At 62.7% G+C, this 55,577-nt stretch carries 55 protein-coding genes, 1 tRNA gene and 1 pseudogene (1 of these 57 running past the window's edge); 27 read left to right on the top strand and 30 right to left on the bottom strand.

The features are described 5' to 3' along the window. Nucleotides 1-650 carry the 3' portion of a tyrosine-type recombinase/integrase gene (locus tag JQ575_RS35535; protein ID WP_212037865.1) on the top strand. It extends 502 nt beyond the left edge of the window, so only the last 650 of its 1,152 coding nucleotides appear in the window; the start codon falls outside the window, past its left edge; it ends in the stop codon at nucleotides 648-650. 58 nt (nucleotides 651-708) lie between these two features. Here the strand turns inward: JQ575_RS35535 and JQ575_RS35530 are convergent. Continuing rightward, nucleotides 709-784 (bottom strand) — tRNA-Trp (locus JQ575_RS35530). 176 nt (nucleotides 785-960) lie between these two features. On the opposite strand from JQ575_RS35530, the gene JQ575_RS35525 reads away from it, so the two are divergent. Next, nucleotides 961-2,184 (top strand): serine hydrolase, encoded by a 1,224-nt coding sequence (locus tag JQ575_RS35525; protein ID WP_212037864.1) that lies wholly within the window; start codon nucleotides 961-963, stop codon nucleotides 2,182-2,184. 122 nt (nucleotides 2,185-2,306) lie between these two features. Here the strand turns inward: JQ575_RS35525 and JQ575_RS35520 are convergent, their stop codons facing one another. Continuing rightward, complete coding sequence (locus JQ575_RS35520; RefSeq protein WP_192733886.1) at nucleotides 2,307-3,074, bottom strand: SDR family NAD(P)-dependent oxidoreductase; 768 nt, start codon at nucleotides 3,072-3,074, stop codon at nucleotides 2,307-2,309. Nucleotides 3,075-3,161: 87 nt separating this feature from the next. Further along, nucleotides 3,162-3,872: a histidine phosphatase family protein gene (locus JQ575_RS35515; RefSeq protein WP_212037863.1), complete on the bottom strand. Its 711-nt coding sequence runs from the start codon at nucleotides 3,870-3,872 to the stop codon at nucleotides 3,162-3,164. Between the two features lie 161 nt (nucleotides 3,873-4,033). On the opposite strand from JQ575_RS35515, the gene JQ575_RS35510 reads away from it, so the two are divergent. Beyond that, complete coding sequence (locus JQ575_RS35510) at nucleotides 4,034-4,819, top strand: SDR family NAD(P)-dependent oxidoreductase (RefSeq protein ID WP_212037862.1); 786 nt, start codon at nucleotides 4,034-4,036, stop codon at nucleotides 4,817-4,819. A 790-nt stretch (nucleotides 4,820-5,609) separates the two neighbouring features. Here the strand turns inward: JQ575_RS35510 and JQ575_RS35505 are convergent. The 4 genes from JQ575_RS35505 to JQ575_RS35490 form a co-directional block, all read right to left on the bottom strand. Next, the gene (locus tag JQ575_RS35505; RefSeq protein ID WP_212037861.1) at nucleotides 5,610-6,071 is read right to left on the bottom strand and encodes a DUF3237 domain-containing protein; all 462 of its coding nucleotides are present in this window, start codon (nucleotides 6,069-6,071) and stop codon (nucleotides 5,610-5,612) included. A gap of 65 nt (nucleotides 6,072-6,136) precedes the next feature. After that, nucleotides 6,137-7,453 carry a TRAP transporter large permease gene (locus tag JQ575_RS35500; RefSeq protein ID WP_212037860.1) on the bottom strand — a complete coding sequence of 439 codons (1,317 nt, stop codon included), beginning with the start codon at nucleotides 7,451-7,453 and terminating at the stop codon, nucleotides 6,137-6,139. 6 nt (nucleotides 7,454-7,459) lie between these two features. Continuing rightward, nucleotides 7,460-7,969 carry a TRAP transporter small permease gene (locus tag JQ575_RS35495; RefSeq protein WP_192737094.1) on the bottom strand — a complete coding sequence of 170 codons (510 nt, stop codon included), beginning with the start codon at nucleotides 7,967-7,969 and terminating at the stop codon, nucleotides 7,460-7,462. 242 nt (nucleotides 7,970-8,211) lie between these two features. Next, nucleotides 8,212-9,228 carry a TRAP transporter substrate-binding protein gene (locus tag JQ575_RS35490; protein WP_192737093.1) on the bottom strand — a complete coding sequence of 339 codons (1,017 nt, stop codon included), beginning with the start codon at nucleotides 9,226-9,228 and terminating at the stop codon, nucleotides 8,212-8,214. A 271-nt stretch (nucleotides 9,229-9,499) separates the two neighbouring features. On the opposite strand from JQ575_RS35490, the gene pobA reads away from it, so the two are divergent. Together pobA and JQ575_RS35480 are read left to right on the top strand one after the other, a co-directional pair. Next, nucleotides 9,500-10,669, top strand: coding sequence for a 4-hydroxybenzoate 3-monooxygenase (gene pobA / locus JQ575_RS35485; RefSeq protein ID WP_212037859.1), 1,170 nt, complete (start codon nucleotides 9,500-9,502; stop codon nucleotides 10,667-10,669). A gap of 213 nt (nucleotides 10,670-10,882) precedes the next feature. Beyond that, on the top strand, nucleotides 10,883-11,323 hold the full coding sequence (locus tag JQ575_RS35480; protein ID WP_212037858.1) for a PaaI family thioesterase: 441 nt from the start codon (nucleotides 10,883-10,885) through the stop codon (nucleotides 11,321-11,323). Nucleotides 11,324-11,338: 15 nt separating this feature from the next. Here the strand turns inward: JQ575_RS35480 and JQ575_RS35475 are convergent, their stop codons facing one another. Continuing rightward, complete coding sequence (locus JQ575_RS35475; RefSeq protein WP_212037857.1) at nucleotides 11,339-12,232, bottom strand: LysR family transcriptional regulator; 894 nt, start codon at nucleotides 12,230-12,232, stop codon at nucleotides 11,339-11,341. A 124-nt stretch (nucleotides 12,233-12,356) separates the two neighbouring features. Between JQ575_RS35475 and JQ575_RS35470 the strand changes: the two genes are divergently transcribed. Beyond that, nucleotides 12,357-12,986: a pyridoxamine 5'-phosphate oxidase family protein gene (locus tag JQ575_RS35470; RefSeq protein WP_212037856.1), complete on the top strand. Its 630-nt coding sequence runs from the start codon at nucleotides 12,357-12,359 to the stop codon at nucleotides 12,984-12,986. 134 nt (nucleotides 12,987-13,120) lie between these two features. Continuing rightward, the gene (locus tag JQ575_RS35465; protein ID WP_212037855.1) at nucleotides 13,121-13,900 is read left to right on the top strand and encodes a dienelactone hydrolase family protein; all 780 of its coding nucleotides are present in this window, start codon (nucleotides 13,121-13,123) and stop codon (nucleotides 13,898-13,900) included. A gap of 93 nt (nucleotides 13,901-13,993) precedes the next feature. Here JQ575_RS35465 and JQ575_RS35460 read toward each other — a convergent pair whose 3' ends face one another. From JQ575_RS35460 to JQ575_RS35450, 3 genes are all read right to left on the bottom strand, one after another. Continuing rightward, nucleotides 13,994-14,293: a hypothetical protein gene (locus tag JQ575_RS35460; protein WP_212037854.1), complete on the bottom strand. Its 300-nt coding sequence runs from the start codon at nucleotides 14,291-14,293 to the stop codon at nucleotides 13,994-13,996. 151 nt (nucleotides 14,294-14,444) lie between these two features. Then, nucleotides 14,445-15,176, bottom strand: coding sequence for a glutathione S-transferase family protein (locus tag JQ575_RS35455; protein ID WP_212037853.1), 732 nt, complete (start codon nucleotides 15,174-15,176; stop codon nucleotides 14,445-14,447). 66 nt (nucleotides 15,177-15,242) lie between these two features. After that, complete coding sequence (locus JQ575_RS35450) at nucleotides 15,243-15,491, bottom strand: hypothetical protein (protein ID WP_212037852.1); 249 nt, start codon at nucleotides 15,489-15,491, stop codon at nucleotides 15,243-15,245. 129 nt (nucleotides 15,492-15,620) lie between these two features. Here JQ575_RS35450 and JQ575_RS35445 point away from each other — a divergent pair, with 129 nt between their 5' ends. Together JQ575_RS35445 and JQ575_RS35440 are read left to right on the top strand one after the other, a co-directional pair. Beyond that, entirely contained in the window at nucleotides 15,621-16,319 is a 699-nt protein-coding gene (locus JQ575_RS35445; RefSeq protein WP_212037851.1) for a YafY family protein, read from the top strand. 47 nt (nucleotides 16,320-16,366) lie between these two features. Beyond that, nucleotides 16,367-16,687: a YkgJ family cysteine cluster protein gene (locus JQ575_RS35440; RefSeq protein WP_212037850.1), complete on the top strand. Its 321-nt coding sequence runs from the start codon at nucleotides 16,367-16,369 to the stop codon at nucleotides 16,685-16,687. 137 nt (nucleotides 16,688-16,824) lie between these two features. On the opposite strand, the gene JQ575_RS35435 is transcribed toward JQ575_RS35440, so the two are convergent. Next, complete coding sequence (locus tag JQ575_RS35435) at nucleotides 16,825-17,226, bottom strand: hypothetical protein (protein ID WP_212037849.1); 402 nt, start codon at nucleotides 17,224-17,226, stop codon at nucleotides 16,825-16,827. Nucleotides 17,227-17,554: 328 nt separating this feature from the next. Next, nucleotides 17,555-17,908, bottom strand: coding sequence for a DUF3307 domain-containing protein (locus tag JQ575_RS35430; protein WP_212037848.1), 354 nt, complete (start codon nucleotides 17,906-17,908; stop codon nucleotides 17,555-17,557). A gap of 410 nt (nucleotides 17,909-18,318) precedes the next feature. On the opposite strand from JQ575_RS35430, the gene JQ575_RS35425 reads away from it, so the two are divergent. Then, nucleotides 18,319-19,722, top strand: coding sequence for a TAXI family TRAP transporter solute-binding subunit (locus tag JQ575_RS35425; RefSeq protein WP_212037847.1), 1,404 nt, complete (start codon nucleotides 18,319-18,321; stop codon nucleotides 19,720-19,722). A gap of 12 nt (nucleotides 19,723-19,734) precedes the next feature. Here the strand turns inward: JQ575_RS35425 and JQ575_RS35420 are convergent, their stop codons facing one another. Both JQ575_RS35420 and JQ575_RS35415 read right to left on the bottom strand, forming a co-directional pair. Next, nucleotides 19,735-20,619 (bottom strand): DUF6537 domain-containing protein, encoded by an 885-nt coding sequence (locus JQ575_RS35420; protein ID WP_212037846.1) that lies wholly within the window; start codon nucleotides 20,617-20,619, stop codon nucleotides 19,735-19,737. An 18-nt stretch (nucleotides 20,620-20,637) separates the two neighbouring features. Continuing rightward, the gene (locus JQ575_RS35415; RefSeq protein WP_212037845.1) at nucleotides 20,638-21,306 is read right to left on the bottom strand and encodes a Crp/Fnr family transcriptional regulator; all 669 of its coding nucleotides are present in this window, start codon (nucleotides 21,304-21,306) and stop codon (nucleotides 20,638-20,640) included. Nucleotides 21,307-21,513: 207 nt separating this feature from the next. Here JQ575_RS35415 and JQ575_RS35410 point away from each other — a divergent pair, with 207 nt between their 5' ends. The 3 genes from JQ575_RS35410 (at nucleotide 21,514) to JQ575_RS35400 (ending at nucleotide 23,027) form a co-directional block, all read left to right on the top strand. Then, the gene (locus JQ575_RS35410; protein ID WP_409364855.1) at nucleotides 21,514-21,684 is read left to right on the top strand and encodes a hypothetical protein; all 171 of its coding nucleotides are present in this window, start codon (nucleotides 21,514-21,516) and stop codon (nucleotides 21,682-21,684) included. Between the two features lie 21 nt (nucleotides 21,685-21,705). Then, nucleotides 21,706-22,491 carry an enoyl-CoA hydratase/isomerase family protein gene (locus tag JQ575_RS35405; RefSeq protein ID WP_212037844.1) on the top strand — a complete coding sequence of 262 codons (786 nt, stop codon included), beginning with the start codon at nucleotides 21,706-21,708 and terminating at the stop codon, nucleotides 22,489-22,491. A 296-nt stretch (nucleotides 22,492-22,787) separates the two neighbouring features. Further along, a complete protein-coding gene (locus JQ575_RS35400; protein WP_212037843.1) occupies nucleotides 22,788-23,027 on the top strand; it encodes a hypothetical protein in 240 nt (79 codons plus the stop codon). Nucleotides 23,028-23,110: 83 nt separating this feature from the next. On the opposite strand, the gene JQ575_RS35395 is transcribed toward JQ575_RS35400, so the two are convergent. From JQ575_RS35395 to JQ575_RS35360, 8 genes are all read right to left on the bottom strand, one after another. Next, complete coding sequence (locus JQ575_RS35395; protein WP_212037842.1) at nucleotides 23,111-23,824, bottom strand: nitroreductase; 714 nt, start codon at nucleotides 23,822-23,824, stop codon at nucleotides 23,111-23,113. Nucleotides 23,825-23,826: 2 nt separating this feature from the next. Then, entirely contained in the window at nucleotides 23,827-25,071 is a 1,245-nt protein-coding gene (locus JQ575_RS35390; RefSeq protein ID WP_212037841.1) for an acyl-CoA dehydrogenase, read from the bottom strand. A gap of 18 nt (nucleotides 25,072-25,089) precedes the next feature. Next, nucleotides 25,090-26,337 carry an acyl-CoA dehydrogenase gene (locus JQ575_RS35385; RefSeq protein ID WP_212037840.1) on the bottom strand — a complete coding sequence of 416 codons (1,248 nt, stop codon included), beginning with the start codon at nucleotides 26,335-26,337 and terminating at the stop codon, nucleotides 25,090-25,092. A gap of 112 nt (nucleotides 26,338-26,449) precedes the next feature. Then, nucleotides 26,450-27,577, bottom strand: a complete 1,128-nt coding sequence (locus JQ575_RS35380) for an acyl-CoA dehydrogenase family protein (protein WP_212037839.1) — start codon at nucleotides 27,575-27,577, stop codon at nucleotides 26,450-26,452. A 111-nt stretch (nucleotides 27,578-27,688) separates the two neighbouring features. Then, nucleotides 27,689-29,560: an AMP-binding protein gene (locus JQ575_RS35375; RefSeq protein ID WP_212037838.1), complete on the bottom strand. Its 1,872-nt coding sequence runs from the start codon at nucleotides 29,558-29,560 to the stop codon at nucleotides 27,689-27,691. A gap of 40 nt (nucleotides 29,561-29,600) precedes the next feature. After that, nucleotides 29,601-30,407, bottom strand: coding sequence for an enoyl-CoA hydratase/isomerase family protein (locus JQ575_RS35370; RefSeq protein WP_212037837.1), 807 nt, complete (start codon nucleotides 30,405-30,407; stop codon nucleotides 29,601-29,603). Nucleotides 30,408-30,581: 174 nt separating this feature from the next. Continuing rightward, a complete protein-coding gene (locus tag JQ575_RS35365) occupies nucleotides 30,582-31,340 on the bottom strand; it encodes an SDR family NAD(P)-dependent oxidoreductase (RefSeq protein WP_192737070.1) in 759 nt (252 codons plus the stop codon). 89 nt (nucleotides 31,341-31,429) lie between these two features. Beyond that, entirely contained in the window at nucleotides 31,430-32,098 is a 669-nt protein-coding gene (locus tag JQ575_RS35360; protein ID WP_212037836.1) for a TetR family transcriptional regulator, read from the bottom strand. 148 nt (nucleotides 32,099-32,246) lie between these two features. On the opposite strand from JQ575_RS35360, the gene JQ575_RS35355 reads away from it, so the two are divergent. The 4 genes from JQ575_RS35355 (at nucleotide 32,247) to mbfA (ending at nucleotide 37,591) form a co-directional block, all read left to right on the top strand. Continuing rightward, the gene (locus JQ575_RS35355) at nucleotides 32,247-33,419 is read left to right on the top strand and encodes an acetyl-CoA C-acetyltransferase (protein ID WP_192737068.1); all 1,173 of its coding nucleotides are present in this window, start codon (nucleotides 32,247-32,249) and stop codon (nucleotides 33,417-33,419) included. 181 nt (nucleotides 33,420-33,600) lie between these two features. Further along, complete coding sequence (locus JQ575_RS35350; RefSeq protein ID WP_212037835.1) at nucleotides 33,601-35,145, top strand: acyl-CoA synthetase; 1,545 nt, start codon at nucleotides 33,601-33,603, stop codon at nucleotides 35,143-35,145. A gap of 259 nt (nucleotides 35,146-35,404) precedes the next feature. Beyond that, entirely contained in the window at nucleotides 35,405-36,559 is a 1,155-nt protein-coding gene (locus tag JQ575_RS35345; protein ID WP_212037834.1) for an alpha/beta fold hydrolase, read from the top strand. Nucleotides 36,560-36,619: 60 nt separating this feature from the next. Next, entirely contained in the window at nucleotides 36,620-37,591 is a 972-nt protein-coding gene (gene mbfA, locus JQ575_RS35340) for an iron exporter MbfA (protein WP_212037833.1), read from the top strand. 21 nt (nucleotides 37,592-37,612) lie between these two features. On the opposite strand, the gene JQ575_RS35335 is transcribed toward mbfA, so the two are convergent. Further along, complete coding sequence (locus JQ575_RS35335) at nucleotides 37,613-38,614, bottom strand: ABC transporter substrate-binding protein (protein WP_212037832.1); 1,002 nt, start codon at nucleotides 38,612-38,614, stop codon at nucleotides 37,613-37,615. Nucleotides 38,615-38,788: 174 nt separating this feature from the next. Here JQ575_RS35335 and JQ575_RS35330 point away from each other — a divergent pair, with 174 nt between their 5' ends. Beyond that, nucleotides 38,789-40,261: an amidase gene (locus JQ575_RS35330; protein WP_212037831.1), complete on the top strand. Its 1,473-nt coding sequence runs from the start codon at nucleotides 38,789-38,791 to the stop codon at nucleotides 40,259-40,261. A gap of 79 nt (nucleotides 40,262-40,340) precedes the next feature. Next, entirely contained in the window at nucleotides 40,341-40,694 is a 354-nt protein-coding gene (locus JQ575_RS35325; RefSeq protein WP_212037830.1) for a nuclear transport factor 2 family protein, read from the top strand. A 146-nt stretch (nucleotides 40,695-40,840) separates the two neighbouring features. Here the strand turns inward: JQ575_RS35325 and JQ575_RS35320 are convergent, their stop codons facing one another. After that, entirely contained in the window at nucleotides 40,841-41,929 is a 1,089-nt protein-coding gene (locus JQ575_RS35320; RefSeq protein WP_192737061.1) for a Zn-dependent alcohol dehydrogenase, read from the bottom strand. Nucleotides 41,930-41,977: 48 nt separating this feature from the next. Next, nucleotides 41,978-43,762, bottom strand: coding sequence for an acyl-CoA dehydrogenase family protein (locus JQ575_RS35315; RefSeq protein WP_212037829.1), 1,785 nt, complete (start codon nucleotides 43,760-43,762; stop codon nucleotides 41,978-41,980). A gap of 187 nt (nucleotides 43,763-43,949) precedes the next feature. On the opposite strand from JQ575_RS35315, the gene JQ575_RS35310 reads away from it, so the two are divergent. Then, nucleotides 43,950-44,654 carry an SDR family NAD(P)-dependent oxidoreductase gene (locus JQ575_RS35310; RefSeq protein ID WP_212037828.1) on the top strand — a complete coding sequence of 235 codons (705 nt, stop codon included), beginning with the start codon at nucleotides 43,950-43,952 and terminating at the stop codon, nucleotides 44,652-44,654. Nucleotides 44,655-44,773: 119 nt separating this feature from the next. Beyond that, nucleotides 44,774-45,601, top strand: coding sequence for an enoyl-CoA hydratase (locus tag JQ575_RS35305; RefSeq protein ID WP_212037827.1), 828 nt, complete (start codon nucleotides 44,774-44,776; stop codon nucleotides 45,599-45,601). Between the two features lie 4 nt (nucleotides 45,602-45,605). On the opposite strand, the gene JQ575_RS35300 is transcribed toward JQ575_RS35305, so the two are convergent. Next, on the bottom strand, nucleotides 45,606-46,010 hold the full coding sequence (locus tag JQ575_RS35300; protein ID WP_212037826.1) for a nuclear transport factor 2 family protein: 405 nt from the start codon (nucleotides 46,008-46,010) through the stop codon (nucleotides 45,606-45,608). Between the two features lie 78 nt (nucleotides 46,011-46,088). Beyond that, nucleotides 46,089-47,019: pseudogene (locus tag JQ575_RS35295) on the bottom strand (LysR family transcriptional regulator). A gap of 120 nt (nucleotides 47,020-47,139) precedes the next feature. On the opposite strand from JQ575_RS35295, the gene JQ575_RS35290 reads away from it, so the two are divergent. Next, the gene (locus JQ575_RS35290) at nucleotides 47,140-47,979 is read left to right on the top strand and encodes an oxidoreductase (protein ID WP_212037825.1); all 840 of its coding nucleotides are present in this window, start codon (nucleotides 47,140-47,142) and stop codon (nucleotides 47,977-47,979) included. A 64-nt stretch (nucleotides 47,980-48,043) separates the two neighbouring features. Here the strand turns inward: JQ575_RS35290 and JQ575_RS35285 are convergent, their stop codons facing one another. Both JQ575_RS35285 and JQ575_RS35280 read right to left on the bottom strand, forming a co-directional pair. Next, a complete protein-coding gene (locus tag JQ575_RS35285) occupies nucleotides 48,044-48,661 on the bottom strand; it encodes a GNAT family N-acetyltransferase (RefSeq protein ID WP_212037824.1) in 618 nt (205 codons plus the stop codon). A gap of 70 nt (nucleotides 48,662-48,731) precedes the next feature. After that, on the bottom strand, nucleotides 48,732-48,935 hold the full coding sequence (locus JQ575_RS35280) for a DUF1127 domain-containing protein (protein ID WP_192737053.1): 204 nt from the start codon (nucleotides 48,933-48,935) through the stop codon (nucleotides 48,732-48,734). 117 nt (nucleotides 48,936-49,052) lie between these two features. Between JQ575_RS35280 and JQ575_RS35275 the strand changes: the two genes are divergently transcribed. The 5 genes from JQ575_RS35275 to tcuB all read left to right on the top strand — a co-directional run bounded on the left by JQ575_RS35275 (nucleotide 49,053) and on the right by tcuB (nucleotide 55,265). Next, on the top strand, nucleotides 49,053-49,952 hold the full coding sequence (locus JQ575_RS35275; protein ID WP_212037823.1) for a transcriptional regulator GcvA: 900 nt from the start codon (nucleotides 49,053-49,055) through the stop codon (nucleotides 49,950-49,952). 150 nt (nucleotides 49,953-50,102) lie between these two features. Then, entirely contained in the window at nucleotides 50,103-51,413 is a 1,311-nt protein-coding gene (locus tag JQ575_RS35270; RefSeq protein ID WP_212037822.1) for an MFS transporter, read from the top strand. A gap of 114 nt (nucleotides 51,414-51,527) precedes the next feature. Further along, nucleotides 51,528-52,928: an FAD-dependent tricarballylate dehydrogenase TcuA gene (tcuA, locus tag JQ575_RS35265; RefSeq protein WP_212037821.1), complete on the top strand. Its 1,401-nt coding sequence runs from the start codon at nucleotides 51,528-51,530 to the stop codon at nucleotides 52,926-52,928. Nucleotides 52,929-53,096: 168 nt separating this feature from the next. Then, nucleotides 53,097-54,128, top strand: a complete 1,032-nt coding sequence (locus JQ575_RS35260) for an esterase (RefSeq protein ID WP_212037820.1) — start codon at nucleotides 53,097-53,099, stop codon at nucleotides 54,126-54,128. 30 nt (nucleotides 54,129-54,158) lie between these two features. Beyond that, nucleotides 54,159-55,265 (top strand): tricarballylate utilization 4Fe-4S protein TcuB, encoded by a 1,107-nt coding sequence (gene tcuB / locus JQ575_RS35255; protein WP_212037819.1) that lies wholly within the window; start codon nucleotides 54,159-54,161, stop codon nucleotides 55,263-55,265. Nucleotides 55,266-55,577 lie beyond the last annotated feature (312 nt).

Raw genomic sequence — 55,577 nt, 5'->3', positions numbered from 1 at the left:
CCAAGGTTGAGCGGACGGCCATGACCACCTACGACTTAAAGCAAACGGGTGAGCTGATCGAGGCTCTCCGGGGGACCTGTTTGTTTATACCCACTCTCCTCGCCGTCCTCCTCGGAATGCGTCGGGGAGAGATCGCAGCCCTCCGCTGGCGATCCGTAAGCCTGGAAACGGCGCAACTGGCCGTGGTGGAGAGTGTGGAACAGATGAACAGCGCCGTCCGGCTAAAGCCGCCCAAGAACGGCCGGGCGCGGACCGTGGCGCTGGGTCGAACGATCGTTGAGGAACTGCGCGCTTACCGCCTCACTCAAGCCCAAGGGCTTCTAAAGCTCGGCGTGAGGCTATCTGACGACAATTTCGTGTGTGCCCATGCCGACGGCGAGATGATGGAGCCGGTCTGGATCACCCGGGAATGGGCGAGGGTTATCCGCGGAACCGGCCTCCCGCGCTACCGCTTTCATGACCTTCGGCACGCCCATGCGACCCATCTGCTCGCGTCCGGCACCCATCCCAAGGTCGCATCGGAACGCTTGGGACATAGCAAGATCGGGATTACCCTAGATCTTTACAGCCACGTGATGCCTGGAATGCAAGAAGACGCTGCGGCACGGGCAGATGCTGCCCTAAGGGCTGCCAAAAGTACCAACAATTGAAATGGTAGCACAAGGGTAGCAGAGCGCCTAACAAAGAGCTGCTAAGTAATTGATTTATTGGCAGGGGCGGCAGGGCTCGAACCTGCGACAACCGGTTTTGGAGACCGGTACTCTACCAACTGAGCTACACCCCTACGCAAACCATGCGTCGCCGCCGGTTTCGGCCCGTTTCAAGCATAGGCGGTGCCCCGATTGCAAGGGCGAAGCCGCGAGCGGCCCTCTGGAAATCGGTGACCGCCCTGTTCAAGTCAAGGGTTCTGCGCCAAACTTGCTCCCACAACAACAAGAGCCAAGAGCAATGGGAGAGACCATGAACGCGCAGACCGCCCCCAAACACGCCGCCGCCCCGCAGACCCCGTCCCTCCCCCACGCCAAGCCGGAACAGATCGGGTTGTCCACCGCCCGCCTGCAACGCATGTCGGACGCCTTCAAGCGCGAGGTCGACAAGGGAACCCTGCCGGGCGCGACCGTGCTGGTGGCCCGCCGCGGCCAGATCGGCTGGTTCGACGCGATCGGCCGGCAGGCGCCCATCCTGTCCGCGCCGATGGCGCAGGACAGCATCTTCCGCATCTTCTCGATGACCAAGCCGATCGTCTCCATCGGCGTCATGATGCTGATCGAGGATGGCCACTTCCTGCTCAGCGACCCCGTCGCGAAATTCATCCCGGAATTCGGCGGCCAGAAGGTCGGCGTCGAGCACAACGGCCAGCTCGAGCTGGTGCCCCTGAAGCGACAGATGACGGTGCAGGACCTGCTGCGCCACACTTCGGGAATCACTTACGACCACACCGGCAACGGGCTGGTGCAACAGCTCTATCAGCAATCGCGGCTGCGCAGCCGCAAGATCACCAATGCCGAACATGCCGTCATGGTCGCGAGCATGCCGCTGATCTGCCAGCCCGGCGCGGAATGGAATTACAGCCGCTCCACCGACATCCTCGGCCGCATCATCGAAGTCATCTCCGGCAAGTCGCTCGGCGCCTTCCTGACCGAGCGCATCCTGGCGCCGCTGCAGATGGCCGAGACCGCGTTCCACACCGCAGAGGAAAATGCCGGCCGGCTGGCCGAGGCGTTCCCGACCGATCCCTGGAACGGCGACAAGGTCCAGCTCTTCAACATGCTTGAGAAGCCGGTGATGGAATCCGGCGGCGGCGGGCTGGTGTCGACCACGATGGACTACGCCCGCTTCAGCCAGATGCTGCTCAATGGCGGCACGCTCGACGGCGTCAGGATCGTCAGCCGCAAGACGCTGGAACTGATGGCGTCCGATCACCTCGCCCCGTCAGTCAAGGTCAACTCGCCCCTGATGCCGGCCGGCCACGGCTTTGGCCTCGGCTTTGCGGTCCGCACCCATGACGGCATGGCGCCGTTCCCGGGCTCGCGCGGCAACTTCTTCTGGAGCGGGATGGCCGGGACGTTCTTCTGGATCGACCCGAAGGAGGACCTGTTCGCGGTGTTCATGATGCAGGGCCCGGGCCAGCGGGAGTACATCCGCACGATGTTGCGGAACCTGGTGTACGCGGCGGTGGAGTAATCCCGTCGTCCCTGCGAACGCAGGGACCCATACTCCGCGGCCCATCCGTAACGCCGTGTCGTCCGCAACAATTGGCGACACGGCGTATGGGTCCCTGCGTTCGCAGGGACGACGAGATAGCGTCAGCTAATCGTCGCCCCACCGTCGATCACAATCGTCTGGCCGGTCATGAAATCACCGGCCGCCGATCCCATGAACACGGCCGCGCCGGCGATCTCGTCGGGGGTGCCGATGCGGAGCAGCGGCGAGCGTGCGGTCGAGGCTTTCAGGGTATCGGGATTGTCCCACAGCGCTTTCGCAAAATCGGTCTTGATCAGGCCGGGCGCGATGCAGTTCACGCGGATGTTGTGCTTGCCGTATTCGCAAGCGAGGTTGCGCGCGAGCTGCATGTCGGCGGCCTTCGAGATCGCATAGGCGCCGAGCACGGTCGAACCCTTCAGACCACCGATCGAAGACACGATGATGATCGAGCCGTCCTTGCGTTCGATCATCTGCGGCACGACCATGTTGATCAGCCAGTTGTTGGCGACGATGTTGTTGTCCAGGATCTTGCGGAACTGGTCGTCGGAGATGCCGCCGAGCGGACCATAGTAAGGATTGGACGCGGCGTTGCAGACCAGCACGTCGATCTTGCCGAAGGCGCGGTTGGATTCATCGACGAGGTTCTGGAGATTTTCCTTGCTGGAAATGTTCGCCGCGATCGAGACCGCCGTGCCCTTGCCGAATTTCTCGTTGATCGATTTGGTGACGGAATCGCAGACGTCCTGCTTGCGCGAGGAGATCACGACCTTGGCGCCGTGCTCGGCCATCCGCTCGGCGATGGCAAGGCCGATGCCGCGCGTGGAGCCGGTGATGACGGCGACTTTGCCCTTCATGTCGAACAAGCTCATGTCTCTCTCCCAGTTGTTGGTCCGGCATTACACCGGTTGTCGTTTTTCAGATTCAAACTAAGCAGCCTTTGCGGTTTTCGACAACGCTCAAGCAAGCTTCGTCGCGGGCGGAACGACCTCCGGCCCCGCCGGCTGATGCATCGCATTGTGCGAGGGGTCGGCAATCCATGGCTGCTGGTTGACCATCGGAAGCCGCCAGATCGATTGGCTTCCGGTTGCGATGTGATCGAGCCGCGTCACCGATACATTGTCGACATCAAAGGCGAGGCCCTTGTCGGGTTGACCGCCCAGCGCAAGACCAATGGCGGCCTTGATGGTTCCGCCATGCGCAGCGACGATGACGTCCTTGCCCGCCTGCTCCTTCGTGATGCGCTCGATCGCGCCGCGGACGCGGTAATAGAGGTCCATAAAACTCTCGCCGCCGGGCGCGGGTTCGTCGATCGCCGCGAACCAATGGCTGCCGGCGGGACGGCTGGCCAGAAACGCCGCGCGATTCATGCCCTGCCATTCGCCGAGATGCTGTTCGGCAAATGCCTTCTCGTGCGGCATGTCGGCGGGCTTGGGAAAGCCGGCAGCCCAGATCGCGGCTGCGGTCTGATGCGTGCGCTTCAGATTGCTTGCATACCAGACCGCGTTGCGCGGCAGGATTTTTCCGACCGCGTCGAACACCACGCGGTCGCTGGTGTCGCAGCCCAGATCCTTCTGCCCGTAGATGCAGCCGCCGTCCTCGCGGACCGGCGCGTGCCGCACCCACCACCAGCGCGTCGTGACCTCATTCGGTTTGCCTGGATTGGACATCGCCAAAGTCCCTCAATAGTGTTTGCAATCGTCTTTGATGTCGCTGTACGTCAGAGCACGCACCGCCTCAAGTCACTTCGACGTTCTTGAGCGTTTGAAAACTTGTTTGAAATTCCGCAAGGCGGCAGACGCCGACCTTGTATATTCCAGGGAGAAACTTCATGGGCCGCCTCGAAGGCAAATCCGTCATCATCACCGGCGCAGGCAGCGGCATCGGACGCGCGGCCTCCTTGCTGTTCACCAAAGAAGGCGCAAAACTGATTGCGGTCGACCGCAGCGAAGCGGTGAAGGAAACCGCAAAGCTCGTCAGCGACGCCGGCGGCATTGTCGAAGCCGTGATGGCGGATGCGGGATCGGAAGCCGACGTGAAGGCCTTCATCGACACGGCGGTCTCGAAATACGGCAAGCTCGATGCGATCTGGGCCAATGCCGGCGTCAGCGGCGGGCTGGTTCCGATTCCCGAACAGACGGTGGAGCACTGGCAGGAAGTGCTGCGCATCAACCTGATCGGACCGTTCCTCGCGATCAAGCATTCGATGCCACACATGATCAGGCAGAAGTCGGGCTCGATCGTCTGCACCGCTTCCGTCGCAGGTCTCAAGGCCGGCGCCAGCGGACATCCCTATGGCGCGAGCAAGGCCGGTGTGATCAGTTTGGTGCAAACGACCGCCTATTCGCTGTCCGGCACCGGCGTACGCATCAATGCAGTCTGTCCGGGCCTGATCGAAACCGGTATGACCAAGCCGGTGTTCGATCGCGCCAAGGAGCGCGGCACCCAAGACAAGATCGGCCAGCTCAATCCGCTGAAGCGCGCCGGCCAGCCGCATGAACTCGCAGCGATGGGACTGTTCCTTGCCAGCGACGACGCGTCCTACGTCAACGGCCAGGCGATCCCGGTCGACGGCGGCCTGACGGCCTCGATGCCGTATACGGGCAAGCCGGTTTGATTGCTGCGTCCCCAACTCCATCAACGCGTCGTCCCGGCGAAGGCCGGGGCCCATACCGCGTGATCTCTCGATGAAGACGCGGTAACAGAGACCGTTCGCAAAACTTCTTCCTGTGGCTATGGGTCCCGGGTCAAGCCCGGGACGACGGCGGTGTTTGTTGTTGGCACCGTCATTCAAACGCAGTTTCGCATTCTCGCGACGCATTGCGCCCGAGGTTTGCCAGCAACTTCCCGCCCTCTCATGAGAGGGCGCAGGGAAGACCGGGTGCGCGCTGCACCCGCGGTCCCGTGTGCGGTTTGCACTAAGTAGGCTGCACACGAGCATACAGGGCAGCGGAGAACACCCGGCCTTCCCTGCGCAATGGCTTTACGGCTTATGCCGTGATCTCCCCGGAGACGAGTTCTTGGTTGACTCCGTCGCTGCCGTTCCCGCTTGCGCTTCTCCGACAGCTTGACGCCTGCAACGGGCGCCAGGACCACACGGTTTTGCCGTACGCTTTAATCCACGCCGTCGTCAGGCGTGAACCAGCGTCCACCGCATCCCGCCGCGCGTTCGTGACGTGCGCACGCCCCTCTTGTCGGGCGGGACGCGACGATTCAAACCGCTGATTTGCCCGACGAGGGAAGCGGAATTTTGCCCGTCGGGTTGTTTTGTCGCAGGCAACCGTCATTGCCTGCGACAAACGCAAAGCGTTTGCGCAAGGGAGCGAAGCGACGAAGCAATCCATTCCTCGGCTGGGCGCGCGATGGATTGCTTCGCTGCGCTCGCAATGACGGGGAAAAACCGTTCCCTACAACACCTGATGGACGTCGATGACGACGCGGTCGGCGTGGCGGGCGGCGGAACCGATGAAGAGGTTTTCCATCAGCCAGCGGTATTTCTCGTGGCCGGTCTCGAATTTCGGCACGGTGCGGAAGTAGATCAGCCTGGGGTCGACCGGCTCGCCGCGCTTGAGTTTTTGCAGCAGATCGACCGGGCCGAAGCGAAGGCCCTTGTTCTCGACATAGACGGTCGCGCCATCGTCGGTCTCGAAGGCGTATTTCGCCTCCAGCTCGATCAGCTCGTTGGGGCGGATGATCTGGAAATCCGCGCCGAACGCGCAGATCTTGCCGTTGATATCATCGCCGCGCACCTCGCCGCCCAGGATCGGGATGATCCGGCGCACGCCGTGGCCGGTTTCGCCGGCCGAGGTCACCTCGCCGATGTGGACAGTGAGCGTGAAGACATACTTTGTCTCGAGCTGCGGAGTCATGGAAGTCCTTTTAGTGGAGCATGATCTTAATCGGAAAACCGGTACCCACTTTTCCGGATCATGCTCTACCCCATCATGCGTTGCGGCAGCCAGAGCGCCAGGATCGGAAATGCAATCAGGATCACGAGGCGGATCAGGTCGGTCACGACGAACGGGATCACGCCGCGGAAGATTGTCGTGAACGACACGTCCTTGACGACGCTCTTGATGACAAAGACGTTCATGCCGACCGGCGGATGGATCAGGCCGAGTTCCACGGTCATCACGATGATGACGCCGAACCAGATCGGATCAAAACCAAGATGCATGATGACCGGGAAGATGATCGGCACCGTCAGGATGATCATGGCCATCGCGTCCATCAGGCAGCCCAGCACCAGATACATCACCATGATCAGCGCGAGGATGCCGTAGGGGCCGAGCCCGAGGCCGGTGAGCAGTTCGGTGACCTTTTGCGGGGTCTGCGTCACCGTGAGGAAATAGCCGAAGATCAAGGCGCCGATCAGCACGGTGAAGACGGCAGCTGCGGTGCGGGTCGCCTGCAGCAGCGAGTTCAGGATTTTTTCCTTGTTCAGCCGCCCGGTGAGCACGCCGATCAGGAATGCGCCGGTGGCGCCGACACCGCCGGCTTCCGTCGGTGTAAAGCGCGGCAGGAACGGCAGGCCGTAAAGTCCGCCGATCACGAAGACGAACAGCAGCACCGGCGCCCAGATGTCTTTCAAGCCGGCAAAGCGTTCGCGCCAGGTGGTTTGCGGTCCCTTCGGCAGGAAGTCGGGCCGGAACCAGCCGATCAGCGAGATCGTGATCATGTACATGGCCATGGCGAGCAGGCCGGGAATGATGCCGGCCATGAACAGCTTGCCGATGTCCTGCTCGGTGATGATGCCGTAGACCGCCAGCACCGTCGACGGCGGCAGCATCGCGCCCAGCGTGCCGCCGGCCGCGATCACGCCGGTGGCGAAGGATTGCGGATAGCCGAAGCGGCGCATTTCCGGATAGGCGACGGCGGAGAATGTCGCGGCCGTCGCCACCGACGAGCCGCAGATCGCGGCAAAGCTGCCGCAGGCCGCGACCGTGGCGATGCCGAGGCCGCCGCGCAGATGGCCGACGAAGCCGTTGGCGGCGCGAAACAGTTCGCGGCTCATTCCGGAATTGCTGACGAAGGCGCCCATCAGCAGGAACATCGGAATGACACCGAACGTATAGTCGGTCACCGTGCGCATCGAGGTCTGGCCGACCATCTTGAGCGCCGGGGAAAAGCCGACGAGATAACCAAAGCCGGTGACGCCGACGAGGCCCATCGCCATGCCCACCGGCACGCGCAGCAGCATCAGCGCGAACAGCGCGACAAATCCGAGAATGGCGACCGCGTCGGTGCTCATGATGCCCTACTCCACCGTGGTTTCTTTGGCATCATGGATGTCTTCCGGATGGAAGATCAGGCGGTAGGTGCGGATCGCGATCAGCAGCACCGCGGAGGCGTCGCCGGCCCACGCGATCGCGAAGAACGGCCAGGTCGGCATCCGCATGTCGAAGGTCAGGACATTGTCGTTGTAGGTGCCCTGCACCTTGTCGAACAGCGTCCAGGTCTGCACTGCCACCACGAACAGCAGCACCAGGGTGGCGAAAACGTCGATCATCCGCTGGTATTTCGGACCGACATTGGCCCAGACCAGATCGACGGTGATATGGCCGCCGCGATAGCTGGTCGCCGCGATGCCCCAGAAGATCAGGATGCCGAGCATCATGCGGCCGATGTCGAAGGAATCCGGGATCGAATAGTTGAAAATGTTACGCAGCAGCACGGCCAGGAAAATGTTGGCAGCAACGATGCCGACAAATGCCGCCGCGATCCATTCGATCGTATCGATGAAACGATCCATCGAAGCGCGATTCATGTGGGGAGGTCCTGTGACGTCGAATTGAACCGGTGTGGCTTGGGGCTAGCTTCACCTCTCCCGCTTGCGGGGGAGGCAATAGGCCGCCTCGGCGGCCGTTCTTGGATGGGGACGCCGAAGCGGAATTTCAGCTGTGGCGCAGGCGTTGTGTCGCGGAAGGTCTCTCCACACGAACATATGACTCGCGGCGACACCCCCACCCCGCCCTCCCCCGCAAGCGGGAGAGGGAGACCACGAGTCCTCTACTGCGCCAAAGCGTTATGCTTGGTCAGTTCGGCGCGGAGCTCGGTCATCGCGGCATCGGGGTCGCCGCCGGCTTTCTTGACGTTGTCAGCCCAGGTCTTGATCAGCGGCTCGGACGCCTTCTTCCACAGCGCGGTCTGCTCCGGCGACAGTTTGTAGACTTCGTGGTCGGGCAGCGCCTTGATCTTTGCAACACCGGAATTCTCGTAGATGCCCCAGGGCTCGCCGACGCGGCCGGCGGCCTCGGTGTTGCAGTTGTTGTCGATCGCCTTCTTCTGGCGGTCGGACATCTGGTTGTACTTGTCCTTGTTCATCACGAAGGCAAAGGTCGTGACATAGATCGGCGCCTCGATGTGATACTTCGTCACCTTGTCGATGCCGAACAGCAGCACCGACCCCCACGGGAAGGTGACGGCGTCGGCGACGCCGCGCTCGATGATGTCGCGGACCTCGGGCGCCGAGGACTGCACGTTGGTGCCGCCGAGCAGGGTGACGTAATTCGCCATGGTGGCGTGGGCGGGGCGGATCTTCATGCCCTTGATGTCGTCGGGCACCACGATCTTCTTGGTGCGCGAATGAAACGTGGAGGGCGAGTGGATGAAGCCGAGGCAGAACTTGACGTCCTTCATCTCCTTCTCGGCATATTTGCGGTACCAGGCGTCGAGCGCCATCGAGCCGCCCTTGGCGTCCGACATCAGGAATGGCAATTCGCCGGCGCCGATGATCGGGAAGCGGCCGGGCTGATAACCCGGATTGATGTAGGTGACGTCGGCGATGCCGTCGCGCGCCATGTCATAATGGTCGAATGCCTTGCCGAGCTGCTGGGCCGGAAACACCTTGTACTTGATGGTGCCGCCGGATTCCTTTTCGACCGCGGAGCCCCAGTCTTCCAGCGCCTTCTGCAGCGGGTGCGACGCCGGCACCCAATGCGACAATTTCAACTCGAAGTTTTTTTCCTGCGCCATCGCAGGCGTCACACTGGCGGCGAGCAGCAGCGCCAAAAACGCTTTTCTCATCGACATTCTCTCCCTTTGCGCATGAAGGCGGGCTTGGCGCCCGGTCTTGTTAATTAACATGTTATATAGTTGGCGCGGCTTTTCAAGCCGAACGTGTTGGCGCGACACCTCCGTTCACCCGTTGCGAAGACGGCCTTGCGGTGCAGCGCAACAAACGACAATGTTTCGCACCAACGCTCTTTGCGAAAATTGTTATATGATATAATTATCATTGCAACACCTGGCGCAAGCGTCGGCGTGCCAATCTGTATCAGACCATGGGAGCAAGCAATTGCGGACTAAAGTCGCAATCATAGGTGCCGGGCCGGCTGGATTGTTGCTTGGGCAACTACTTCACCGCTACGGCATCGACAACGTCATTCTCGAGCGCCAGACCCCGGAATATGTGCTCGGCCGCATCCGCGCCGGCCTCTTGGAAGAGGGTACTGTGGCGCTGCTTGACGAGGTCGGCGCCGGCGCGCGCGCCCATCGCGAGGGCCTCGTGCACCATGGCGTGGAACTGGCGTTCGGCGGCGCGCGGCACCGCATCGACATGCATGCGGCGACCGGCAAGACGGTCATGATCTACGGCCAGACCGAGGTGACGCTCGACCTGATGAACGCACGCAAGGCGGCCGGCCTCACCACGGTCTATCAGGCCAGCGAGGTCAAGCCGCATGATTTCGATACCGACCGTCCGCGCGTCACCTACACCAAGGACGGGGTTGCCCACGAAATCGACTGCGACTTCATCGCCGGCTGCGACGGGTTTCACGGCGTCAGCCGCGCCAGCGTCAAACCCTCGGCGATCCAGACCTTTGAGCGGATCTATCCGTTCGGCTGGCTCGGGATTCTTTCGGAAACCCCGCCGGTCAGCCATGAACTGATCTACTCCAACCATGCGCGCGGGTTTGCGCTGTGCACCATGCGCTCGACCCAGCGCAGCCGCTATTACGTGCAATGCCCGCTCGACGACCACATCGACCAATGGCCGGACGAGCGGTTCTGGGACGAATTGAAACGCCGGCTGGACCAGAAGGCGGTCGATGAACTCGTCACCGGGCCGTCGATCGAAAAGAGCATCGCGCCGCTGCGCAGCTTTGTCGCCGAGCCGATGCGGTTCGGAACAATGTTCCTGGCCGGCGACGCCTCCCACATCGTCCCGCCGACCGGCGCCAAGGGACTGAACCTCGCAGCCAGCGACGTGCATTACCTCTCGAGCGCGCTGCGCGAATATTACGACGAGAAATCCAGTGCCGGGATCGACAATTATTCGGGACGCGCGCTGACGCGGGTCTGGAAGGCGGTGCGGTTCTCGTGGTGGATGACGTCGATGCTGCACAAATTCCCCGATCAGGGCGAGTTTGGCGCGCGGATTCAGCTGGCCGAGCTGGAATATCTGGTCAGCTCGAACGCGGCGTCGGCGTCGCTGTCGGAGAATTATGTGGGGTTGCCGTTGTAGAGCAACGCCGTCATTGCGAGGAGCGCAGCGACGAAGCAATCCATCCTTCCTCAAGCGCGGAGAAATGGATTGCTTCGCTTCGCTCGCAATGACGGGAGGGATCGTCCTGCATTTCAAACACCCATGCGAATCCCGTTTAAAACTTTGTAGGCGGTGACTTCGCAGGCGCATTGCGTTCAATGACGAGAAACATCGTCAGCACGTGAGCCGCACATGACAGTCAGCGAAATCCCCCATGGTTTTGAGCTTCACACCCGCAAGAGCCCGCTCACCGAACCGTGGGAACCGCTCTATGCCAAGCGGACCGACAAGGCCGTGGTCATCGGGCTGCGACTTGCAAAACCGCACACCAACGGCCGTGGGCTGATCCATGGCGGGCTGATCGCGGCCCTCTCCGACAACGCGATGGGCTATAGCTGCGCGCAGGCGACGAACTGGACGACGTCATTCGTGACGATCGGGCTCGCGGTTGACTTCATCGGCACCGCGGAGGTCGGGCAATGGCTTGCGATCGAGACCGAGGTGATCAAGACCGGCCGCACGATCTGCTTTGCGCAGAGCCTGATCAAGGCCGACGACGTCGTGATCGCGCGGGCCAACGCGACGTTCCGCGTGGTGCCGAAGAAGGCGCCCGTCGTAACAGAACAAGTGTGACGCGGACGGTTGCAGTCAGCCAAAACGCCAATCCACAGTCTCCGTCACCAGATCGATGAAGGTGCGCACTTTCGCCGACAGCAGCCGCGAGGTCGGATAGACGATGTGGATCGGCAGCGCCGGCTGCTCGAATTCCGCCAGCACGATGCGGAGCCTTCCCGCTTTGAGTGAATCGGCGGCCTGATAGGCCAGCACCCGGGTCAGGCCGCCGCCCGCTTCCGCATATTGGATCGCGGCGTCGGCGCTGTTGGAGGTAAACCGCGGCGTGCTCGAGACGCGTATCTCACGGCCCTCGGCGGCAAAGCGCCAATCCGGTGCAGCGGTCATGGCGCCGAAATGAATGGTATCGTGGTTCGCTATCGCCTCCGGCGTCTTGGGCTCGCCGCGCCGCTTGAGATAATCCTTCGAGCCCACCACGATCCGCCGCATCTCGCCGACATGGCGCGCGACCAGCGTCGAGTCCGGCAAATGGCCGATCCGCACCGCGAGGTCGACGCCCTCTTCCACCAGGTTGATCATTCGGTCCGACAGCCGCAAATCCGCCGAGACGTCGGGATAGCGTTTCAGATAGGCCGTCATCACAGGGCTGACGTGAAGCCGGCCAAAGCCGTTCGGCGCGGATACCGTCAGCCGGCCGCCCGGCCTGGTGCGCTCGCCCTCGGCAGCGCTTTCGGCCTCCTCGACATCGCTGAGGATCTGGCGGGCGCGCTCCAGGTAACGGGCGCCGGTGTCCGTGAGCGTCAGGGACCGCGTGGTCCGCTGCAGCAGCCGGGCGCCAAGTCGGTCCTCCAGCGCCGCGATCAGCCGCGTCACGCCTGATGGCGACAGCCCGAGCTTGCGCGCGGCGGGGGCAAAGCCCTGCAAATCGGCGACGGTGACAAAGGCCTGCATAGCGTCGATACGGTCCATGCCCATTATTTCATATATTGCAATAGTGTCGTGTCAATCGGGATGATTGTTTTAAATTTGCAAGGGACCATCTTGGAGCGGAAGAACAGGCGCCGTTAGCGCCTTTGGCGAGAGGGTTGCTCCGATGTCAGACGTTCACACCTATTCCAGCGATGTTGCCTTCACCCCGGCCGTGAAGGCGGTGCAGGCGCGCAAGGGATCGCGCGACGCCTATGCCCGGGTCGAGGAGAACGGCGGCTGGCGCACCGAGATCGACGAGAATCTCGCGGGCTTCCTGGGCGAAACCAACAGTTTCTATCTCGCCACCGCCTCGGCCGCCGGCCACCCCTACATCCAGCATCGCGGCGGCCCGAAGGGCTTTGTCAAAATCATCGACAAGAACACGATCGCGTTCGCCGATTACAGCGGCAACCGGCAATACATCACGCAAGGCAACCTCTCGGAGAACCCGCAAGCGCATATCTTCGTGATGGACTATGCGCATCGCAGGCGCGTCAAGATCTGGGGCGAGGCGCGCGTGGTCGATGACGACCCGGCGCTGACGCAGGCGCTGATGCCGAAGGGATACAAGGCGCGGCCCGAACAGGTCATCCTGTTCCGGATCTCGGCATGGGACACCAATTGCCCGCAGCACATCCCGCAAAAATTCGACGCGGGCGACGTGGCGAACGCCTTGGCCTCGCGCGACGCCCGCATCGGCGAGCTAGAGGCGGAACTGGCCGCATTGAAGGGCCAGCCCCGCGTCGGCGATTAGCTGCCGTGGCGTCCAGATTGGAAACGCCTTAAAAATACGGGGCGCGAACTTTCAAAGGGGAGACGCCATTGCCTGGAACAGTCGCTTCCCGAGCCGCGGCATTGCTGATGCTTTGGTGCGTCCCGGGTGCGCTGATGGCCGATGCATGGGCCGCACCGCTGCAGCGCGTAGAGTTTGAAAGCGCCTCTCAGCGGCTCGTTTCGGGCACGCTCATTGCCGGCGAGCGCATCCAGGGCGATCTCGCCAAGCCGGATGGCGTCGGTCCTTTTCCCGCGGTCGTCGGACTGCACGGCTGTGCCGGGATGCACGGCACGACAAAGCAAAAATTGACCGATGAACTTGTCGCCCGGGGCTATGTCGTCCTGCTCGTCGACAGCTATGCAACGCGTCTTGGTACCGATCACGCCTGCACATCAAGCGCGTTTGCCACCTTCATCAGGCGCAGGCCGGATGCTTACGGGGCGCTCGTCTTCCTGGCTGGGCAAAGCTTCGTCGATCCGCGCCGTGTGGCTGCGGTCGGCTTCTCGGCAGGCGGCCGGGTTGCCCTCTCTGTGGCGGAGCCCAATTCGTTCGAACTGTTCGGGCCTCCAAGCAATCTGCGGTTCCGGGCGGCGGCGGCGTTCAATCCTCCGTGCAAGCAGGCGATGGCACGTCCGGAGATACCCACGCTCATCCTCATCGGGGCCCTCGACGATTGGACGCCGGCGGCAGATTGCTCCGGTAAAGTCGCCAGCTGGGGCAACGAGGGGCCGCCAGTCGAGCTGATTGTCTATCCCGGCGCGCACCACGGATTCTATTACCCGCACCTGAAGCCCGGCACGACCCTGTTTGGTCACTGGCTGGAATACAATGGCGAGGCAGCTGATAATGCAAGTCAGCGCCTGCACCAGTTTCTCGATCGCCATCTCAATTGAGGGCATGCCGATCGCTGGTGAGGCCACGGCAAGTTGGATCAAAATGAAAACTCGCCCGTGTCGTCCACGGGCGAGTTCGCAAACGTCATCCGATCAATAATAGCTGCGGCAAACGTTGATCGGGCCGTAGGAGGTCACCCGCCAGCAGCCGTAGCCAGCGTGGTGGTAATGGCCGTGATAGTGGCCGTGGTGGTGATGGCCATGATGATGGTGGCCATGATGGTGATGGCCGTGATGATGGCCGTGATGGCCATGGCCGCCGTGGCCACCGTGCCCGCCGTGGCCACCATGCCCGTGCCCACCGGCAAACGCGGCGCTATTGACAGACAGCGAGGCAGTGCTCAGTGCGAGAACCGCAATCGCCGACACAATGAGTTTCCTGATCTTGGTCATAGTCATTCTCCGATTTGTGCAGCGCGAGTATCGCCTGCTGTGATCGGGAACGTAGCCAAGCCGAATGTCGTGCGATGTGACGGAGATCACTCAGGCCGCTGGAGCGTGCCGGTTCCTACCCGGCACGCCGGAGATGCGTGAACAGACCTGCTTACGCAGCCTCCTGCTGCAGCGGCGCCCAGCTGAACTCGGGATAATATTGCAGCATCATCCGGTCGACATAGGCGGTCAGGTTGCCGAACTTCTCGGTCTGCTGCCGCAGCGGCGATTCGAAGTACGGCGTCAGGATGCCGGCGATCGCACCGAAGGCGGTGGCATCGGTGCCGCAAGGCGTGTCGCCAAACAGATAGGGCTTGTCGCCGAGTTGAACCGACAGCGCAAACAGCGACCGGACCGCAAGATCGACATCCTCTTCCGGGGCGTGGCGGCCGAGACCGCTCAGCAGGTAGTTCTCCGCCACCCGGAACTGTGCGTCCTCGCGCAGCTTCTCACGCATGTGGTCCGGCGCGCCGTCGAAGAAGTGCGCTGGTCCCTTGGCGAAATTCTCGGTATCGACCCAGCGGGCGCCGACCAGTGCCCAATAGACATGGTGCTCGATCATCCGCTCGAACGCCCAGGTCTGCGCCCGTGCCTGCAGCGACAGCGGCGCGTCGAAATCGAAGCCGTATTTGCCCTCGATATGGGCGCGGATGAAGGTGGAATCGGCGACGCTCTCCGCCTCGTCGACGATGTATGGCAGCTGCCCCTTGGGCGAGGCCGGCGGCATCGCCTTCTCCTTGCGATAGGCAAGTCCAGCCATCTTCAGCTGGACCTCGGTCTTGGTCACAAAGGGGCTGATTTCCGGCAAGCCAAAGCCGGCGCCAAAGCCATAGAGCGTGATCATCCGAAAACTCCTGATTTCCTTAAGAACGTGGGGAAAGCCTAGCGACGCCCTGCTGCCACCGTGGTGTCAGCAGCAGCAATGCCGGCCGCGCCCCTCCTCTTCCCGCGGCGCACGGCGCCCACGGGCCCACGACAGCAACTGCCCTTGCGCAAAGGCACACATTGCTGTGAATGAACGCCATGCCAGCTCGACCATCGCCCAGCGCAGATCCGACGTGACGCAGTGGATGGAAACCAGCTGTTCCAGGGCGAAGGCCTGGGTATTCGCAAGACGCCTGCGGCTTCCCAGGGGACCAAATTCGCTGAAAATCGTCATGGACAAATTCCCTTCAGTTGAGGTGTTGTCCCGATATACCGACCCCCTGCTGCCAACATGCTGTCAGCATCAGCCAGGCGGACCTATGAAAAGTGGACTTGCGAAAAGAGACAAGAAAAGAGACTCGCCATGAGACGCGCCGACCGGCTGTTCCAGATCATTCAGGTGCTCCGGCGCACGCGAAAGCCGCTGACGGCGGACGCGATCGCGGCCGAACTCGAGACCTCGAAACGCACCATCTATCGCGACATCGCCACGCTGATCGAACAGCACGTGCCGATTCGCGGCGAGGCCGGCATGGGCTACATCCTGGAGAAGGGATTCGACCTGCCGCCGTTGATGCTGACGCCCGACGAGATCGAAGCCGCCGTGCTCGGCGCGCAATGGGTCGTAGGCCATGCCGATCCCGTGCTGGCGCGCGCCGCGCAGGATCTGATGGCGAAGATCGCCGACACGGTTCCGGAACGGCTGCGGCCTTTCGTTCTCGAACCTGCAAGCCGCGCGCGGTCGGTCTGGAACCGGGAACCGGACCGTATCGACATGGTGCGGACACGCGCCCAGATTCACGAAGGCAAGAAGATCACCCTGGACTATCGCGACGAACATGGCCGCGAGAGCAAGCGCACGATCTGGCCGATCGCCATCGGCTATCACGAGGCGGTGCGGATCATGGCGGCATGGTGCGAGCTGCGGAAGGATTTTCGGAGCTTTCGCACCGACCGGGTCGTCGACGCGGTGTACCACGACGAAAAATATCCGGAGCGGCGCGATCTGCTGCGGGCGAAATGGCGGCGCAGCCTGGTCTGGGAAGCCCCGAAGGATACCTGACCAATCCGCGACTGGCCGGGCGCATCATTCCGCGCTAAACGGCAGGAATGGATGAAGCCGGATCAACATCAGCCAGCGAAAGCCCCTGCCAGGCCTGCGGCGCCTGCTGCAGCTATTCGCAAAACTGGCCTCGATTTACGACCGAGGATGATGCCGACCTCGACCTGATCCCGGAAAAGTTCGTCAACGACCGGCTGTCGGGAATGCGCTGCGACGGCGACCGCTGTTCGGCGTTGTCAGGCAAGGTCGGCGAGGCGACCGCGTGCACCATCTATGCGGTGCGGCCCGAGGTATGCCGGACTTGCATGCCCGGCGATCCCGAATGCGCGATGGCTCGGAAAAGGCATGGGCTGGCGGTGTTGGGTTAACTCGTCCGTCGTCCCTGCGAAAGCAGGGACCCATACCGCGTGATCTATCGATGAGGCGCCGTGGCAGACGCCTTGTAAGATAATTGAGTTTTGTGGCTATAGGTCCCTGCTTTCGCAGGGACGACGGATGGAAAAACTTACGCCGGCACCGCTTCGGCGAGGTCTTCGTCGTCGAGATCTTCAATCGGAGCGAAGGTGGAGAGCGGCTTGGTCGAGAGCGTGATCGGCTTGCGGTTGCCGTAGGACGACGAGGGCACGGAGCGCGCGGCCGGTTCGCGGGACAGCGCGTAGAGGGTCGAGCCGACGCGCCCGCCCAGCGAGATCAACTCGCGCTCGGTGCAGCTGGCGGCAATGGCGAGGGCCAGCGAGTGCAGGTGGCTGCGGCGGTAGCAGAACAGCGCCAGCATTGCGCGCGTCTCGGAGGAGACACTCTCCACCAGAAGCGGCAGGCCGTTGGCGTTGGCGCGGTACATCTCGCCGAGCAACTCGTCCCGGACCGGGCAGAAATCGTTCTCGAAGGCTTCGCGGCTTGAAAACATTGCGGTTCTCCCTATCCGGAAGATGCAGTGCAATACTCTAACGAAAGGTTAACCACCCGTACCAGTAGTGTTCCGGTGCTCTTGCCAGTTTCGAACAAATCGGACCGGCGCAGCCGGTGATTCGCGCGGCGCAAATTGCGCCTAAACCCCTGCCGCCACGGGCTGGCTGGCGGTCACGTGCAGAGGCAGGCTATGCGTGAGGGAGGCTGGTGCCTATCCGGAATACTCCGGTCCGATTCTTGTTTTGACGCGTTTTCTTTACGCGAACCGGTATCCACCCCCGGATCAAGTCCGAGGGCATGCTTCGCTGGAAAACGCTCTGGCCGGATCAGTTCGCCGCCATGTAGATCGACAGGCCGAAGCCGGTGAGATGGTGCAGCGCCTGATCGACGCCGATCAGCGTCCAGAACCAGGGATGCTCATTCTCCAGCGTCACGCCGAAGGACGATGCGCAGATCCCCTTCATGCGGTCGATCGTGATGTGAATGGCGAAATCGATCAAGGCGACGAACCAGAACCGCGGCGCGACCACCATGATCAGCAGCAACGATGTCACGAGATGCACCGAGCAGTGCGCCAGCAACGGCATCGCCCAGCCGGTCTTCTGGTCCTTGCCGATCGCCATCCAGGACGTCTGAAAAATGAAGTCGGCAATGATGTGCTTCACCGTAAGAAGCAACATCCATCCTATCAGCGCAGCAACCGGGACCGACGACGACATGGAGGGAAACAACAAAGCTGACGCCCTTTGCTGGGACTAACGAGGTGGCAATAAAACCGGGGGTCTAGGCTGTCAGCGAATTTCTTCTCGAACCCGGACGTGAACGTTGCCGTTATTTATGGCACCTCCCGGACCGGAATGCACCTGTGAGTGGCTGGAAAAAAACATGGTGTGGCCCAACGGCGATACTGCGGCATCGGCGCGCAGCTTGCGCGGGTAAGGTTACCCGCGGGGGCGCGGTTTGCAATCCGGCGGGGGCAGGATATCATTGCCGCGCAGGAAATTGTCGTTCGTTTCTAGGTATTTACGAATTCATTTGGATGGCCTGCGACGCCGATCTGGCGGTGGGATGTCTCCGACCGGGTATAGCCATGAGTGCTGAAGCCCCAACACCAAGACCCGGTATGCCACGGCGCCTGCGTATGCCGGTGGTCAAAAGCAACCGCTCCCAGATCGTGCTGTTTTCGATCCTCACCCTCGTCCTCACCGCCGCAACGGTGTGGGCCGGCCGGACCTGGGTGCGAAATGCCGAAACGCTGGTCTTCGCCGTCGGCCAAGCCAACGGCCCCGAGGCGCGTTTTGCGGCCCGGCTTGCCACCGTTCTGAAGAACAATTCGTCGCGGCTGCGCCTCAAGATCGTGCCCAACAGCGACAGCGCCAAGGCGATCGCCCAGTTCGACCGTAAGGAAGCCAACCTTGCGATCCTGCGTACCGACGCAAAAATCCCGCCCCGGGCGCGCGCGGTCGCGATCCTCGAACATGACGTGCTGCTGCTGGTCAGCCCCGCCGGCAAGAAGATCAAGACCCTCGCCGAGCTGAAGAAAAAGAAGATCGCCGTCATCGCCGAGAACGAAAGCAGTGTCACGCTGATCCGCACCATTCTCGACCTGTCGGAGGCGCCGGCGGCGGGACGGGTCCAGATGGCGCCGCCGGGTACGACGCTCGACAAGCTGCTCACGACATCGGGCTTTGGCGCGGTGATCGCGGTCGTCCATGCCTCGCGGACCGTAAAGGACAAGAACTTCGAGCAAATTGCGCGGCGCGGCACCTTCGCCCTCAACGCCATCGATGCGGCAAAGGCCCTGACGCGAAAATATCCGGTCCTTTCGGAAGAAACGATCGAATCCGGTACGCTTTCGGCCTCACCCACCATCCCTGAAGAGGATGTGGAGACGGTCGGCCTGCAGTGGTTGCTGGTTGCGCAATCTGGTCTATCGACGCCGACCGTGAGCGATCTCGCGCGCATTATCTATGAAAACAAGTCGGAACTGGCGCTCGACGGCGGCTTCGCCTCGAAGATCGAGCCGGCCGCGACCGACAAGGATGCCTTCATCGTCGCACATCCAGGGGCAACCGAATACATCAACGATGAATCCAAATCATTTATCGAGCGCTACAGCGACCTGATGTACGTCGCCCTCGCCGCACTCGGCATCATCGGATCGCTGTTCGCCGCGCTGTACGCCAAGGTGACGCGGATCGCGCCGGAGAAGGCCAGTGAACTGGCAACCGCCGTTCTCGATGTCGGCGAGCGGATAGCAGATGCAAAATCGCTCGACGCGCTCGACGAACTGCAGGACGAACTCGAAACCATCCTTCGGCGTGTGGTGATAGGGATGCGCGACGGCATCATCTCCGGCGACGGGATGGACACGTTCAAGCTCGGCTATGAATTCGTGCGCGACGAGATCGGCATGCGCCGCGATCACCTGAAGCGGCACCCGCCGCCCCAAGACGACAAGGTGGTAGCCGTGAAGACCGCGCAAAGCGCGTAATCACGCTACCGCTCACCCCTCAGCGGCGCTTGAGCCGCTGGCCGATACCCGCGCCCTGATTTCCTCGATCTTGCGCTTGAGGGCGGCCTGCCGCGGATCGGGCAGCGCCGCCGCGCGCGCTTCCGCTACCGCTCCGGCAAGATCCGATAGCGCCAGCACGCCGTCGAAGGTCGGCTTGGCCAGGCCGTCGATGATCGCGTTCCAGTCCGCCATGCCCTGACGGTAGACGTCGCCATAGCCCTCGATCATGGTCGCGGTCTGCACGATTTCAGAAGCCGCGGCCGGCTGTTTGTCCAGGCTGCGGCTGATCATGTGCAGCCAGCGTTCGACCCACAGCCGTTCCTTGGCGTAACGCACCGAATAGCGCCGCCATCGCTTCAGCCCGGCTTCGGTCTTGAGGCGGCGAACGCCGAGACGGCTTGCCGCGCTGAAACGAATGGAAATCCGCTTGTGCGCCCACCCCGCCCAGTTAAGCCCATCGATCAGATATTCCGCGATAATGGCGGGAAGCGCGCTGACCAGTTCGTCGACCCGGAATTTTCTGATATCGACGACCGGATTGTAGTTCCCGCCGAACCCCTCGTTGAACTCGGCAAGCTTGAGCTGCGCGATCCGGATCGGATCCTCGTAGCTCATGCGCACCGCCATCAGCCGCGCGATCTCGACCAGCATCGCATCATCGACCCCGTTGCGGCCGACGAACCGCCGCAGCCGGTCGACATAAAGCTGCGCATAACTCGTGCTCTGATAGTCGATCAGCAGATGGATGGCATCGCTCGCAACATCGGTCACCGCTTCTGGCAAGCCGTCGGGCAGGAATGGCGGGGTGTCGTCCTCCTCACCGATGAAATCGGCGAACAGATAACGGAGCGACGACAGGAAACCGCGGTCTGACACTCCCGTAGCTCCCGGCCTCTATGCGGGTTTCGGCGCGGCGGCAGATGCCGCCGTTTGCTGGGCCAGCTGGTGCTGCAGCGTCTCGAGGTTCTGAAACAACCGGGCGCTGGCGAGGCGAAGGAAGTAAAAGCCGAACGCCGGATTTTGAACGTAGAGTTCCTCGACCTTGCTGTAGCTGACGCTCAACACGAGGCCGGCCTCGATGCATTCCAGCGACTGGGTGCGCATGTTCGACGGCGACAGCATGCCAAGCTCGCCAACGATGGCACCCACCGGCAGGACGATGCCGGACTCGACCAGCTTGAACTTGCCGCTGACGATGTAGAGCATGTCTTCGGCCTTCTCGTCCTTGTAGAACAGCATTTCCCCGGCCGTGCAATCGCGCTCGGTCATGAACGGCTTCAGCCATTCCATCGACAGGTCGCTGTTGACCGATTTTTTCACGTCGCGCACGAGCTGCAGCATCTGGTGCAGCCGATAGGAATTGACCAGCAGCATCGCCACCTGCACCACCATGACCAGGTAATTACGGGACGGAATGGCGGTCAGGAACAGGGCGATGTTGGCGAGAATACCGAACACCCGCAAAGGAATCATCGTCCGCATCGTGGTGGTGGCGATCACGAAGATCGACGCGAAGAGGGCGCCGGCCGTGCCGGCATGTTGTGCCAAATGAGACGGATCCATTGGAAGCCAACCAATTTTTACGGAGTGAATTTTTTCGCGATTTTATTGCAGTGCCGCTATTGTAAAGGCCGCAGGCTATTTTCGATATGCGGGGAAAAAACGACGATTTGTCGGGATTCGACAAAATTCATTCCTCCACGGGGCTTGCCGCGCAGCCAGCCTCGCCGGCGGGCATTTCGACGCGAGAACGCCGGTTGCCGGCTTTCGTTGACGGCCTTCCCCGCGGCAGGCACTTTCGGCAGCACCACGCGGCTGCAGAAGCTTTTGGCGCTTGACCTCGTCGATTTCCGCCTGCTGATGGCACGGTATCACCTCGCCCACACCACCGACGCCGAGGCCAAACGGCGCGCGCAAGAAAACAAACAAGAGAGTAAGTAAATAACAAGAATGGAGAACGATATGCCCAATTCAGCCGCGGCGGCGAGTTCGCCGGTACTCGACATCAGCGGTGCGCGCGCCACCATCCGCCTCAACCGGCCGAAACATCTGAACCGGCTGCAGAGCGAGGATCTCGGCGAACTCGTGAAACTGTTCGACCGGATCGAGGCCGATCCTGACATCCGGGTGCTGGTGCTGACCGGCACCGGCCGCGCCTTCTCGGCCGGCTACGATCTCAATTCGGTCGCCGGCCGCGCCACCAGCGCCAAAGAAGAACTGAGCGCCGGCTCGGCGTTCGAGGTGGTGGTCAACCGGCTGGAGGATCTCGGGGTGCCGACGATCTGCCGGCTCAATGGCGGCGTCTATGGCGGCTCGACCGATCTGGCGCTGGCCTGCGACTTCCGCATCGGCGTCGATACGGCTGAAATGTTCATGCCGGCGGCGCGGCTCGGCCTGCATTATTACAAGAGCGGCATCGAACGTTACGTGACGCGGCTTGGCGTCGACAATGCCAAGAAATTGTTCCTGACGGCGGAGAAGATCGCAGCGCCCGAGATGCTGCGGATCGGCTATCTCACCGCGATGGTGCCGATGGAGGCGCTTGACGAGGAAGTCGGCAAGCTTGCGAACATCCTCGCCGGTAACGCACCTGTCGCGATGCGCGGCATGAAACGCGCCATTAACGAATTCGCCCGTGGCAAGCTCGACGAGGAAGCCGCAAACCAGCGCCATCGCGAGAGCATGCGCGGCGACGAGATCAAGGAAGGCATCAAGGCGTTTGCGGAAAAAAGGGCGCCGCGATTCTAGATTCTTCCCTTCTCTCCCTTTTTCCTTCTCCCCTTGTGGGAGAAGGTGCCTTCGCGCAGCGAAGGCGGATGAGGGGTCCTTCTCCACGGATGGAGACCCCTCATCCGTCGCGGACTTCGTCCGCGCCACTTCCCACAAGGGGAGAAGGGAAGAAAAAGTGTCGTCCGCCGCCCTCCCCCACGAAACATTCCTGAAACACGATTCTCCGGAACCGGCGTGAACGAATATCCACGTCGCGCCGACGAAGATGCAGGGACGAAACAACGGCCCCCGCGCCATTCAAATTGGAGAATACTATGCTTCGCAAGGTTGCCCTCGGACTGATCGCCGCCACCGCCCTCACCTTCGCCGCTGCTGCGCCCGCTGCCGCCGGCCCCTTCCATCACCACCACGGCTATTGGGGCCATGGTTTTGGCCTTGGCTTCGGTGGCGTCTACCTCAACACCGGCTATGGCTACAACGACTGCCTCCGGCAGCAGTGGGTCGAAACCCGCCGCGGTCTGCGCCTGCGCACCGTCAATGTCTGCGCCTACTGATCTCGTCTGAATTCAGATAGCGAAAAGCCCCGGACGCCATTGGCGATCGGGGCTTTTCCTGTGCGCTTGATGATCTGAACAAGCTATTCGTCGAAGAACGTAACCGTGTCAGCCACGCTTGCGCGTGAGGTCCGGTAGCTGTTGACCTTGTGCGCATTGTCGGCAAAGCCGAACGAAATGCCGCAAACCACGCGGCGGTCATCGGCGAGATTGAAGTGACGGCGGATCAGCCCGGAATGCCGCGCCAGTGCGGCCTGCGGAATGGTGCCGAGACCGAGCGCCTGCGCCGCCAGCATGAAATTGCCGACATAGGCGCCGCAATCGACCGCGCCGTAAGTGCCGAGCGGCTCGTCGGTGTGAATGACAGCCACATGCGGGGCGCCGAAGAAGTTGTAATTCTCCAGCGCCTGTTTGGCATAAGCCATCCTGTCGCCTCTGGCGATGCCGAGGGTGTTGTAGAGCTGGAATCCGCTCTCGCGCCGGCGCTCGAGATAGACCCCGAGATATTCCCGCGGCGGCGTGAAATCATGCTCGTCCTTGCCGCCCGAGGAAGCCTCGGCATAGATCGCCTTGCGAAACCGCTCCTTGGCCTCGCCGCTCGCAATCAAGACCTGCCATGGCTGGCTGTTGCACCATGACGCGGTGCGCTGCGACACGGCGAGGATATGCTCGATGGTCTCGCGCGGCACCTCGCGCGGCAGGAAGGCGCGCACCGAATAGCGCTCGCCGAGCAATTCCTCGAGCACGCCAATGCGGTCTTCAGTCGCGTAGCGCGCCTTCGGCGCTTTTGCATCCATGGTCATCGCCCTTTGGTCGGGATCTTGTTGAACGGCACGTCCTTGTCGACACGGATATCGCCGGGCAGGCCGAGCACGCGCTCGGCGATGATGTTGCGCAGGATCTCGTCGGTACCGCCGGCGATACGCATCGAGGGCGAAGAGAGCAGCATCTGCTGGAACTGGCCGCTTGCGGTTTCTTCATCCGCGCCGGTCAACGCACCGGCTGCACCCTCCAGGTCCATCGCGTAGGTCGCGATGTCCTGCAGCATCGTGCCGGACACCAGCTTGCCGATCGAATTCTCCGGTCCGGGCCGCTCGCCCTTCGACAGCGACGAGATCGCGCGGTAGCTGGTGTATTTCAGCCCGCTGGCCTTCACCGCCCAGCTCGCAAGCTTGGAACGTGTGGCGGGATCGTCGATCGCAAGCCCGTCCTCCGTCATCAAATTGGAGCAGAACTCGAACATTTCAGGGAAACCGGTGGCGAGCCGCGAGCCGATCGACATGCGCTCGTTCATCAGCGTGGTGAGCGAAACGTTCCAGCCGTCGCCGACCGCGCCGAGGCGCTGGCTGTCCGGGATCACGACGTCGGTGAAATAGACCTCATTGAACTCCTGCATGCCGTTGGCCTGCTTGATCGGCCTGACTTCAACGCCCTTGCTCTTCATGTCGAGGAAGAACATCGTCAGGCCCTTGTGCTTGGGCACGTTGGGATCGGTGCGCGTGATCAGGAGACCATAGTCGGAATAATGCGCGCCCGAGGTCCAGATTTTCTGGCCGTTGATGATCCAGTCGTCGCCCTTCTTCTCGGCACGGGTACGCAGGCCCGCGACGTCGGAACCACCGGCCGGCTCCGAAAACAGCTGGCACCAGATATGTTCGCCGGACGCAAGCTTCGGCAGATAATGCCGCTTGTGCTCCTCGCTGCCGAACGCCATCACGGTCGGGCCGCACATGCCCTCACCGATCTGGAACGGCTGGGTCAGCTTGCCGTAGACGCCTTCTTCCTGCTGCCAGATCACCTTCTCGATCGGCGTGGCGCCGCGGCCGCCATATTCCTTCGGCCAGTGCAGACAGGCCCAGCCGCCTTCGGCCTTCTTCTTCTGCCAGGCCTTGCCGACATCGACGATCTCTTCCTTCTCCAGCCGGATGCGGCCGAGCGAGGATTTCGAAAGCTCGGCCTCGTATTTTTTCGGCGCGTTGGCTTCCATCCATTTACGGGCGGTGGCGCGGAATTCGGCTTCCTGCGGGGTATCGTCGAAGTTCATTGGCGGCTCCTTTCGCGCTTACGCGCGTCCCTTGGTCGGAATCTTGTTGAACGGCACGTCCTTGTCGACCCTGATGTCGCCGGGCAGGCCAAGCACGCGTTCGGCAATGATGTTGCGCATGATCTCGTCGGTGCCGCCTTCGACGCGGGTGCCCGGCGCACGCAGCAGCATGGCCTGGAATTTTCCGGCGATCTCCGCATCCTCCGGCCCGCTCAGCACGCCGGCGGCGCCCTGCAAATCGAGCGCATACATCGCGACTTCCTGCACCATCGAACCGGCGACCAGCTTGCCGATGGAGTTTTCGGGACCCGGACGATCGCCCTTCGACAGCGCCGAGATCGCGCGCATGCTGGTGTATTTCAGCCCGCTCGCCTTCACCGCGTAGTTCGCCAGCCTCGATCGGACATTGCGGTCCTCGATCGCGGGACCATCGTCGAGCATCAGGCTGTTGCAGAAATCGAACAGCTCCGGGAAGCCGGTAGAAACGCCGGCGCCGATCGACATGCGCTCGTTCATCAGCGTGGTCAGCGAGACGTTCCAGCCGTCGTTGACGGCGCCCAGCCGCTGCGAATCCGGGATTTTCACATCGGTAAAGTAGACCTCGTTGAAGTCGGACTGGCCGCTGGCCTGCTTGATCGGTCGCACCTCGACGCCCGGGCTCTTCATGTCCAGGAAGAACATCGTGAGGCCCTTGTGTTTGGCCACATTGGGATCGGTGCGCGTCAGCAGGATGCCGTAATCCGAATAATGCGCGCCGGAGGTCCAGATCTTCTGGCCGTTGATGATCCAGTCGTCGCCCTGTTTCTCGGCGCGGGTGCGCAGACCTGCAACGTCGGAGCCGCCAGCGGGCTCGGAGAACAACTGGCACCAGACCTTTTCGCCCGAGGCCAGCGGCGGCAGGTACTTGCGTTTCTCTTCTTCGCCGGCGAACGCCATCATGGTCGGCCCGCACATGCCATGGCCGATGATGAACATGCCTGAGAGTTTGCCAAACGGGCCCTCTTCCTGCTGCCAGATCACGCGCTCGATCGGCGACGAGCCACGGCCGCCATATTCCTTTGGCCAATGCAGGCAGGCCCAGCCGGCGTCGGCCTTCTTCTTCTGCCAGGCCTTTGCGACCTCGAGGATGTTGGCGCCCTTGAGCACGGTGCGGCCGAGCGAGGATTTGCGCAGCTCTTCCTCGTACTGCTTCGGCGCATTGGCCCCGATCCAGGCTTTCGCCTCGGCGCGGAACGCGGCCTCCTGCGGGGTGTCATCGAAGTTCATTTGTTTGTCCTTGCTCGTCATTCCGGGATGGTCCGAAGGACCAGACCCGGAATCCAGAAGTTATCATCTCGAGATTCCGGGTTCGCCGCTCTGCGGCGCCCCGGAATGACGTTCAAGCCGCGTTCTTCTTGCGCATGCGGTCGATCAGCTGATCTTCCCAGTACGACAGGCTGCCGAGCGTCACCGCGGTCGCGTTGGCGCGGCGGTAGTACATGTGGCAGTCGAACTCCCAGGTGAAACCCATGCCGCCATGGACCTGCATATTGTTCTTGGAGCAATGCTGGAACGCCTGCGTCGCGCTGATGCGCGCAGCGGCGGCGGCTTCCGGCAATTCCGAGGCGTTGGTCGAGAGCGCCCAGGCGCCGTAATAGCAATTCGATCGCGCCAGCGTCGCCGAGACATACATGTCGGCGAGGATGTGCTTCACCGCCTGGAACGAGCCGATCGGCCGGCCGAAGGCGATGCGGTCGAGCGCATAGTCGCGGCCCATCTCCAGCGCGCGGTCGGAACCGCCGACCTGTTCGAACGCCATCAACACGGCGGCGCGATCGAGCACTTGGGTGAGAATGCCCCAGCCTTCACCGGCGGCGCCGAGCGGCTCGGCCTTGCAGTTCTTGAAGGTGAGTTCGGCCTGGCCGTGGGTCGGATCGATGTTGGTCAGCGACCTGACCTCGACGCCGCCGGCCTTGAGGTCGACCAGGAACAGCGAGATGTCGGCATCGCGGCCGGTCGATCCGGTGCGCGCGGCGACGACGGCGAAATCCGCGATGGCGCCATCCGGCACCGGCTTCTTGACGCCGTTCAGCGTACCGCCGGAGGCCGACAACTTGATCGCCTGCGGCGATGGATTGCCCTTGCCCTCGAACAGCGCCAGCGTACCGCTCGCGTCACCGGAGGCGATCTTCGGCAGCCATTTCTGCTTCTGCGCGTCGCTGCCCGCGAGCAGCAGCGCTTCGGCGGCGAGATACACCGTCGAGGAGAACGGCACCGGCGCCAGCGCGCGGCCCATTTCCTCGGCGATCACGCAAAGCTCGAGATGACCAGCACCGGCGCCGCCGAACTCTTCGGGGATCGCGACGCCGAGAAAGCCCATCTCGGCGAGGCCCTTCCACAAGGCCTTGTCGTAGGTCGCCTTGCCGTCCAGCACCTCACGCACCGCTTTCGGCGGGCACTTCTCGGCAAGGAATTTCCTCGCCGCGTCGCGCATCTGCTTTTGTTCGTCGGAGAAATCGAAATTCATGGCGTGTCACTCGGGTTGATGGTGGCTGTGTAGGATGGGTGGAGCGAAGCGATACCCATCAATGTTTTTGGTTCGGATGATGGGTTTCGCTGCGCTCTACCCATCCTACGATCAGTTCAAAATGATCACGTCGTCTCCCGGCTTGTCGGCGTAAAGCCTCTCCACCAGCGCGGCGCGGCGTTCGAGGCCGGCGCGCTGGTTGATGTAGCCCTTGTCGGTGAGTTCATTGCCGTCGATGGAGGGCGGCTCCGCCATCAGCATGGCACGGGCGATCCGCATGCTGCTGCCGGTGCAGGAGGCGTTATGCGCCTGCAGCCCGCGCTTGACGCAGGCGATCACCTCGGGGTGCCCAACCACGTCCTCGAACGTCGCGTCGGGATTGCCGACGAGCTGCCGGCAGGCGTGCAGATTGGGCCAGGCCAGCAGTCCGATGAATTCGCGGTCCTGTCCTGCGACCAGCGCGTCATGCACCGCAGGGGTCGCGGCGGCGATGGCATCGGTGCGTAGCGAGCCGACGTGCACAAAAGTGCCAGTGGTGAGCTTGAAGTCCTCGACCACGCGGCCGGCGAAGATGATGCCCTGCAGCGGGTCGTTGTCGTCGACGAACACGCCGGCATCGCCGATGCAGTAGAAACCTTCCTCGTCGAACATCTTCTTGGTCAGATCGGGCTGGCCGAAATAGCCGGGGGTGACGTTGATGCCGCGCAGCCGCAACTCATATTTCGAGCCGCACGGCACCATCTTCAATTCGACGCCGGGGAACGGCAGCCCGATCAGGCCGACGCGCTCGGTATCCCAATAGGTGCCGGTGGAGGTCGGTGCGGTCTCGGTCGAGCCCCAGCCGGTATAGAACACGATGCGCTCGCCCGTGGTTTTCACCGCCAGCGCCTGCATGCGGTCATAGAGATCGTCGGGCAGCCGCGCGCCGCCATAGGCCATGACAGTCAGATTCTTGAAGAAGCTGCGGCACAGGCCTTCGTCCTTCTCCATCGCCGCCGCCAGCGCCGCATAGCCGGCGGGCACGTTGGCGTAATAGGTCGGCGACACCTCGTGCAGATTACGAAGGGTCTCATCGAACAGGCCGGGCATCGGCCGCCCGTCGTCGATATAGAGCGTGCCGCCATCGACCAGGATCGGATGGAATGCGGCGTTGCCGCCCATGGTGTGGTTCCACGGCATCCAGTCCAGCATGGTCGCGATCGGCCCGTTCGGATCGCGCGGCCGCACCTGCATCATCATCGCCGCATTGGCGCACATCATCTCCTGGGTGTTGATGACGGCCTTGGGCATGCCGGTCGAACCCGACGTGAACAGCAGTTTTCCAATCGTATCCGGCGTGATCTTTGCGATCGACTCGTCCACCGCCTTCGTCACGGGCGTCGCCGCGAGATCGGCATAGGAGACGCTCTTGATGCCCTCGCAGGGCCGCAGCACATGCACGATCGTGACGCCGGTGAGATCGAGCGCTTTCAGCGCCTTCTCGAAGGTCGGCCCGTCCTGCACCATTACTACCGCAGGCTTGATCAGGTCGAAGAGGTATTTGAGCTTGAGATGATCCTGGCTCATCAGCGAATAGGCCGGCGACACCGGCGCCGCCGGCAGGCGCGCCTGCATCGCGGCCTGCGTCATCAGCGCGTGCTCGATCGAATTACCGGAGAGGATGGTAACGGGGCGGCCATCTGCAACGCCGAGATTGAGCAGGCCCTGCGTCAGCCCGTCGACGGTACGCTTGGCTTCGCCGTAGGAGACCTTTCGCCATTGCCGGTCCGCGCCGCCGCGTTGCGCGAGCCAGATGCGTTCGGGCGCTTGCTTCGCCCATTTCGCGAGCGAGGCCGGAATGTGCTTCTCGTAAGACTGCAACGGAATGCGCGACTTCAGCACGATGACGCCGTCCGGCCGCCGCGCGACATCGATATCGCGCTTCAGCCATTCGATCTTGCGAAAGCCGGGTTTTGTGAGCACCGCGGCGGCATTCCCACTCATTATTGCGTCTCCCGGAATTCGGTCCTTTGCGGATCCTTTTCTACCGTTTGATATAGACAGGCTTTCGCTTTTCAAGGAAGGCCCTGATGCCTTCGCTGAATTCTTCCGAGCGGCTGCACAGCACCTGATTACGGTCTTCCATCGCGATCACGGCTTCGATCGAGCCGGCATCGACGCTCATATTGAGGCATTCCTTGGAGAGCCGGAGGCCCACCGGCGAGGCCGTCATCATCGCCTCGACATAAGGTTCCGCAGCCGCATCGAGCGCGCCTTCCTCGACCACTTCTGACACGAGACCAACCGCAAGCGCGCGCTCAGCGCCGATGAAACGTCCGGTCAGGATCAGTTCCGACGCCACGGAGACGCCGACGAGGCGCGGCAGGAAATAGCTGGTGCCGATATCGCAGCCGCCGAGGCCGAGCTTGATGAAGGCGCAATTCATCCGCGCCGATCTGGTGGCGATACGAATATCCGCCGCCAGCGCCAGCGCGAAACCACCGCCGGCCGCGGCGCCCTGCACCAGCGCAATGATCGGCTGCGTGCAGCGCCGCATCAGCATCACGATGTCGGCAATGCGGCGCTGGGAATCCAGCGACTCCGTGACGCCGGGCGGCTCCTGCTGGCCGGCGCGGCGTTTCATCGCGTGTTTGAGATCGAGCCCGGCGCAGAACGCGCTACCCGCGCCCTTCAGCACCACCACGCGCGTGGTGCGGTTGCGCTGCAGGCCCTCGAAATAGGCGTTGAGCGCATCTATCATGTCGGGGTTGAGCGCATTGAGGTTTTCGGGGCGATTGAGCGTCACCCGGTCGACCCCTTCGTCGTGTTCGATCAGCAGCGGGCTTGTCACATCTTCCTCCCGAGAGCGCGATGCTTGTTTTTGTGCCCTCTCCCCTTGTGGGAGAGGGCTGCACCGGCGTTAGCCCTGCATTCGCTTCGGTGAGGGGTTGCCAACCGGAGAGAACCCCTCATCCGTCTTCGCTTCGCGAAGCCACCTTCTCCCACAAGGGAGAAGGAAGAAGGCCTACCGCGGCGCCATGCGGATGGCGCCGTCGAGGCGGATGGTTTCGCCGTTGAGCATCGGGTTCTCGACGATGTGGACCGCGAGGTTGCCGTACTCGGAAGCATCGCCGAGGCGTGCCGGATGCGGCACCTGCGCGCCGAGGCTCTTTCGCGCTTCCTCGTTCAATCCCATCAGCAGCGGCGTCAGGAACAGGCCCGGCGCAATGGTGTTGACGCGGATCTTGAGGCTGGCGAGGTCGCGCGCGGCCGGCAGCGTGAGGCCGACGACGCCGCCCTTCGACGCCGAATAGGCGATCTGGCCGATCTGGCCTTCATAGGCCGCAACGCTGGCGGTGTTGATGGCGACGCCACGCTCTTCGCCGATCGGCGGCGCGGTGGCGAGCCGTTCGGCGAACAGGCGCAGCACGTTGAAGGTGCCGATCAAATTGACGTTGATGATGCGGACGAACTTGGCCAGCGGATAGACGCCGTCCTTGCCGACAGTGCGCTGCGAGCCGCCGATGCCGGCGCAGTTCATCAGCACGCGCGCGATGCCGTGCGCGGCTTCGGCCTTGGCGATCGCCGCCTTGATCGCTTCCTCGTCGGTGACGTCGGCGTGGAGGGCGACGCCCTTGACTTCGGCGGCGACTGCTTCGGCGTTTTCCTTGTTCTGGTCGATCACGCCGATTTTCGCGCCCTTGGCGGCCATGGCGCGGGCGGTAGCGGCACCGAGACCGGAGCCACCGCCGGTGATGAGAACGGCAACATCATTCAACTGCATTTTATCAACCTTTCCTTGGGCGTTTCTTCTCTGGACTTTACGAATGGCGAACAGGGAGTGGCGAACGGAAGAGATCCATTCGCTATCCGCTACTCGCCATTCACGGCTTTCTTTTCACTCAGCATGCCGCCGCAGATCAGCGCTTCCATGTGCTTGATGTACTGGCGGCAGACTTCGTCGGTGACCGGACCGACGCCGGTCGCGCGCGACATGGCGTGGCGGCCGAAAAACAGGTGATCGCAGGCACCGACCAGGCTGGTGTAGAACATCACGGGATCGATGTTGCGGAACTCGCCGACCTTGATGCCTTCCGCAAGCAGCCGCCGCTGAAAATCCAACAGCGGCGCGACGAAAAACTTCGACACCTCGTCGGCGGCTTCCGTGCTGCTTTCATGCAGCAGGTAGTGGATCAGCCGGTTCATATACGGGAACTGGTAATAGGCGCGGATGATGCCGCCGATATGCAGCTTGAGTTTTGCGGTCGGCGAGATCGGCTGGCTGATCAGATATTCGAGCTGCGACATTTCGGTTGCGGCGTCGCGCGCCAATAGCGCCAGCAACAGCCCGTCCTTGTTGCCGAAATGGTATTTCACCAAAGCGGCGTTGACGCCGGATTTCTGAGCGATGTCGGACAGCGACACCTCGATCGAGGCGCGCTCGATCATCAATTCGCTTGCCGCCACAAGCAGCTTCTCGGCGGTGGTGTTTTTGCCGGCCGCCGGCCTGGTCGGTATGCTGGTATTCAGCTCAGATGCCATCACTGCCTGCCGGAAAATCCGGCCGCACATAAGCGCATGCCGCGGCTGCACTCAAGAGTTAATTGATTGATTGACTAAATCCCGGGCCACCCCTTAAATCCGGCCCATCATTCAAAAGCCATCCAACAACAATCTTGGGAGAACAGACATGGCCGAGGCCTATATCGTTGCCACCGCTCGCACCGCCGGTGGCCGCAAGGGGGGACGTCTCGCAGGCTGGCATCCGGCCGATCTCGCCGCCTCCGTGCTGGATTCCCTGATCGACCGCAGCGGCGCCGATCCCGCGCAGGTCGAAGACGTCATCATGGGCTGCGTGATGCAGGCCGGCGAACAGTCCAACAACATCGGCCGCAACGCCGTGATGGCTTCGAAGCTGCCGGAGAGCGTGCCCGCCACCTCGATCGACCGCCAATGCGGCTCGTCGCAGCAGGCGCTGCACTTCGCGGCGCAGGCGGTGATGTCCGGCACCATGGATTGCGTGATCGCAGCCGGCGTTGAATCGATGACGCGGGTACCGATGGGTCTCGCCTCGTCGCTGCCGGCCAAGAACGGCTTTGGCCATTACAAGAGCCCGGGCATCGAGAAGCTCTATCCGAACATCATGTTCAGCCAGTTCACCGGCGCGGAAATGATGGCGGAGAAATACGGTCTCTCCAAGGAAGAGCTCGATACCTATTCCTACAACAGCCACCAGCGCGCGATTGCGGCCACCCAAGCCGGCAAGTTCAAGGACGAGATCGTCTCGCTGCAGATCACCCGCGCCGACGGCTCGACCGACACCCACCACATCGACGAGGGCATCCGCTTCGACGCCAGCCTCGACGGCATCAAGGGCGTCAAGCTGATCGCCGAGAACGGCAAGCACACCGCAGCCAGCGCCAGCCAGATCTGCGACGGCGCTTCGGGCGTGATGGTCGTCAACGAAAAGGGCCTCAAATCGCTGGGCGTCAAGCCGCTGGCGCGCATCCATCACCTCACCATGATGGGCGGCGATCCCGTGATCATGCTGGATGCGCCACTGCACGCCACCAAGCGCGCACTGGAGAAGGCCGGCATGTCGGTCGACGACATCGACCTGTTCGAGGTCAACGAGGCCTTTGCCGCAGTTCCCGTTGCGTGGCTGAAGACCACCGGCGCGGACCCTGAGCGGCTCAACGTCAATGGCGGCGCGATCGCGCTCGGCCATCCCCTCGGCGGCTCCGGCACCAAGCTGATGACCACGCTGGTCAACGCGCTCAAGCAGCGGGGCAAGCGCTACGGCCTGCAGACCATGTGCGAAGGCGGCGGCATGGCGAACGTGACGATCGTGGAACGGCTGTAGGCCGTAGCCGTTGGCTGCCACAAAAAAGGTGTCGTCCCGGCCTTGAGCCGGGACCCATAACCACAGGCTTCCGTGGTGAAAATTGGCTGGAGCTCCAGCCCGCTTCAACAGTTCAAATCGGTGGTTATGGGTCCCGGCTCAAGGCCGGGACGACACCGGTGATTGTTTTCAGGATTTTTCCATGACCCATCCGACCGTTCACGCCCGCACGCATCCCAACAAGATCGCCTACCAGATGGCGGGCACCGGAAAAGCGATCACCTATCGCGAGCTTGACGAACTCTCGAACCAGGGCGCGCATCTGTTCCGCGCGCTCGGGCTGAAGGCCGGCGACCACATCGCGTTCCTGATGGAGAACCGGCTGGCGTTCATGGAGATCTGCTGGGCGGCGCAGCGCGCAGGACTCTATTACACCGCGATCAGCCGCTATCTCACCGAAGACGAGATCGCCTACATCATCAAGGATTGCGGCGCCAAGGTCTTCATCACCACGCCGAAATGCGCCGAGAAGGTGCAAGGCCTGATCAAGGGCGAGCCGGGCGAACCGCTGTTCTTCATGGTCGACGAGCCGCAGGCCGGCTTCCGCTCCTGGGACAAGGAAGCCCTCGCGCAGCCGACGACGCCGATTGCGGACGAGGTCGCCGGCTACGACATGCTGTATTCGTCGGGCACCACCGGGCGGCCGAAAGGCATCAAGAAGGCGTTCGAGGGCAACAGGATCGAGGTGCCCAACCAGTTCCTGAAAGTCCTCTGCGGCGACATGTGCGGCATGAATGCTGACAGCATCTACCTGTCGCCGGCGCCGCTCTATCACGCGGCACCGCTGCGCTTCAACATGATGGCGACCATCCTCGGCGGCACCTCCATCATCATGGATTCCTTCGACGCCGAGGAGTTTTTGAAACTCGTCGAAAAATACAAGGCCACCCAGTCGCAGCTGGTGCCCACCATGTTCGTGCGGATGCTGAAGCTGCCGGAGGAGGTGCGTACGCGCTACAGCGTCGCGTCATTGAAGGGCGCGATCCACGCCGCCGCACCCTGCCCCGTCGATGTGAAGGCCAAGATGATCGAATGGTGGGGGCCGATTCTGATCGAGTATTACGCCGGCTCCGAGGGCAACGGCGTCACCGTGTCGAACTCGCAGCAATGGCTGAGCCATCGCGGCACCGTCGGCCGCGCCGTGGTCGGCAAGGTCAAAATTCTCGACGAGAACGACCAGGAAGCGCCGACCGGCCAGATCGGCACGGTGTATTTCGCGGATGCGCCTGTGTTCGCCTATCACAACGATCCCGAGAAGACGAAACGCGCCTATAACGACCGCGGCTGGTCGACTCTCGGCGACGTCGGCTATCTCGACGACGAGGGCTTTCTCTACCTCACCGACCGCAAGAGCTACATGATCATTTCCGGCGGCGTGAACATCTACCCGCAGGAAACCGAGGACGTGCTGATCACCCACGCTGATGTCGCCGACGTCGCGGTGTTCGGCGTGCCGAACGAGGAAATGGGCGAGGAGGTCAAGGCGGTGGTGCAGCCGCACGACATGGCCAAAGCCGGCAAGGAGCTCGAGGCCGAACTGATCCTGTTCTGCAGAAAGCATCTGTCGCCGATCAAATGCCCCAAAAGCATCGACTTCGAGGCCGAACTGCCGCGCACGCCCACCGGCAAGCTGGTGAAGCGGCATCTGCGCGACAGGTATTGGCCGAAGCCGGCGGCGAAGGGGTAGCGCACAATTATTGCCGTCGTCCCGGCGAACGCCGGGACCCATACTCCGCGGCCTTAGTTGTTTCAGAGGGGATCCAACGTCGGTACTCTCATCGATAGGACACGGCGTATGGGTCCCGGCTCGCGCTTCGCTTGGCCGGGACGACGAGAAAATTGTTTTCGTCATGCCCGGGCTTGTCCCGGGCATCCACGTCTTTACAGTCTCTCACCAAGAAGAACGTGGATGGCCGGAACAAGTCCGGCCATGACGAGGAAACACCATGGCTGATCTCCCCGACATCCCCCTCCCCGCCGGCATCCGCTCCCGTTACGTCGAAGGCATCAACGGCCTCTCCATGCATGTGCTGGAAGCCGGCTTTGAGACCCGCGGCCGGCCCTGCGTGCTGTTGCTACACGGCTTTCCCGAGTTGGCCTTCAGCTGGCGCAAGGTGATGCCGCAGCTGGCGGCTGCGGGCTATCATGTGATCGCGCCGGACCAGCGCGGCTATGGCCGGACCACGGGGTGGGACGCGAATTACGACGGCGATCTTGCCTCGTTCCGGCTCACCAATCTGGTGCGCGATGCGCTCGGGCTGGTGTCGGCGTTCGGCTACAAGAGCGTCGATGCCGTGATCGGGCATGATTTCGGCTCGTCGGTCGCGGCCTGGTGCGCGCTGCTGCGGCCGGATGTGTTCCGCTCGGTCGCGCTGATGAGCGCGCCGTTCGCAGGCCCGCCGGCGCTGCCGTTCAACACCGCGGATGCCCCGGCCAAGCCTGCAGCGGAAGACCCCATCCATCGCGAGCTGGCAGCGCTGCCGCGGCCACGCAAGCATTACCAGTGGTACTATTCGACGCGCGAGGCCGACGCCAACATGCACCACGCGCCGCAGGGCGTGCATGATTTCCTGCGCGCCTACTACCATCACAAGAGCGCGGACTGGAAAGACAACCCGCCCTATCCGCTGAAATCATGGACGGCGGCCGAAATCGCCAAACTGCCGACCTATTATGTGATGGATCTCGTAAAGGACATGGCCGCGACCGTGGCCCAGGAAATGCCCTCCGCTGCCGCGATCGCCGCGAACACATGGCTGCCGGACAGCGAGCTTGCGTTCTACAGCGCCGAATATACCCGCACCGGTTTCCAGGGCGGCCTGCAATGGTATCGCTGCGGCACCTCGGGGGCGTTTCTGCCTGAATTGCAGACCTGGTCGGGCCGCACCATCGACGTGCCCTCGGCCTTCATCTCGGGCAAGCAGGATTGGGGCACCTATCAGCGCCCTGGTGTGTTCGAGACCATGCAGTCGAAAGCCTGCACCAACATGATCGGCTGTCATCTCGTCGATGGCGCCGGCCATTGGGTGCAGCAGGAGCAGCCCGCCGAAGTGAGCCGGCTGCTGCTGCAGTTTCTGGAAAAGGCCAAATCTGTTCGCTGATGGTTTGAAAAGGGAACCGCGGCCGCCTACATCTGGAACTTCCGGAAATGGGGCGTCCGCGTGAAGAATTTTTCCGAACTGACCGAGCGTGAAGTGCTGGCTGTTGCGATCTCCTCCGAAGAAGAGGACAGCCGCATCTACATGACCTTCGCCGAAGACCTTGCCGAGCGCTATCCGGACTCCGCGAAGCTCTTTCGGGAGATGGCGGAGGAAGAGACCGGCCACCGCCATCGGCTGCTCGAACTCTATCAGCAGCGCTTTGGCCCGCATCTGCCGCCGATCCGCCGCGAGGACGTCCGGGGATTCTTCAAGCGGCGTCCGATCTGGCTGACGAAAAACCTGCCGCTCGACACGATCCGTAAGGAGGTCGAGGTGATGGAGCTGCAGGCCGAGCAGTTCTACATCAAGGCCGCCGAACAGGCCGAGGATGTCGGCGTGCGCCGTTTGCTCGGCGACCTCGCCGAGGAGGAAAAGGGGCACGAGAAGCTCGCGGTGAAACTCACCGACCAGATCCTCAGCCCCGATGTGCGCGCCGAGGAAGACAAGACGCGGCGGCGCGCCTTTGTCCTGCAATATGTCCAGCCCGGTCTCGCCGGATTGATGGACGGCTCGGTCTCGACGCTGGCGCCGCTGTTCGCCGCCGCGTTCGCCACGCATCAGAACTGGCAGACGTTTCTGGTCGGCCTCGCCGCCTCGATCGGCGCCGGCATCAGCATGGGCTTTGCCGAAGCGCTGTCCGACGACGGCTCACTGACCGGGCGCGGTTCGCCCTGGCTGCGCGGGGCGGCGAGCGGCATCATGACGGCGCTTGGCGGCCTCGGCCACACCTTGCCCTATCTGGTGCCGGATTCCTGGCCCAACGCATTCTGGACCGCGACCGCGGCCGCGGGCGTCGTCGTGTTCTTCGAACTATGGGCGATCGCCTTCATCCGCGCGAAATACATGGATACGCCGTTCCTGCAGGCGGTGTTCCAGATCGTGCTCGGCGGCGTGATCGTGCTCGGCGTCGGCATCCTGATCGGCGCGTCATAGCCGGCGCGGATAAAAGGAGCCTCAACTGCCATTGAGGTCGCCGATCTCCGGAAAGAACAGGTCTTTCCATGAGATCGGCTCGTTCCTGGTGGTGCCGACCTTGCGCATGAATTTGGCGAATTTCATCGTCGCCGCCGGCGTCATGGTCCACTCGACATTGGGACCGGTGACCACCTTCGTCACCATCTCGAGCGGCAGTTTGGAGCCGGAATCGCTGATCCAGCTTTGTGCCGTGCCCCTGGGATCGGCGGCGATGATCGAGGTGGCTTCCTTCACCGCGTCGAGGAAGGCGGCGTAGAGTTCGGGATTGTCCTTGCGGAACCGTGCCGAGGTCCATGCCGCCGTGAACGTATGCGGCCCCAACACGTCGAACGAGGTCAATATGGTGCGGATGTTCTTCTGCTCGAGTTGCTGAAACTGGAACGGCGGTACGCTGAAGGCCGAGGAGACACCGCCCGCGCCGCTCAATAGCGCGATGGTCGCATCCGGCGGTGACATCGACACCGTCAGCGGATCAAGCTTGGCGTAGTTCGCCTCACCAAAAGTTTCCGCTGCCGCCATCTGCAGCAGGACTGCCTGAACCGATACCTTGATCGAGGGCACCGCGATGCGATCGCGCTCGCTGAAATCCTTGATCGACTTGATATCGGGATTGGCGGTGTTCAGGAGAAACGGCTGCGAGGAGAGCGCGCAGATGCCCTTGACCTCGAACGAGGTGCCTTTGGTCTTGTCCCACAGCGTGATCAGACCAGGCACTCCTCCGCTGACGATGTCGGTAGAGTTCGACAGCAGCGCCTCGTTCATCGCCACCGGACCGTTGAAGCGCTGCCATGAGACCTTGAAATCCTTCAGGCCGCGTTGCGACGCGTATTTCTCGATCAACCTGTCGCGCTTCATGACGTTGAATTGCAGGTAGCCCATCGAAAACTGTTCGGCCAACCTGATCTCAGCCGCACCGGCCGTCGTCGTTGCACTGCCGATGGCGAACGCGATCGCGGCAGCTGCCACCCAAGTGGTCCTCATGGTCGTCTCCCGTCTTTTCATTTTTTGTTGATCCGGAGACTAGCGCGCGAAAGGCGTGCGCGCCAATAGCATTGGCAGCATGGCCGCCCCGCCGCTGTACAGCTATTGCTCTTGCAGCGCCCCGCCAAACTGAGCATCATCCGCGCCGCATCAAGAACAGACCGGGAGCAAGCCTTGGCCAAGTCGCAATGGAGCTTCAAGACCGCCGTTGAATTGTCGGCAGCGCTCGCTGCAAAAAAAGTTTCCGCCGTCGAACTGGCGCAGGATGCGATCGGCCGCATCGAGCGGCACGATTCCAGGATCAACGCAGTCTGCGTGCGCGATTTCGAGAGTGGCCTCGCCGCTGCGCGTGCCGCCGATGCGGAACTGGCGCGCGGCGTCAGCAAGCCGCTGCTCGGCATTCCCATGACGGTGAAGGAATCCTTCAATATCGCGGGCCTGCCCACGACCTGGGGTATTCCGGAACAGAAGGATTTCAAGCCAACCGAAGACGCGCTCCCCATATCGCGCGTTAAGGCTGCCGGCGGCGTCATCCTCGGCAAGACCAACGTGCCGCTCGGGCTCGCCGACTGGCAGAGCTACAACGACATCTACGGCACGACCAACAATCCCTTTGATCTCGGCCGAACGCCGGGCGGCTCGTCCGGCGGATCGTCGGCGGCACTCGCGGCCGGCTACGGCGCGCTGTCGCTCGGCTCCGACATCGGCGGCTCCTTGCGCGTGCCGGCGTTTCACTGCGGCATCTATGCGCACAAGCCGACCTTCGACCTCGTGGCCATGCGCGGCCACACGCCGCCGTCCTTGCCGCCGCTGCCGTCCAACCGCGATCTTTCCGTGATCGGACCGATGGCACGCGGCGCGGCCGATCACTCGCTGCTTCTCGATGTGATCGCCGGCCCCGATCCGCTCGACGCCGGCAAGGGTTACAGACTGGAACTACCAGCGGCACGCCACACCGCGTTGAAGGATTTCCGCGTGTTGCTGATCGATACCGATCCGCTGATGCCAACCGACAAGGCCGTGCGCGGGACGCTCGAAACACTTGCCGCCAATCTGGCCAAGGCCGGCGTCAAGGTCGAACGCCAAAGCCGGCTGCTGCCCGACTTCGCCGCATCATCCCGGCTGTATATGCGGATGCTGCTGTCGTTCCTCTCCGCATCCTATGCGCCCGAGATCTATGCCGGTGCGCAGGCTGCGGCGGCATCCCTTCCGGCCGACGATATGAGCCTCGGCACCGAACGGCTGCGCGGCATCGCGCTCAGCCATCGCGACTGGCTGATGGCGGACGGCGGGCGCGTGCGTCTGCGCGCGCAGTGGCGCGAGCTGTTTCGGACGTTCGATGCCGTGATCTGCCCGATCATGCCGACACCGGCCTATCCGCACGATCATTCAGCCGACCAGGAACAACGCCGCATCAAAATCGATGGCAGGGATTACGTTTATCCGGATCAACTCGCCTGGCCCGGCATCGCCACCCTGCCCGGCCTGCCCTCCACCGCGATCCCGACCGGCTTCGCGCCGGACGGATTGCCGATCGGCGTCCAGATCGTCGGCCCCTGGCTGGAAGACCGCACGCCGCTAAAACTCGCCGAACTGATCGAGCGCGAATTCGGCGGCTTCAAGCCGCCGCCGATGCTGGATGATTGACGGGCAAAACTTACCTGCGACGTCATTGCCTATGGCGCGTGGCGATCCATAATCGCCCGAACAAGCCGAAGGAAAAGCCATGAGCCAGGATATCGAACAACTCACCGCGCTGAACCGCGACTATATCGACTCGGTGCAGAACAGCGACGTCAAACGCTTCGATCAGATCCTGGCGCAGGACTTCTACTGCTCCAATCCCGACAAGACGCTGATCGACCGCGCGGCGTTCCTCAAGCAGACCGCGGTGGCGGTGACGATCCGGAATCTCAGAGCGGAGGATGTGAAGATTCGCATCCTCGGCGACTTCGCGATCATCCACGCTGCGACGCGTTATACAACGGCGGATGGGCAGGAAGCCCATGGGCGGTATACCGACTGCTGGGCGAAGCAGAACGGGAAATGGCTCGCGGTATCGGCGCATGTGTCGCGGTGACGCCAAGACCTCAGTTGTCGTCCCGGCGAAGGCCGGGACCCATAACCACCAGCGGCAATTGCTTTTGCACGCTGGTCGTTATCTTCCTTGCTTAGCCACGACGGCCGCGGCGTATAGATCCCGGCTCAAGGCCGGGACGACGGATGCTACGCATCGAACATGATCACGCTGCGAACCGTCTTGCCAGCCTTCATGTTGGCAAAACCCTCGTTGATCTCGCTCAGTTTCAGCTTGGCCGAAATCCAGTCTTCGAGATGCAGCTTGCCGCGCATGTAGAATTCGACCAGGCGGGGCATGTCGACGCGGAAATGGTTGGAACCCATCGAGGAGCCCTGGATCCGGCGTTCGCGCAGGAAGTCGAAGCCGTGCAGTTCGATCTTCTGGCCGAACGGGATCATGCCGACGATGGTCGCGGTGCCGCCGGCGGCGAGCATCGCGAACGACTGCTCCGCGGTTTCCTTGCGGCCCAGGACTTCGAACGAATGGTTGACGCCGCCCTTGGTGAGTTCGCGCACCTGCTGCACGACGTCGCCGTTGCGGGGATCGACGATGTCGGTGGCGCCGAGCTTGGTCGCCAGCTGCAGCTTGGCGGGATTAGTGTCGATCGCGATGATGCGGCCGGCGCCGGCGATCGCCGCGCCGTTGATCGCGGCCATGCCGACGCCGCCGCAGCCGATCACCGCGACCGTTTCGCCGGCGGTAACTTTAGCCGTGTTCACGACAGCACCATAGCCGGTGATGACGCCGCAGCCGATCAGCGCGGCCAGTTCGAGCGGCATATCATTGCGGATTTTGACGATGGCATTTTCGTGCACCAGCATCTGTTCGGCGAACGAAGACAGATTGAGGAACTGGTTGAGTTTCTCCGAGCGCGCCCAGGACAGCCGGTTGGACACGCCCGGCAGCATTTTTACCGTCGTGTCGGTGCAGAGCACCGTGCGGCCGGTGGTGCAATTGTCGCAGGTGCCGCAGAACACCGACAGGCAGGTCACGACGTGATCGCCGGGCTTCACATAGGTCACATCCGAGCCGACTTTCTCCACCACGCCGGCCGATTCATGACCGAGCACCGCGGGCAGCGGATGCGGATAGAGCCCTTCCATGAAATGCAGATCAGAGTGACAAAGGCCGGCGACGCGCGTGCGGATCAAGACTTCGCGCGGACCGGGATTCGGCACGCTGACATCCTCGATCACGAGCGGCTGGTTCACTTCATGCAGAACGGCGGCCTTCATCGGGTACTCCCTTGATTGTTGTTCTTGAACGTCAACGTGGACGGAAGCCTACGCTGCGGTGAGCAAATCGCCAACCTCGGCCATCCCTACCGCGCGTTCGCCGAGCAGGTGCTCCGTGATGGCGCGCTGCGTGGCATTTTCCGCCAAGCGGAACGGATCTGACGCAGAGACCCGGTGATCGATCACCATGCGCGAGAGCAGCAGACGCTTCGCGTCGCCGCGCATCTCATGGATGCGGCCGCCCTCCCATGTCAGCGCCACGGCGCTGGCGACATGATAAAGCAGGCTGGTGGCGCGTCGCGCGTCGCCCTCATTGTCGGACTTGCTGGCGACCTCGCGCGCAAAGCTGATGGCGCGGTCGGTGAGGTCCCTTAGGCGATTGCGCCAGGCCTGCGGCACATTGGCGCTGTCATCGAGGCGGGCATGCAGATCGGCGGCGAGCGCGGCATCGGCGCCGTGACGGCCGACCGCGCGCTTCAGCGCATCAATCGCTACGATATTTCCGGTGCCTTCCCAGATCGAGCCGAGATGCGCGTCGCGCAGCAGCCGCGCGGTCGCAAATTCCTCGATGTAGCCGATACCGCCGCGCATCTCCAAGGCATCGCCGCAAACCTTGCGGGCGTCGCGGGTGGCGCGGAATTTCAGCGTCGGCGTCAGGATGCGCAGCAATGCTGCCGCGTCCTGGCTGCCGGCTTCAGCGCGATCAAGCGCGTCAGCGGTGAGAAAACTCATCGACAGCGCCTGTTCGGTTGGCAGTATGATTTTCATCAACTGCCGCCGCGCCAGCGGCAGGTCGATGATGCGCTGGCCGAATACCACGCGATTTTTCGCCACCGTCATCGCGTCATGACAGGCGCGCCGCATCAGCGCGGTGGATTTGACGCCATTGGAAAGCCTGGACGAATTGACCATCTCGGCCATCTGCACAAAGCCTCGATCGAGCTTGCCGACGGCATAGGCAATCGCGCCTTCCAGCTTGATCTCGCCCGAAGCCATCGAGCGGGTGCCGAGCTTGTCCTTCAGCCGAACGATCCGATAGTGATTTTGCGATCCGTCCTCGAGCCGCCGCGGCATCAGGAACAGGCCGACGCCACGCGTGCCGGGCCCTGCGCCTTCCGGGCGCGCCAGCAGCATCACCACTTCGGCGTCGGCATTGGAGCAGAACCATTTCTCGCCATGCAGTCGCCAGTGATCGCCCTCCTGCACGGCCGTCGTGGTGAGCGTGCCGACGTCGGAACCGCCTTCCTTCTCGGTCATGAACTGGCCGCCCTGGGTCAGTTTGCTCATGTCGGTTTGCGTCAGGCCGTCGAGATATCGCGCCTTCAGCGCCTCGCTGCCGAAATTATTCAACAGCTTGGCGCAGCCGTCGGTGACGTTGATCGGACAGCCGAGGCCGAACTCGGCCTGATTGAACAGGAACGTAAAGGCGTGCTTGGCGACAACAGGATATTTGTCCGGCCATCCCATGATGCCCTTGCGGATCGAGAGCGCGTGAATGCCGAACTCGCCGAAGGCGGCCTTCTCCAGCTCGCGATAGGCCGGATGATATTCGATATACTGGGAATCGCGGCCAAAACGGTCGCGCTGGTGCAGCACCGGCGTGTGGCGATCGGCCAGCCGCGCGCATTCGTCAAGATGACCGCCGGCCAGTTCGCCGAGTCGGTCGAGATGCGGTTCGATATGGCGAAACAGCGGCTCCGGCAGATGTAGCCGCAGCAGATCGGTCAGCGCCGGATCGGCCCGGTAGAAATTCATCCCCGAGGTATCAGGCGCAAGCAATCCTGGCTTGTCGGCCGCGGCCGTGCTGCGATCATGCGTGAGAGGCTGCTGCATATTTATCTCTTGTTCGTTCCGCCCGATATTGATCATCTACCGATAGCGCAGGCGATCAAGCCGTCAACAAGCATAATTGGAGGGTCACCCCATGGTGGACGGATATCAGCCTCGCCATGACCCAACGGGTTGTCTGGCGGAATTACGCCCCTAAATACCTGTTCCCGGTCACTTCTGGAGAGCCGCCATGCCGACCCCGCCAACCTACAAGACCGCCCTGATCGTCGGCGCCGGCGAAGGCTTGAGCGCATCGCTGGCGCGATTGTTCGCCCGGGAGAAAATCCGCGTTGCGTTGGCCGCCCGCAAAATCGAAAAACTCGGCGCGCTATGCACCGAAACCGGCGCCCGCGCCTATGCCTGCGACGCCACCAACGCCGACGACGTCGAACGGCTGTTCGGTCAGGTCGAGCGCGAGATCGCGACACCCGATGTCGTTGTCTATAACGCCAGCGGACGGGCACGCGGCCCCTTCACCGACCTGGTGCCGGCCGACGTCGCCAACGCGATCGCAGTCAGCGCCTTCGGCGGTTTCCTGGTGGCGCAGCAGGCGGCGATGCGCATGCTGCCGAACAAGCACGGCGCGATCCTGTTCACCGGCGCCTCCGCCAGCGTCAAGGGCTATCCGCAGTCAGCTCCGTTCGCGATGGGCAAGTTCGCACTGCGCGGCCTTGCCCAGAGTATGGCGCGTGAACTATCGCCGCAAGGCATTCACGTCGCGCATTTCGTCATCGACGGCGGCATCCGCAGCGCTGCCCGCACCGAGCCCGCCGACCGGCCGGATTCGATGCTCGACCCTGACGCCATTGCGTTGAGCTACTGGAACGTGCTGCAACAGCCGCGCAGTGCCTGGACCTGGGAACTGGAATTACGGCCGTGGGTGGAGAAGTTTTGAACGGATAGTGCCGTCATTGCGAGTGAAACGAAGCAATCCATAGACCCAGAAGCAAGAATGGATTGCTTCGTCGCTTCGCTCCTCGCAATGACGGAGAAAAAACAACAACTGGGGGAAGCATGACCGAAATCACCGTCGACACCGGCACCAATGAATTGCTGTGCGTGATCCGCGACCGCGTCGCCATCATCACGCTGAACCGCCCCGAGGCGCGCAACGCGATGTCGGATAACCTGACGCCGGCGCTGCGCAACATGATCAAGACCTGCGGCGAGAACCCCGAAGTCGGCGCGCTGCTGCTCACCGGCGCCGGCACGGCATTTTGCGCCGGCGGCAACGTCAAGGGCATGGGCGCCAACCGCGACAAGAAGAAGCTCGAAATGTCGCATGACGAGCGAGTCGCCGATCTGCAGGAACGGCAACGTCTGCTGACCGGCGCCCTGGTCTCGGTGCGCAAGCCGACCATTGCGGCCCTGCCCGGCCCCGCGGTCGGCGCCGGGCTTGCCCTCGCGATGGCCTGCGACATCCGTATTGCCGCACAATCGGCCTTCCTTTCCACCGGCTACCTCAAGGTCGGCCTGAGCGGCGACTATGGTATCGCCTGGCTGCTGACCCGGCTGGTCGGCACCGCGCGGGCGCGCGAATTGATGTTCACCTGCGAGCGGGTCGATGCCGCCAGGTGCGAGACGATCGGCCTCGTCAACCGCGTGGTCCCGGACGACAAGCTTCAGGCCGAAGCCTTCGCGCTCGCCAAATCGATCGCGGAAGGTCCGACGATCGCGATCCGCTACATGAAGGACAATCTCGACGAAGCCCTGATGTTCGATTTTGCCACCGCGCGCGATCATGAGGCCGAGCGCATGATCCGCACTCAGGTGACGGCGGATCACAAGGAAGCGGTGCAGGCCTTCATCGAGAAGCGCAAGCCGGTGTTCAGGGGCGGTTGAGAGGTTAACTTATCGGGTTCTCGGCGAACAGGCGAGCCACCATCACCGAATCCAGATAGGCGCGCACGCGCACGATTCTGTCGTTATTGAAATAGCAGACCCAGCAATAGTGGTTGTCGAAGCGAAGGCCGTTCCTGGCGGTCGCTTCCGAATGTAGTTCCACGATCGCCACGTCGTCAGTCACGATCAGATTATCGACGTGCAATTGCGCGCCATGGGGCAGCACCTTGCCGAGCTTCGCAAAGGTCCCGGCAATGAAATCGGCCTTTGATGTGTAGTGGCCCGCGAGCGGATGCGTGCCCATCACGATCCAGTCGACATCGTCAGTGACATGGCCAAAGAATGCTGCGCCGTCGCCGTGTTCGAGGCCGGCAAAGATCTTCCGCACGAATCCAGCATCGACTGCCATGCGCCGCCCTCCGCTCGGTGGGGCAAGGCTAAACGGGGCCGGCGCGGTTTTCAATCGATAGCTGCCGCCCAACGTCTGTCATGCCCGGGGCATCTTTGCATTCGCGCGTGGCGCGACGGACGCGACGGCTGCTCTTGCGAAATCGACGAAGGCCCGCAGCGCCGCCGGGAGTTGGCGGCGACTCGGATAATACAGGAAGAAGCCGGGATAGGCGGGACACCAGTCGGCGAGTACGCGGACGAGTTTGCGTTTCGTGATCAGTTCCTCAACCTGGCCTTCGAATACGAAGGCGAGACCGGTCCCTTGCAACGCCGCATCCACCATCAGATCCTGGTACGTTCAGCGTCAGCGGGCCCTCGACGTCGATGTCAACCTCGATGCCGCCGCGCTCGAATTCCCAGCGATAGAGCGCGCCGCCGGAGAAGCGGTAGCGGATACACGGCATGCCCTTCAGATCATGCGGCGTCACCGGTGGCTTGTGCCGCTTGAAATAGCCGGGCGAGCCGATCACCGCAAAGCGATGCCGCGGGCCGATCGGCACCGCGATCATGTCGGCGGCGACGGTCTCGCCAAACCTGACGCCGGCGTCGAAGCCGGCCGAGACCATGTCGATCAGCGCATCGTTGATCACGATCTCGACGTTGACGTCGGGAAACTCCTTCAGAAATTCCGTCACGATCGGCAACAGCACCAGTTGGGTGGATTGCCTTGCCGCATTGAAGCGCAGCGTGCCGGCCGGCTTGCCGCGAAAATTGTTCAGGTCCTCCAGCGCGTCGTCGATGTCGCGAAACGCCGGGCTGATGCGCGTGAAGAGGCGCTGGCCGGCCTCGGTCAGCGCGACGCTGCGGGTGGTGCGGTTGATCAGGCGCAGATCGAGCCGCTCCTCGATGTTGCGCAGCGCGTGGCTGAGCGCGGAAGCAGAGACGCCGAGCTCGGTCGCCGCCGCGCGAAAGCTGCGGTGCCGGGCGATCGCGAGGAAGGTCGCGAGATCGGAGGGGTCGATTCTCATTGCTGAATTTTGCTCAGTAGCTTGTAAAATATTTAGCGGATTATCTCACTTATGGCCAGCCGCTATTGATTGCCCATCAGCCCGGCGAAAGCGCTGGGCAGCAACGAAAGGGCTGAGAACATGCGTGTCTGGTTCATCACAGGAGCTTCCCGGGGGTTTGGCGCTTTGATCGCGGAAGCCGCGTTGAAAGCGGGCGATGCGGTGGTCGCGACCGCGCGCGATCCCTCCACCGTCACTGCCCGGCTCGGTTCGCATGAGCGTTTATTGGCGACCCGCCTCGACGTCACCAGCGAGGCCGAGGCGCACGAGGCTGCCGGCCAGGCGGTGAAGAAGTTCGGCCGCATCGATATCCTCGTCAACAATGCCGGCTACGGCCTCTTGGGCGCGATCGAGGAGGCCAGCGCCGCTGAGACGACGAAACTGTTCGGCACCAATGTGTTCGGGCTGCTCGGCGTTACCAGAGCGGTGCTGCCGCATATGCGCCGGCAGCGCGCGGGCCACGTCATCAACATCTCGTCGGTCGGCGGCTACGCCGGTTTTCCCGGCTGGGGCGTCTATGGCGCGACCAAATTCGCGGTCGAAGGCATTTCCGAAGCGCTGGCCGGCGAAGTGGCGCCGCTCGGGATCCATGTCACCGTGGTGGAGCCAGGATTCTTCCGCACCGATTTCCTCGACGAATCCTCGCTGGCGCGCACCGCGCAGCATATCGAGGATTACGCCGACAGCGTCGGCAAGACCCGCGCGCATGCGGATGACGTCAATCACGGCCAGCGCGGCGATCCGCGCAAGCTGGCGCAGGCCTTCATCAGGCTTGCCAACACCAAGACGCCGCCGCTGCGACTGCCGCTCGGCAGCGACACGGTGGAGCGGATCGAGGCCAAGAACGCGTTCGTCGCCAAGGAGCTCGCGGCCTGGCGCGAGGTTTCGACTTCGACCGACTGGAGTGAAGAGGCTGCGTGAGCTGCTGAACGCCGAAGCATAAAAATAGCCCGGTTCTGGTCAGCCAGAACCGGGCCTAGTTTCGTCAAACCGCAACCGAGGACATAGTGGCCTGGCGCGAGAGGGCGGCAAGCCGCCAGCTTGCACAGGGGATGTCTTGCGGTTCGACGTCGATATGCTTTTCAAAGCGCACCAGCTTCCAGTCGCCGGGGGTCGGCATGAAGGCGTAGCCGGATTTGCGGGCGAGGCCGATCATGGCCTCGTTGGAGCGCAGGGTGTCGCCAAACACACGGTCAGCTCCGAACGACGCGGCGCGGCATTCGAGATTCTTCAACAGCGCCTTGCCGATGCCGTGGCCCTGCCAACGGTCGTCAACCGACAGGCCGAATTCGATGCTGCCGTTCTCGAACGCGTAGCGGGCCTCGCCGACGATGATCTCATGGCCGTCGACCAGCATGGTCGCGACCACGCTGAACCGGTCGGCTTCGCCGATATGGATGAAATCCTCGAGCACCGACGGCGGCAATTCACGCGTGGCGCCGAGGAAGCGGTTATAGCGGGAGCGGATCGTCAGCGCGCGGAAATAGCTTTGCAATGCCTCGGCATCGCGCGGCTCGACGAAACGAACGGTCAGGGCCTCTCCGCTGCGCGCGCGCAGCAGGTCCGAATATTGCCTGAGATCGTCGAAACGCATCGTCGTCATCGCACGCTCCCGTCGTTCGAAAAGAACGGCCGACGTCCCCCTGATGAGGCGACGCCGGCCTGGCTGCATTTTATGCCCGCCAGAATGGTTTTGAGGCTTCGTAGACGGCATCGCCGTGGGAGACGCCGATGTCGTGGAGTTCCCGGTCGGACCAATTGGCCAGTTCCCGACGAGCCGCGGAACGCTGCCGCCAGACATGGATCAGTTCGGCGACCTGGCTGAAAAGGCTCTGTCCATGATGATTTATCATCGATTCATGCGTGAAAGTAGACATTTGAAGCTCCTATCTCTAATCTGTTGTCGCCAATATCTGCGCTCCCAGGGCCTTTCACAAACGACACTTTGTACCGCTTCGGATGATAAAAAGTCATATATTGGGGAAGTGCTGGAGATGACCGCCAGGCTGCCGTCGCTGAATGGGTTGCGCGCCTTCGAGGCTGCCGCCCGGCATCTGAGTTTCACGCAGGCGGCGGCTGAGCTGAACGTCACGCAGACCGCGATCAGCCATCAGATCAAGCGGCTGGAAGAAGAGCTCGGCGTCCGCCTGTTCGTCCGCCAGAACCGGGCGCTGACGCTGACGCCGCAGGCGGTGGATTACCTGCCCGGCATCCGCGCCGCCTTCAACGACCTGCGGCTCGCCACCGACCGGCTGCTGCGCAAGGACGACGACCATGTGCTGACGGTCTCGACGCTGGCCTCGCTCGCCGCCAAATGGCTGCTGCCGCGCCTTGCCGCGTTCCAGGAAGCGCATCCCGGGATCGACGTGCGCATCACCACCTCGACCAATCTGGTCGACTTCCAGCGCGACAATGTCGATGCCGCGATCCGCTACGGCCGCGGCCAATGGGTGGGATTGCGCGCCGACTGGCTGATGGCGGACGAGCTGTTTCCGGTGTGCAGCCCGAACCTCTTGAAGGGCAGCAAGCCGCTGAAATGCCCCGAAGACCTCCGCGACCACGTGCTGCTGCATACCAGCAACTTCAACAGCGATGACTGGCGGCTGTGGCTGACGGCGGCCGGCCTGCCGGCGGACTTTTCCAAACAGCCGGGCGTGACCTTCGATCTCATCTTCATGACGGTGCAGGCCGCCATCGACGGCCTCGGCGTCGCGATGGGCCGCTCGGCCTATGTCGAGGACGACATCGCCAAGGGTCGCCTCGTGGTGCCCTTCAAGATCACGCTGCCGACCGATGCCGGATTCTATCTGGTCTCGCCCGCGGGACGAACGGACCCGCCGAAACTGTCGGCGTTCCGGCAATGGCTGGTCGCTTCGGTGCAGAGCAAGCCCTGAGAGACCGACATTCCGCGTTCTCAGGGCACCTTCCACGTTTTGCGGGTTGCCGTCACGCTTAACTGTGCCAAATTGTCGCACCAAGCAGGCTAACTGTCTCGGCCAACGAGGCTTTTTGCGCCGGCGGCAACACAGCGGGAGGACGGCGTCATGGCGCAGGCAAGTGGTTCGGAAATACCGCAAATCAAATCGCGTATCGGCGCCATCCTGCGTGCGACCAGCGGCAATTTCCTCGAGCAATTCGATTTCTTCCTGTTCAGATTTTACGCCAGCGCCATTGCGAAGGCGTTCTTTCCTGCCCAGAACGAAACGGCGGCGCTGCTGAATGCGTTCGGGGTGTTCTGGCTCGGCGCGCTGATGCGCCCGGTCGGCGCCATCGTGCTCGGCGCCTATATCGACCGCATCGGCCGGCGCCGGGGTTTGATCGTGACGCTCGCCATCATGGCGATCGGGACGGTCGTGATCGCCTTCTGTCCGGGGTATGAGACGATCGGAATCGCCGCTCCAATCATCGTGCTGCTTGGCCGGCTGCTGCAGGGGTTTTCCGCCGGCGTCGAACTCGGCGGCGTGTCGGTCTATCTGGCGGAGATTGCCACCCCCGGCAACCGGGGCTTCTACACCTCGTTTCAATCTTCCAGCCAGCAGGTCGCCATTTTTGTTGCCGCGATCCTCGGCTATGTGCTGAGCGAGGTGATGCCGGCCGAGACGGTTGCGGCGTGGGGCTGGCGCATTCCATTTTTCATCGGCTGCCTCATCATTCCCTTCATTTTCGTGCTGCGGCGGACCTTGGAAGAAACACCTGCCTTCCTCGCCATGAAGAAGCATCCGAGCGCATCGGAAGTGTTCGCGTCCGCGTTGGCAAACTGGCGCATCGTCGTTCTCGGCATGATGATGGCGGTGCTGACCACCACGACCTTCTACTTCGTCACCGTCTACACGCCGACCTTCGGCAAGACCGTGCTGAAGCTGTCCACGCCGGACGCCCTCCTCGTCACCTTGCTGGTGGCCGTGGCCAACTTCATCTGGAATCCGGTCGGCGGCGCGCTGTCCGACCGGATCGGGCGCAAGCCGGTATTGCTGGCGATTGCATGCCTGTCTTTGGTGACCGCCTATCCAGCACTGCACTGGCTGATCGCGGCGCCCACCTTCGGCAAGATGCTGGCGGTCGAAATGATGTTCTCGTTCTACTTCGGCGTTTACAGCGGCACCATGCTGGGCGCGCTGGTCGAGGTCGTGCCGGCGCATGTCCGGACCACCTGTTTCTCGCTGGCCTTTGCGCTCGCCGCGGGCCTGTTCGGGACGTTTACGCCGTTTGCGTCGACCTGGCTGATCGATCACACCGGCGACAAGGCATCCCCCGCCTACTGGCTGATGTGCGCCGCGACGCTCGGCATCATCGCAGCGCTCGCCATCTATCGCGGCGGAGAAACCATCGCGACCCGCGACGCCGTTCCCGCCTAGAGCATTGCAGGGAAACCCTGACGGATCATTCCGCGGTGCGCGCCGTATCCGACATTGTCGCATGTCGCGCGGCAGCCAATTTGATTTCCATGCAAACAACGATAACAAGAGCGCATGGTGGATTTGAAACGCAGGTTCGATGTTCTGGTGATCGGCGGCGGCAACGCCGCGCTGTGCGCCGCGATCAGCGCCCGCAGGGCCGGCGCGTCGGTGCTGGTGCTGGAAGGCGCGCCGAAATTCTACCGCGGCGGCAATACCCGGCACACCCGCAACATGCGCTGCGCCCACGACGCCGCGACGGCCATCCTCACCGGGCCCTACACCGAAGAGGAATTCTGGCAGGATCTGTTGCTGGTGACCGGCGGCGAGACCGACGAAGAGCTGGCAAAATTCATGATCCGGGAGTCCAAGGACATCCTGAACTGGATCGTCGAACAGGGCGTGCGCTGGCAGCCGTCGCTCGGTGGCACGCTCAGCCTCGGCCGCACCAATTCGTTTTTCCTCGGCGGCGGCCGCGCGATGCTGAACGCGCTGTATCTGACCGCCGAACAGCTCGGCGTCCAGATCATCTATGACGCCGAGGTTGCCGACCTCCACATCGAGGACGGCATGTTCCTGGCAGCTCACCTGAAGCAACCGATCGACGGCGTCACGGAAATCCGCGCCTCGGCGCTGGTCGCCGCCGCCGGCGGCTTTGAAGCCAACATCGAATGGCTGAAGGAATATTGGGGCGAGGCCGCCGACAACTTTCTCATTCGCGGCACGCCCTATAATCGCGGCTCGATCCTGAAAATGCTGCTGGCCAAGGGCGTGCAGGACATCGGCGATCCCACGCAATGCCATGCGGTCGCGATCGACGCCCGGGCGCCGAAATTCGACGGCGGCATCATCACGCGGCACGACTCCGTCGTGTTCGGCATCGTCGTCAACAAGCACGCCCAGCGCTTCTACGACGAGGGCGAGGACATCTGGCCGAAGCGCTACGCGATCTGGGGCCGGCTGGTGGCGGCCCAGCCCGACCAGATCGCCTACATCATTTTCGATTCGGCCGTGGTCACGAGTTTCATGCCGACGCTGTTCCCGCCGATCGCGGGCGGCACCATCGCCGAGCTCGCTGCCAAGCTCGAACTCGATCCGGCCGCGCTGGAAAAGACCATCACCGATTTCAACGCCGCGGTGCAGCCCGGCACGTTCGATCACACCATTCTCGATGATTGCCGCACCGAAGGCATCACGCCGCAGAAAACGCATTGGGCGCGCAAGATCGAAGCCGCGCCATACCTCGCCTATCCGGTGCGGCCCGGCATCACCTTTACCTATCTCGGCACCCGCGTGAACAAGCAGTCGCGCATGGTGATGAAGGACGGCAAGCCTTCCGCCAACATGTTCGCCGCCGGCGAGATCATGGCCGGCAACGTGCTCGGCAAGGGCTATGCCGCCGGCATCGGCATGACCATCGGCAGCGTGTTCGGACGGGTGGCGGGACGGGAAGCGGCGAAGAATGCGAGAAACTAGGACGGTTGTTGAGTAACCTCTCCCCGCCCTTCGCGGGGAGAGGTCGGATTGCGAAGCAATCCGGGTGAGGGGCTCTCTCCGCGAGCACGGAACGTGGAGAGAGCCCCTCACCCCTACCCTCTCCCCGCGAAGGGCGGGGAGAGGGAGATAACGACGATGGGAGGCTTGATGATACGCGTAGCGATTATTTCTGCAGTTGCGGCTCTGATGTCTGCAACGCTGGCCAATGCCGCCGAGCCGATCGCGCTGCGCGACATGGGATCGTTCCACGTCGGCGGGCGGCTGGTCGAAATCTCCGGCAAGCCGGTGAAGGAAGTGACGTTCACGCCGGGCGGCGTGCCGGCAAAGGTCGATCCGAACGGCACCTACCAGGTCGAGCAGATGTATGTGCAGTATTTCCTGCCCGCCGTTGAGAAGGGCGCCTATCCGCTGCTGATGTGGCATGGCGGCGGGCTGACCGGCGTCACCTATGAGACCACGCCGGACGGACGCGAAGGCTGGCTGAACTATTTTCTGCGTAAGGGCTGGGCGGTCTACAATTCGGACGCGGTCGAGCGCGGCCGCGCCGGCTGGGCGCAATATCCCGACATCTTCAAGAGCGAACCGGTGTTCCTCACCACTGCCAATCCGTTCGAGCGCTTTCGCATCGGCGACGGCGCCGGCTCCTACAATGCCGATCCGGCCAAGCGCAAGCTGCTGCCGGGCAACCAGTTCCCGAACGACGGCTATGAGAATTTCGTCAAGCAGAACGTGCCGCGCTGGACCACCACGGATGACGCGATCATTGCGGCCTATATCGCCGAGATCGACCGCGTCGGTCCCTCCATCATCCTGTTCCACAGCCAGGCCGGCAGCTTCGGCTTCAAGGTGGCGCAGGCGCGCCCCGACAAGGTCAAGGCGCTGATCGCGATCGAGCCCGCCGGGGTCGGCGATCCCGCCAAGGTCGATGTGCTCAAGAACATTCCGACGCTGATGGTCTATGGCGACTATATCGAGCAGGACTCGCGCTGGCCGAAGATCCGCGCCACCGGCGTCGCCTTTGCGGAAAGCATCAAGGCCGCCGGCGGCAGCGTCGATGTCATCGACCTGCCGAAGGCCGGCATCAAGGGCAATTCGCACATGGTGATGATGGACAAGAACAATGCCGAGGTCGCGGCCCTGATCCAGAAATGGCTCGAGGGCAAGGGCCTCACCAAGTAACGTATACTTTACGGAAGAGAGCATCACGCAATGCACGGAACGAGAATTCTGGAGGAGGCGGACCGCCTGATGACGGTCTGCAATTCCTGCCGTTATTGCGAGGGGCTCTGCGCGGTATTTCCGGCGATGGAGATGCGCCGCGCGTTTTCCGACGGCGATCTCAATTACCTCGCCAACCTCTGCCACGGCTGCGGCGCGTGCTACACCGATTGCCAGTTCTCGCCGCCGCATGAGTTCAACGTCAATGTGCCGCAGACGCTGGCCGTGGCGCGGAACGAATCCTACGCCGCTTATGTGTGGCCCCGCGCCTTTTCCGGCGCCTTCGCGCGCAACGGCCTCGTGATCAGCATCGTTGCCGCGCTCAGCGTCGCCGCCTTCATCTTCGGCTTTGCCGCCTTCCACGACCGGCAGGTGCTGTTCGGCGTCCACACCGGGCCGGGCGCGTTCTACAAATTGATGCCGCATAATGCGATGGCGGCGCTGTTCGGCGCCGCCTTCCTCTATGCGATCGTAGCGCTGGTCATGGGCGTGCGCGCGTTCTGGCGCGATATCGGCGAGCCCGTCGGCATGCGCGCCGATGCGGGCTCGATCTGGCAGGCGATCCGTGACGCCGGCGAGTTGCGTTATCTCGATGGCGGCGGCGTGGGCTGCTTCAACGAGGACGATCGCCCGACCGACCGCCGCAGGATCTATCACCACCTCACCTTCTATGGTTTTGGGCTGTGCTTTGCCTCGACCAGTGTCGCGACGCTCTATCATTATTTCCTGGCGCGTCAGGCGCCCTACCCGTGGTGGGACCTGCCTGTCGTGCTGGGAACGCTCGGCGGCATTGGCTTGCTGATCGGGCCGGTGGGACTGCTCCTCGAAAAATGGAAGCGCGACCCTGTGCTGGCCGATGAAAAACGCCTCGGCATGGATGTCGCGTTCATCGTGATGCTGTTCCTGACCAGCCTGAGCGGCATGGCACTCTTGTTCCTGCGCGCAACGCCGGCGATGGGACCGCTACTGGCGCTGCATCTCGGCGTGGTGTTCTCGCTGTTCATCACCATGCCCTATGGCAAGTTCGTGCACGGCATCTATCGGTTCGTCGCCCTGGTGCGCTATGCGCGGGAACGGCGGATGATGGGGCATGTTTGATACGCGGACAGTATGTTCCCTCCCCCCTTGCGGGGGAGGGCTAGGGAGAGGGGTGGCGTCATCGGGACTGCCCGTGTGAACCCCTCTCCCCCGCCCTCCCCCGCAAGGGGGGAGGGAGCCAACCGTCCGTGTCGCTTGCACTTCGGAATCAAATTTTCAACCAGCAGATATAGCTTCGCGATCTCGCGGCATGATCTGCCCGAGCTTTGCCAGAAACTTCCTTGCCCTCGAAATGAGAGGGCGCAGGGAAGACCGGGTGCGCGCTGCACCCGCGGTCCCGTGTGCGGTTTGCACAAAACAAAATGCACACGA

This window comes from Bradyrhizobium sp. JYMT SZCCT0428, assembly GCF_018131075.1.
Lineage (GTDB): Bacteria > Pseudomonadota > Alphaproteobacteria > Rhizobiales > Xanthobacteraceae > Bradyrhizobium.
The sequence above is the reverse complement of the archived record's forward strand: the minus strand, read 5'-3'. Positions and strand labels throughout refer to the sequence as shown.

Bases quoted from the DNA above. Each gene is read 5' to 3' on its own strand.
- JQ575_RS35350 (WP_212037835.1), top strand. From the start codon at position 33,601: ATGACCCATCCGACCGTTCACGCCCGCACGCATCCCAACAAGATCGCC.
- tcuB (WP_212037819.1), top strand. From the start codon at position 54,159: ATGCACGGAACGAGAATTCTGGAGGAGGCGGACCGCCTGATGACGGTC.
- JQ575_RS35440 (WP_212037850.1), top strand. From the start codon at position 16,367: ATGGATGAAGCCGGATCAACATCAGCCAGCGAAAGCCCCTGCCAGGCC.
- JQ575_RS35310 (WP_212037828.1), top strand. From the start codon at position 43,950: ATGCCGACCCCGCCAACCTACAAGACCGCCCTGATCGTCGGCGCCGGC.
- JQ575_RS35375 (WP_212037838.1), bottom strand. From the start codon at position 29,560: ATGAGTGGGAATGCCGCCGCGGTGCTCACAAAACCCGGCTTTCGCAAG.
- JQ575_RS35360 (WP_212037836.1), bottom strand. From the start codon at position 32,098: ATGGCATCTGAGCTGAATACCAGCATACCGACCAGGCCGGCGGCCGGC.
- JQ575_RS35260 (WP_212037820.1), top strand. From the start codon at position 53,097: ATGATACGCGTAGCGATTATTTCTGCAGTTGCGGCTCTGATGTCTGCA.
- JQ575_RS35390 (WP_212037841.1), bottom strand. From the start codon at position 25,071: ATGAACTTCGACGATACCCCGCAGGAAGCCGAATTCCGCGCCACCGCC.
- JQ575_RS35445 (WP_212037851.1), top strand. From the start codon at position 15,621: ATGAGACGCGCCGACCGGCTGTTCCAGATCATTCAGGTGCTCCGGCGC.
- JQ575_RS35510 (WP_212037862.1), top strand. From the start codon at position 4,034: ATGGGCCGCCTCGAAGGCAAATCCGTCATCATCACCGGCGCAGGCAGC.
- JQ575_RS35520 (WP_192733886.1), bottom strand. From the start codon at position 3,074: ATGAGCTTGTTCGACATGAAGGGCAAAGTCGCCGTCATCACCGGCTCC.
- tcuA (WP_212037821.1), top strand. From the start codon at position 51,528: ATGGTGGATTTGAAACGCAGGTTCGATGTTCTGGTGATCGGCGGCGGC.
- JQ575_RS35280 (WP_192737053.1), bottom strand. From the start codon at position 48,935: ATGTCTACTTTCACGCATGAATCGATGATAAATCATCATGGACAGAGC.
- JQ575_RS35290 (WP_212037825.1), top strand. From the start codon at position 47,140: ATGCGTGTCTGGTTCATCACAGGAGCTTCCCGGGGGTTTGGCGCTTTG.
- JQ575_RS35455 (WP_212037853.1), bottom strand. From the start codon at position 15,176: ATGATCACGCTCTATGGCTTTGGCGCCGGCTTTGGCTTGCCGGAAATC.
- JQ575_RS35460 (WP_212037854.1), bottom strand. From the start codon at position 14,293: ATGACCAAGATCAGGAAACTCATTGTGTCGGCGATTGCGGTTCTCGCA.
- JQ575_RS35500 (WP_212037860.1), bottom strand. From the start codon at position 7,453: ATGAGCACCGACGCGGTCGCCATTCTCGGATTTGTCGCGCTGTTCGCG.
- JQ575_RS35400 (WP_212037843.1), top strand. From the start codon at position 22,788: ATGCTTCGCAAGGTTGCCCTCGGACTGATCGCCGCCACCGCCCTCACC.
- JQ575_RS35275 (WP_212037823.1), top strand. From the start codon at position 49,053: ATGACCGCCAGGCTGCCGTCGCTGAATGGGTTGCGCGCCTTCGAGGCT.
- JQ575_RS35380 (WP_212037839.1), bottom strand. From the start codon at position 27,577: ATGAATTTCGATTTCTCCGACGAACAAAAGCAGATGCGCGACGCGGCG.
- JQ575_RS35405 (WP_212037844.1), top strand. From the start codon at position 21,706: ATGCCCAATTCAGCCGCGGCGGCGAGTTCGCCGGTACTCGACATCAGC.
- JQ575_RS35395 (WP_212037842.1), bottom strand. From the start codon at position 23,824: ATGGATGCAAAAGCGCCGAAGGCGCGCTACGCGACTGAAGACCGCATT.
- JQ575_RS35270 (WP_212037822.1), top strand. From the start codon at position 50,103: ATGGCGCAGGCAAGTGGTTCGGAAATACCGCAAATCAAATCGCGTATC.
- JQ575_RS35305 (WP_212037827.1), top strand. From the start codon at position 44,774: ATGACCGAAATCACCGTCGACACCGGCACCAATGAATTGCTGTGCGTG.
- JQ575_RS35335 (WP_212037832.1), bottom strand. From the start codon at position 38,614: ATGAGGACCACTTGGGTGGCAGCTGCCGCGATCGCGTTCGCCATCGGC.
- JQ575_RS35435 (WP_212037849.1), bottom strand. From the start codon at position 17,226: ATGTTTTCAAGCCGCGAAGCCTTCGAGAACGATTTCTGCCCGGTCCGG.
- JQ575_RS35470 (WP_212037856.1), top strand. From the start codon at position 12,357: ATGTCAGACGTTCACACCTATTCCAGCGATGTTGCCTTCACCCCGGCC.
- JQ575_RS35505 (WP_212037861.1), bottom strand. From the start codon at position 6,071: ATGACTCCGCAGCTCGAGACAAAGTATGTCTTCACGCTCACTGTCCAC.
- JQ575_RS35355 (WP_192737068.1), top strand. From the start codon at position 32,247: ATGGCCGAGGCCTATATCGTTGCCACCGCTCGCACCGCCGGTGGCCGC.
- JQ575_RS35365 (WP_192737070.1), bottom strand. From the start codon at position 31,340: ATGCAGTTGAATGATGTTGCCGTTCTCATCACCGGCGGTGGCTCCGGT.
- JQ575_RS35345 (WP_212037834.1), top strand. From the start codon at position 35,405: ATGGCTGATCTCCCCGACATCCCCCTCCCCGCCGGCATCCGCTCCCGT.
- JQ575_RS35450 (WP_212037852.1), bottom strand. From the start codon at position 15,491: ATGACGATTTTCAGCGAATTTGGTCCCCTGGGAAGCCGCAGGCGTCTT.
- JQ575_RS35385 (WP_212037840.1), bottom strand. From the start codon at position 26,337: ATGAACTTCGATGACACCCCGCAGGAGGCCGCGTTCCGCGCCGAGGCG.
- JQ575_RS35300 (WP_212037826.1), bottom strand. From the start codon at position 46,010: ATGGCAGTCGATGCTGGATTCGTGCGGAAGATCTTTGCCGGCCTCGAA.
- JQ575_RS35490 (WP_192737093.1), bottom strand. From the start codon at position 9,228: ATGAGAAAAGCGTTTTTGGCGCTGCTGCTCGCCGCCAGTGTGACGCCT.
- JQ575_RS35320 (WP_192737061.1), bottom strand. From the start codon at position 41,929: ATGAAGGCCGCCGTTCTGCATGAAGTGAACCAGCCGCTCGTGATCGAG.
- JQ575_RS35425 (WP_212037847.1), top strand. From the start codon at position 18,319: ATGAGTGCTGAAGCCCCAACACCAAGACCCGGTATGCCACGGCGCCTG.
- JQ575_RS35285 (WP_212037824.1), bottom strand. From the start codon at position 48,661: ATGACGACGATGCGTTTCGACGATCTCAGGCAATATTCGGACCTGCTG.
- JQ575_RS35475 (WP_212037857.1), bottom strand. From the start codon at position 12,232: ATGGACCGTATCGACGCTATGCAGGCCTTTGTCACCGTCGCCGATTTG.
- JQ575_RS35495 (WP_192737094.1), bottom strand. From the start codon at position 7,969: ATGAATCGCGCTTCGATGGATCGTTTCATCGATACGATCGAATGGATC.
- JQ575_RS35525 (WP_212037864.1), top strand. From the start codon at position 961: ATGAACGCGCAGACCGCCCCCAAACACGCCGCCGCCCCGCAGACCCCG.
- JQ575_RS35430 (WP_212037848.1), bottom strand. From the start codon at position 17,908: ATGTTGCTTCTTACGGTGAAGCACATCATTGCCGACTTCATTTTTCAG.
- JQ575_RS35465 (WP_212037855.1), top strand. From the start codon at position 13,121: ATGGCCGATGCATGGGCCGCACCGCTGCAGCGCGTAGAGTTTGAAAGC.
- JQ575_RS35315 (WP_212037829.1), bottom strand. From the start codon at position 43,762: ATGCAGCAGCCTCTCACGCATGATCGCAGCACGGCCGCGGCCGACAAG.
- JQ575_RS35325 (WP_212037830.1), top strand. From the start codon at position 40,341: ATGAGCCAGGATATCGAACAACTCACCGCGCTGAACCGCGACTATATC.
- JQ575_RS35515 (WP_212037863.1), bottom strand. From the start codon at position 3,872: ATGTCCAATCCAGGCAAACCGAATGAGGTCACGACGCGCTGGTGGTGG.
- JQ575_RS35415 (WP_212037845.1), bottom strand. From the start codon at position 21,306: ATGGATCCGTCTCATTTGGCACAACATGCCGGCACGGCCGGCGCCCTC.
- JQ575_RS35480 (WP_212037858.1), top strand. From the start codon at position 10,883: ATGACAGTCAGCGAAATCCCCCATGGTTTTGAGCTTCACACCCGCAAG.